The following is a 55264-nucleotide window of genomic DNA, read 5'->3' as shown; positions in this document are numbered from 1 at the left end:
CTGGGCGAGGAAAGCGAGGAGATCAAGGGCACCGACGGCGCGCATCGCTGGATCGTCGACCCGCTCGACGGCACGACGAACTTCCTGCATGGCATCCCGGCCTTCGCTGTCTCGATTGCGCTCGAGCGCAATGGCGAGATCGTTGCCGCCGTCGTCTTCAATCCGGCGACCGACGAACTTTATACTGCCGAGCGCGGCGGCGGCGCTTTCCTCAACGACCGGCGCCTGCGTGTCGCTGCGCGCCGCGTGCTGTCGGATTGCGTCATCGGTTGCGGCGTGCCCGCGCTCGGCAAGCGCAATCACGGCAAGTTCCTGGTCGAACTGCGCCACGTGATGGGCGAAGTGGCCGGCATCCGCCGCCTGGGCGCACCGACCCTCGATCTCGCCCATGTCGCCGCCGGACGTTTCGACGGCTTCTGGGAGGCGGAGCTTGCGCCCTGGGACATGGCAGCCGGTATCCTGCTCATCCGCGAAGCCGGCGGCTTCGCCACCGACTGGGATGGCGGAACGGCCATTCTGGAGGGCGGCGCGATCGTCGCGGGCAACGAACATGTCCATAAGGCGCTGATCGAGGTCATCAAGCGGCCGATTCCCGCCAAGTGAGCGCATAAAAATCCGGCTGTTGTAAAGTCACGGTTTTCGCCACGGCATACTTCAATTCGGCACAATGTTGCTCTAGTCTCCGCCAGCAATGAGTTCGGAGGCTGCTGGACCTATGGAAAATGTGAATGTGGCGGAGATCGGCTCCACCGAAAAGACGGCCGGCGGTTATACCTACAGGCTCTCGAGCCCCATGCCCTTCCTTTGGACGATGCTGCTTTTCCTCGTCATTGTCGGGTTCATTGCCGCGATCCTCTTTCGGCAGACGCAGACCGCCTTCATGCACAATCCGGGCCTCAACGGCCTGATCCTCGGCGTTCTCGCAGTCGGAATCGTCCTTGTTTTCAATCACGTGCTGGCGCTTCGCCCCGAAGTGCGCTGGTTCAACTCCTTCCGCGCTGCCGGCAGCGCGGATAAGGTCAACCGTAACCCGCGGCTGCTTGCGCCGATGCGGGCGCTGATCGGCAGCCGCAAGAGCTCGGTGGCGCTGTCGACGACGGCGCTGCGTTCGATTCTGGATTCGATCGCCACCCGCCTCGACGAATCGCGTGACGTTTCGCGCTACCTGATCGGCCTCCTGGTATTCCTCGGCCTGCTCGGCACGTTCTGGGGTCTCATCGGCACAATCGGCTCGATCAGCGCCGTCATCCAGTCGCTCGATCCCGGCTCGAACGGCACGGGAGACGTGCTCTCGGCGCTGAAGGAGGGACTTTCCATGCCGCTTTCCGGCATGGGGCAGGCCTTCTCGTCGTCGCTGCTCGGCCTCTCCGGTTCGCTCATTCTCGGCTTCCTCGACCTGCAGGCCGGCCGCGCGCAGAATCGCTTCTATACGGAGTTGGAAAACTGGCTCTCCTCGGTCACCGATGTCGGCTCCGATCTCGCGCCGGCGCTCGACGCCGTTGCCGGGTCTTCCTCGGACGACATGCGCGCACTTTCCGAGTATCTGCGCAAGGTCTCCGAAGAAGGCGGTGTCGGCAACCAGCGCTCTGTCGCTGCCATGGCAAGCCTTGCCGAAGGCATTCAGGGTCTGGTCAAGAATATGCGCAACGAGCAGCAGATGCTGCGTGACTGGATCGAGGCGCAGCAGGACGAGGCGAAAGCCATGCGCCGGACGCTCGACCGGCTGGCCGAGCGCATCGGCCTGCAGGAGCGGGGCGGCGAGCGGTCCGAGCGCCTGCGCGAGCGCACGAGCCATGCAGAAAAGAGCGAGGGCAAGTAAGCTATGGCACTTGCCCGCAACCGCCGCCGCGAACGCACGGTGGATTACTGGCCGGGCTTCGTCGATGCGTTGTCGACGCTGCTCATTTCGATCATGTTCCTGCTGACCGTCTTCGTCGTCGGGCAGTTCATCCTAAGCCGCGAAATCACCGGGCGCGACGAGGTGCTCAATCGCCTCAATAGCCAAATCAACGAGCTGACGCAGCTTCTGGCCCTCGAAAAGGGTAGCAATCAGGATCTCCAGGATTCGGTCGCCAACCTGCAGGCTTCGCTCGCGACTGCCGAAGGGGAACGCTCACGGCTTCAGGCGCTGCTGAACGCCGGCTCGGGCGGCCAGGATGCGGCTCAAAAGCGGATCGGCGCCATGACGCAGGAGCTCGACGAGCAGAAGCAGGTGAGCGAACGGGCGCTGAGCCAGGTCGAACTCTTGAACCAGCAGATCGCCGCACTCCGCAGCCAGATCGCCGCGGTCGAAGCGGCGCTGCAGGCATCCGAGGAGAAGGACCGGGTCTCGCAGACCAAGATCGCCGATCTCGGCAGTCGCCTCAACGTGGCGCTGGCGGCGCGCGTGCAGGAACTGAATCGCTACCGCTCCGACTTCTTCGGTCGCCTGCGTGAAATCCTTTCGGATCGCGAGAACATTCGTATCGTCGGCGATCGGTTTGTCTTCCAGTCCGAAGTGCTGTTTCCCTCGGGCAGCGCCGATCTCAACCCGGAAGGGCAGGGGGAGATGGCGAAGCTTGCCGCGGCGTTGCTCGACCTCGCCAAAGAAATTCCGCCGGAGATCAACTGGGTTTTGCGCGTTGACGGCCATACCGACAATGTGCCGCTTGCGGGAACGGGCCGCTATCGCGACAATTGGGAGCTTTCCTCGGCACGCGCGATTTCGGTCGTCAAATTCCTGATCGGCCAGGGTGTGCCGGCGGACCGGCTCGTTGCCGCGGGCTTCGGCGAATTTCAGCCGATCGCACCCGGCGATGCCCCGGACGCCCGTTCCACGAACCGCCGCATCGAGCTGAAGCTCACCGAGAAATGATCAGCCCGACGTCGTCCGCCGCGCTTCGGCGAGCCGATCGACGAGAAAGGCTCGGACAGAAGGGCTGTCGCTGAGGCCGACCGCCGTCATGTAGGCATCGGCCGCGGCCGCATCGTCGCCCGCTCGCGCCAGAAGAAAGGCACGTACGGCCCAGTAGGGCTGATAGGCAGCGATCGCGCGTGGATCGATCCTGTCGAGCAGGGTCAGGCCTTCGGCAGGGCGTGAAGCCCGGCCGATCACCGCTGCTTGGGCGACGCGCGCGCCGAGCGTCGGCTTCATCGTCAGCAACGCGGCATAGAGCGTCGTCAGCGCCTGCCAGTCGGTCACTCCCGAAAGGCGGCGCGCCGCATGCACCGATTGAATCGCCGCCTGGCACTGATAGGGGCCGAAACGGTTGAAGCTTCCGGCCTTGCGCAGCAGCGCGTCCGCCTCCGCGATCATGGTGGCGTCCCAGCCGGCCGGATCCTGCTCATCCAGCGGCATATAACGCCCGTTGCCGTCGCGCCGGGCGCTACGGCGGGCTTCGCAGTGAAGCATCAGCGAGAGGAGGCCGATCGATTCCGGCTCATCCGGAAGTACCGTCAGAAGCGCCCGGCCGAGCCAGATCGCTTCGCCGGCAAGCGAATGGTGCGCTTCCTCGCCATCGAGACCATCCCATCCGAGGCCGTAGGCGGCGTAGACCGCCGAAAGCACGGCGGCAAGCCGCCCAGGCAGCGCGGGCCGAGGTGGTATGGTGAAGGGAATGCCGGCATCACGGATCTTCACCTTGGCCCGCACCAGCCGCTGGCTCATCGCTTCCGCTGAAACGACGAAGGCCCGTGCGATGGTTCTGGCTTCGATGCCGAGAATCGCCTGCAGCATCAGCGCCGTATGCACGGAGCTGTCGATGGCAGGATGGGTGCAGGCGAAGAGTAGCTTCAGGCGTTCATCGGGAAAGACGGAATTGCCGGCCTCGTTCATTCGTGCCTCCGCTTCCTCGAGGGCGAGTGATATCGTCGTTTGTGCGTTGGCCTCGACAGTTCGGTGCCGGGCCGCCTGCATCAGATTGCGGCGGGCGGCCACCAGCAGCCAGGCTTCCGGATTGGCGGGAATGCCGCGCTCCGCCCACACGCGCAGGGCCGAAGCCAGCGCTTCCGACAATGCGTCTTCTGCCGCCGGCACGTCGCGCGAGCGGGCGGCGAGAAAGGCGATCAGCCTGCCATAGGACTGTCGCGCCACTTGTTCGGCGGCGCGTCCGGCATCGGGCGGCATTGCCGCCTCACATCTGCAGGCGCGGGCGCACCTCGACCGAACCCTTGTCGGAGATTGGAATACGGGTAGCCCATTCGAGCGCGGTGTCGATGTCCGGGACCTCGATCAGATAGAAGCCGCCGAGCTGCTCCTTGCCTTCCGGATAGGGACCGTCCTGGACATCGTGATCCTCGCCCTTGCGGCGTATGACCGTGCCGGTCTCGGGGGCTGTCAGCCCCGCGCCGCCGGTCATGATCCCGGCCTGGACAAGCGCCTGGGTGTAGGCAACCCAGCCGTCGCGATAGGCCGGATCGCTACGGCGGGCGAAATCCTCCGGCGCTTCGCGAATGATGAGGGCATATTGCATGGAAAACTCCTGATATCGTTGTTGGCGTTGATCCAGGCCACCGGCGAAAGCCGTCTAGCCTGGTGGAGCGGCTAGCCGTTCCGAGACAATGAGGCGCGATCGCCGGTCGTTTCGACATGGCTTTGAAAAAATATTTGAAAAAGAAAAATCGCGCCGGAAATCACAAACAGGCGAGCCGGTCTCTAAGACACCAGCGCCGCTCGAGGGCGCAAAAAAGCAGGGCGGCATTGATGCCGCCCGTGCCATGCCGCTCAGGCTTCGGCCTTCGTCTGGTCGACGATCTCGGCGCCGGAGGTATTCTTCTTGATGGACTCGATGGCATTCAGGGCGGACGCCTTCGCCTTGTAACCCTCGGAGCTGAACATGGTTTCCCCGTTCGGTGCCTTGAAGCGGAAACGGAATTCGCCTGATTTATCCTTGTAGACTTCGAATTTATACATGGATTTCTCCCGAAACGCTGAATTGCACCATCAGCATCGAGGAGGCTAGACCAAAATGCCGAGCTTTTCCACTGCCTTAATGAGGATTGAGTTCAACTGGTGCTAATCAGCGCTGCGCGGAAGATACCAGGCAAATGTCCTCGCATCATTCCATCTGGATGTTTGCGCCCTTGACGACCGGCCCCCATTTGGCGAGCTCAGCCTTCACGTGGGCGGCAAGTTCCTCGGGCGTCGAGCCGACGATGGTGGCGCTGAATTCCTTCATGCGTTCGGCAACGGCCGGGTCTTTGAGCGCCTTGTTCGCCGAGGCGTTGAGGCGCGTCACCACCTCGCCCGGCGTGTTGGCTGGGGCAAAAAGCGCGTTCCAGGTATAGGTCTCGTAGCCCGGTATGCCCGACTCGGCGATCGTTGGCACGTCGGGGAAGGAGGGCGCCCGCTCGGCGGTCGTCACCGCCAGCGCCCTCAGCGTGCCCGCCTTGATGTGGCTGGAGGAGGAGGGCAGGTTGTCGAACATGATCGGCACCTGGTTGCCGATGACATCGTTCAATGCCGGACCGGCGCCCTTATAGGGGATATGCTGCATGCTGACGCCGGCCATGGACTTGAAGAGCTCACCGGAAAGATGCAGCGGCGTGCCGTTGCCCGACGAGGCGTAACTGTATTTGTCGGGCTCGGCTTTCAGCAGCGCGACCAGTTCCTGCACGGTCTTTGCCGGTAATTCCGGATTGACGACCAGTACGTTCGGCACGACGACGAGCAGCGAGACCGGCGCGAAATCCTTCTCGGGGTCGTAGGGCGTCGATTTCAGGATCAGCGGATTGAGGGCGTGGGTCGCGACGGTGCCCATCAGAATGGTGTAGCCGTCGGGCTCGGCGCGAGCGACGTTGCCGGCGCCGAGATTGCCACCGGCGCCGGCAACGTTCTGGACGATCACTTGCTGGCCGAGATCTTCCGACATCTTCTGCGCGACGATGCGGGCGACGACGTCGGTCGAGCCGCCGGCCGCGAAGGGCACGACCATGGTGATGGCGCGCTCGGGAAAATCCGCGGCAACGGCTGACCTGCCAAGTCCCAGCATTGCAGTCAGGCCAAGAGCGAGCGCCAGGCCCTTGCGTCGCGTCATGTTGGAAAGCGCCATTCCTATCTCCTCCCACGATTTCAACAGCAATCCCCACCCAGGGGCATGAAGAGGGTAGGGCAGGAGGCGGGAAAGACAACCGCAGGGAGGCGCATCCGAAGCCAGACTTTAGTCGCGCGCGACCAGAGTCGCCCGCCGGCTATTTAGCGGCGGCGAGCACATCCTCATTGGCGGCGTCGAACTGCAGCCGGGCGAGGCGGGCATAGATGCCGCCGTGGCGGATCAGACTCTGATGCGTGCCTTCCTCGACGACGCGTCCCTGATCCATGACGAGGATGCGGTCGGCCTTCAGCACCGTCGCCAGGCGATGGGCGATGACCAGTGTCGTGCGACCGTCAACCAGGCCGTCGAGCGCCTTCTGCACCAGCGTCTCGCTTTCGGCGTCAAGCGCGGAGGTCGCCTCGTCGAGCAGCAGCACGGGCGCGTTCTTCAGGATGGCGCGGGCAATCGCGATGCGCTGTCGCTGGCCGCCGGAGAGGGTGACGCCTCGTTCGCCGACCTCGGTCTCATAGCCGTTATCCAGCCGGGCGATGAATTCGTCGGCCTGGGCGGCAAGCGCTGCGGCGCGGACTTCCTCACGCGATGCACCAGGACGGCCGAAAGCGATGTTATCATGGATCGATGCGGCGAAGATGGTGACGTCCTGCGGCACGATGGCGATGCGCTGGCGCAACTCGTCAGGTGTCGTCAACCGCGCATCGACACCATCAATCGCCACGCTGCCCTGCTGCGGATCGTAGAAGCGCAAGAGCAGCGAAAAGACTGTGGTCTTGCCGGCGCCGGAGGGGCCGACAATCGCTACGGTTTCGCCCGGCGAGACAGCGAAGTCCAAGCCATGCAGGGCCGATTTGCCGGGGCGCGAGGGATAGGCGAAATGCACGTCGGAAAACTCGACGCGGCCGCGGCTGGGCGAAGGGAGAGCCTCGGGGTTGGCGGGGGCTGATATCGGCGACACCTCGTCGAGGAGTTCGGTCAGCCGGTCGGCGGCGCCGGCCGCCTGCGAGAGTTCGCCCCAGACCTCCGACAGCGCGCCGAGCGATCCCGCGGAGATGACGGCATAAAGCAGGAACTGGCCGAGCGTGCCGGCAGACAGCGTGCCGGCCAGCACGCTGTGGGCGCCGACCCAAAGCACGGCGACGACGCTGCCGAAGATCAGCGTGATGGCGATGCCGGTCAAGAGTGCGCGCGAGCGGATGGCGGCGCGGGCGGCCTCGTAGGCGGATTCGACGGTGCCGGCGTAACGTCTCGCTGCGGCGTCCTCGCCGTTGAAGGCCTGCACCGTACGGGTCGCGGCGATCGTCTCGTTGGCGAAGGCGGACGCTTCGGCAAGCGTGTCCTGAGCGGCGCGGGAACGCCTACGCACCGAGCGGCCGAAGGCGACGAGCGGGAAGACGATCAGCGGGATCGCTCCGATGACGAGGCTCGACAGTTTCGGCGAAGTGACGACCATCATGCCCAAGGCGCCGAGACAGAGAATGAGATTCCTAAGCGCCACCGAGGCGGTGGCGCCAACGGCGGACTTGATCTGCGTCGTATCGGCGGTCAGCCGCGAGACGATCTCTCCGGACTGGTTGACGTCGAAGAAGGAGGGCGACAGCCGCGTCACATGGTTAAAGACGTCGCGGCGAAGATCGGCGACGATGCGTTCGCCGATGGTGATGACGAAATAATAACGCAACGCGCTCGCGATCGCGAGCACGACGGCCATGACCATCAGCATAGCGAAGTAGCTGTTGATGAAGCTGCCGTCGGACTCGGTGAAGCCGTGGTCGATCATGCGGCGCACGGCGAGCGGCAGCGCCAGCGAGGTCATGGCGGCGAGCGCCAGTGAAATCAGCGCGCCGGCCACCAGCCCGCGATAACGCATGACATAAGGCATCAGCCTGCCGAGTGGCCGCAGCGACCGCCTTCTGTTTTCCTCAGCCCGTGCCTGTTCTGCCAAATCGTCTCCGATCGCCTGCAGGACCCGCTAATGCGGCCTGTTGGCTCTTGTTATCCCGGCGTCCTTCATGTATAGGCACCGCATCCTAATGGGAAGCCGTAGCCATCACGACTGCGGCTTCATTTATTCAATCGGTTCGGTGGCCGCAACTGCATGCGGCAAATTGAACTCCGGTATCGCAGGAAGATTGTTATGAAGGCAGGCATCCATCCCGACTATCACATGATCAAGGTAGTCATGACCGATGGCACCGAATACGAAACCCGCTCGACCTGGGGTTCGGAAGGCGCTGTCATGAATCTCGAAATCGATTCCAAGTCGCATCCGGCCTGGACGGGCGGCAACCAGCAGCTCATGGACCGCGGTGGCCGCGTTTCCAAGTTCAACAAGCGTTTCGGCGGCCTCGGTCTCTAATCGCTTTTGCTCGACGAAATTTCGCAAGGAGCCCGGTTCTGCCGGGCTTTTTTGCGTTGGCAGAACATGCGCAGCGGCAACAAAAAACCGGCCGCGCACTGCGCAGCCGGCCCATATGGATTTAGCAGCTCTGGTCAGTTGTTGCCGAAGGCCGTCTGCAGCAGCGAAAGCTGTGCCTGGACGCTGTTCTGATTGTCATGAACGATCACGGCTTCGGCCGGACGATAGATTTCGCGATCCAGCAGCGCGATGCGGTTCTGCAGGCGCAGGGAGCGCTCGACGAGGTCGCGGAACGATTCCGGCAGATCGCCCCAGCCGGGTGCTGCGCGGTCGACGTTGAAGCCGTCGAGGCGGACCTTGTTCTTCTCGGCCAGCACCTGGTCGCGCGACATCTCGCCATTGTTGACGGCGCGCTGCAGCAGCAGCCACGAGGCCATCTGCATCAGGCGGGTGGTCAGCCGCATCGATTCCGCGGCGTAGAGGACGGATGCCATGCGCGGCAGAACCTTGGAGGCTGCGCGGCCTTGGCCGTCGAGATAGGCGGCCGTCTCTTCGACCAGCGACATGCCTTCGGCATAGAGTGCCTTGAACTGTGAGGATGCAGCCGCGCGGCCCGCAAAACTGATCGTGTTCAATCCAACTTCCGACATCGCAATAGTCCCTGTTGCACGCAGCTACTTATGGTCAGGTAACGCCGGGGTTGACGGAAAAGTTTCCGCGTCCGGTCTTTATGACTTTAAGATGGTATCATTAGCGCAAATGCGCAAGCCGTTTCTTAAGAAAGGGTTAATCTCCACAGTTTCATGGAAATGCGCCGGCCGCAGCAAAAAGAAGAGCCGCAAAAGCGGCTCTCAAGGTAAAACAGGGAGAAAAATCAGACCAATTCACCGCTTGGAAAACTGTCTGAGATCCAGAGAAAGCCTGGATGAGTACAGTAATACCTTATAAAGCTTAATATTTTATTAACATTGTGCCGAATGAAGACTTGAGGCTGGCTCATTTTCCTGCCCATGCTCTTGTTTTCGGAGGCTTTTAGCGGATCACGAGCGGAAGAAGCTTTCAGCGGCCTGCCGCCCGGATGCCTTGCGGCTAGCTTCGGCTTCGAGCCGGGCGATCTCGGTTTTCAGCAATTCCACTCGCGCCTTCAACTCATCCACTGAAAGCATGGAGAGATCGGCGCCGATCTCGTGGGCGGTTTTCTTCTGCGGTCGGTCGTCATCGATAAAGCTCATCGGTTTTCCTCCTTTTGCTGCCGGCAGCATAATGCCGAAAAATGCGGCCGACACGGAATCGGAATTTAGGTCGATCCGGCCCAAATCCAGCCTCGCCCTCCCCATTTTTATTTTTCCCGAGCCAGGGCGAAAACCGCAGTGCGGCTTTTGTAGAGAGGGCCTAACCGAACTTTACAGCAGGATCGCTGCTTTCGGGAGATTTGCCTGTGCCGCGATCGGCCAGCGACATGCTCTGCGGCGTCAGCATCGGCGAAGTGCCGGTCGGGATCGTCGTATAGGCGTCGCGGTCGCTGACTGGGACGGCCGCGCGGATGCGGCTTCTGATGATGGCGTAAACGGTGATCAGCACATGAGCGACGGCGGTGACCAGGAAAAGAGCATGCGGGGTGATTGCCGACATGACCGGGCCGCCGAGCGTCGGGCCGATGACTGTGCCGATGCCGTAGAGCAGCAGCAGGCCGCCGGAGACCTTGACGAAATCCTCCGACGCCGCGAAGTCGTTCGCGTGAGCCACAGCGATCGGATAGAGCGTGTTGGCCACCGCGCCGTAGAGGACAACGAGCCCGATCAGCAAGGCAGGGGATGTCGGGTGAAGCAGAAAGATCAGCAAGCCGGCGATGGCGGCAATCGCCGACAGTGCGGCGAGCACGTAGCGCCGGTCGATGCGATCAGAAAGCCGGCCGGCCGGCAGCTGCATCATGGCGCCGGCGAAGATGGTGGAGCTCATCATGACGGCGATGCTGGTGTCGGAAAGGCCGGCGCCGGCGCCGAAGACAGCCCCGAGCGTGCCGTAAGCCCCGTTGGCAATGCCGACGAGCAGGATGCCGAGGCAGGACACGGGCGAATTGCGGTAGAGCGCCGGCAGGTCGAGGCGCACAGCTTTCAGCGGCTGTGGTGAGGCCGCGGTCGAAAGCGTCGTCGGCAGCATGGCGATGCAATAGAAGATGCCGCAGATCATGAACAGCACCGGCGTGCGCACATCTTCGAGCGGGATCATCATCTGGCCGCCGACGACGCCGAGCAGGGTGATGCCGATATAGAGCGAGAAAATCGCGCCACGGCTCTCGTTGCTGGCGCGCTCGTTCAGCCAGCTTTCGATGATCATCGACGTGCCGGCGGTGGAGAAGCCGGTCACCGCGCGCAAGATCACCCACCAGAATGGATCGATGATGATGCCGCTGACCAGTGCGATGATGGCGATGATCGAGATGAAGCCGGAGAAGGCTCTGACATGGCCGACGCGGCGCACCAGTTTCGGCGCCACCAGGCAGCCGATGACGAAGCCGCCCGCCCATGAGGTGCCGAGCAGACCGAGCGTCGTCGTGGCATAGCCTTCGAGATTGCCGCGCACGGGAAGCAGGATGCCCTGCAGACCATTGCCCATGAAAAGGAAGAGCGTGCCAAAGAGCAGCGCGGCGACGGACAGCAGATTTCTCTTCATTTCCCCAGACTCGGTCTTAACGATTTACGATGGACATAAGGCACGACCTCAGTCAGCCCAGTCTCAAGATGATTGATTGTGCCCCGGAATGTCTTTACGGCGTGTCGAGATCCTCTTGTTCGCGCGGAAAAATGTCCGTCCTGTGACATTCCGAAAAACGGAAAAAATAAAGCATGACAAAGCTGATAGCCTTGCTGCTCATCCTTGCCATGGCGATACAGGTGATCAAGCCGCTCGGGCTTCCCGGCCTCCGGCGGCGGATGGATTTCTGGAAGATCGCGCTGATCGCCTTCGGCATATGGGCGATGGCGCTACTGTCGCGCGATTTCTTGATGTAAGCCTCGGATTCGAGCTTCGATGCGGGCGTTAGTCCCGCAGGATGATTTCGCCGCGCATCACGGCAACGCAGCTTCCCGAGATGACGACGTCAGTGACGGTGCCATCGCACTTCGTGACATCAAGGGCGATGGTGCTGCGGCGGCCCATTTCCACGCCCTGTTCGATCGTGACGCGGACGTTCATGTCGGCCTCCGCCGTCAGTGTGACGAGATAGGCACCGAGGGCTGCGGAAGCGCTGCCGGTCGCGGGGTCCTCGGGCACGTTATCGAGCGGCGCGAACATGCGAGCGCGTATATTCCACGGATCTTCAGATGTCCTGACATAGACGAAGAGCGAGAAGTCATGGCCGCTCGTCGTCTGGTGGCCGGCAGCCGCCTGGAATCCGGCAAGGTCCGGTCGGGCGGCTGCCAGCGCTTCAAGCCCGCTCAACTCGGCAATGGCGAAGTTCAGACCGACCGAGGCAAAGACCGGGGCGTGGTTAGTCTTGACGATTGCGCCGGGTTCGAGCCCGATGCAGCGGGCGATAGTTTCCTCGGCAATGACATCGCCGATTGTCAGCGGCTGCGGCGCGCGGATGGCGGCGGCCGCGACCTTTCCGCCGCTGCGTTTGAGGGCGACTTCGACGATGCCAGCCTGTTCCTCGAAACGCAGCTTCTCGCCAACTGGCTTGCCGAAGATCTCCGCCTGCCGGCCGAGTACACAGGCGGTGCCGACGTTCGGATGACCGGCGAATGGTATTTCCATCGTCGGAGTGAAGATGCGCACCCGGGCCGAATTGCGAGGATCCTCCGGCGGCACGACGAAGGTCACTTCGGAATAGTTAAATTCGGTGGCGATCATTTGCATCGCTGCATCGCTGAGCCCGCGCGCATCGGAAATGACGGCAAGCGGATTGCCCTCGAAACGCGTGGAGGTGAAGACATCGACGGTGACGTAGGGGATGGTATCCATAGCGGCTCCTGTTTCGGCGAGCCTTTATGAATAATCACGATTTTTCGACAGGCGAAGCGGTATCTTGTCGCCGAGACAATGAGGAGGGGCGGCAACATAGCGTTGCCGCCCCTTCCTGCAGGCGATTAAAGGCTCATTATAATCAGGCTGCCTTTTCCAGATCCTTCTGCCAGCTGCCCTTGGCGGCAAGGCTGTTCATTTCGGCGCGGTGCGTGAATTCGCGCTGGCCGGCGGCGACATTTTCCGGTTTGCCGTTCCAGGCCTTGAGCGCGCTGTCCTGCAGGGCGCGGCCGTAGGAGAAGGTGACGAACCAGGGCAGGTCGGCCGTGGCATTGATGGCGGAAAGATGTGCGGTTGCCTCTTCGGTCGACTGGCCGCCGGAGAGGAAGGCGATGCCCGGAACCGCTGATGGGACCGTGCGCTTCAGCACCTGCACGGTGCGCTCCGCGACCTCGGCGACAGAGGCCTTGCGGGCATTCTTGCCGTCGATGACCATATTCGGCTTCAGGATCATGCCTTCGAGGCTGACTCGGGCTTCGGCCAGTTCCTCAAAAACGATGCGCAGCGTGGATTCGGTGACTTCGGCGCAGCGGTCGATATTATGGTCGCCTGGCTTGCCGTCCATCAGGCATTCCGGCTCGACGATCGGAACGATCTTGGCTTCCTGGCAGAGGGCCGCGTACCGGGCAAGCGCCTGAGCGTTGGCGCGAACCGAGCCGCGGGTCGGCAGGGTCGAGGAGATGGCGATGACGCCGCGCCACTTGGCGAAACGGGCGCCGGCCTCATAATAGCGAGCAAGGCGCTCGCCGAGGCCGTCGAGGCCTTCGGTGATGGTTTCGCCCGGGAACTTGGCCATCGGCTTGGCGCCGGTATCGACCTTGATGCCGGGAATGGAACCAGCAGCGCGAATGATGTCGACGAAAGGCGTGCCGTCTGCGGCCTTCTGGAAGAGCGTCTCTTCGAAGAGGATGACGCCGGAAATATATTTCTTCATCGCCTCGTCGGAGCGGAAGAGCATCTCGCGGTAATCGCGGCGGCTCGTTTCGGTCGATTCGAGATTGATCGTGTCGAAACGCTTCTTGATGGTGGAGGTCGATTCATCAGCCGCAAGCAGTCCCCGGCCGCCTGCAACCATCTGCACTGCAATGTCTTCCAGTCGTTCGCTCATTCGTTCTCTCCACAGCATGAAACATCGGCGGTTTAAGAATATAGGACGGCGATAACAGAAGTTTATAGGGAGGAAAATGGAAGGCTAAGTCATTGAAACGATTGAAATCATTTCAATCGTTTGAAAAACTGGGAATTTTTCCGACGCTTGGGCAAAAGACCGCGGAAAGCTTCTCGCCGCCGCGGTCTATCCACATGTAAAACCTGTCAAATCCGCCCAGCGGTCATTTGCCGGCGTTGAGGACGGCGACGCCGGGCAACTCCTTGCCTTCCATCCATTCGAGGAAAGCGCCGCCAGCGGTGGAGACATAGGTGAAATCGTCGGCAACACCGGCATGGTTCAGAGCTGAGACGGTGTCGCCGCCGCCGGCCACGGAGGTCAGCTTGCCGGCGGCCGTGCGCTCGGCGGCGTATTTTGCGGCAGCAACCGTTGCGGCATCGAAGGGCTCGATCTCGAAGGCGCCGAGCGGACCGTTCCAGACGAGCGTCGAGGCGCGCTCGATCCAGGCATTGATGGCCTGGACGGATTTCGGCCCGACGTCGAGCACCATGGCATCGGCGGGGATGGCGTTGATATCGACCGTCTCATTGGCGGCACCAGCCTTGAACTCGCGGGCGACGACGCCGTCTTCCGGCAGGATGATGGCGCAGCCTGATGTCGCGGCCTCGATCATGATCTGCTTGGCGGTTTCAGCGAGATCATGCTCGCACAGTGACTTGCCGACATTGGTGCCACGCGCGGCGACGAAGGTATTGGCCATGCCGCCGCCGATGACGAGTGCGTCGACCTTCTTCACGAGATTCATCAAAAGATCGATCTTGGTCGAAACCTTGGCGCCGCCGACGATTGCGACGACGGGACGGGTGGGATTGCCGAGACCTTTTTCAAGCGCCTCCAACTCGGCCTGCATGGTGCGGCCGGCATAGGCCGGCAGGTGGTGGGCAAGGCCTTCGGTGGAAGCATGGGCGCGGTGGGCGGCGGAGAAGGCGTCGTTGACATAGATATCGCCATTGGCGGCAAGCGCCTTGGTGAAGTCAGGATCGTTCTTTTCCTCGCCCTTGTGAAAGCGGGTGTTTTCCAGCAGCAGAATATCGCCATTCTTCATTGCGGCAACGGCGGAGGCGGCGGCCTCGCCGATGCAGTCGGAGGCCGTCAGCACGGCATGACCGAGCACTTCCTCGACGGAAGGGGCGATTAGGGACAGCGACAGATCCGGCGACGGACCGTCCTTTGGCCGGCCGAAATGAGCAAGCAGGATCACCTTGGCGCCCTTGCCCGATAGTTCGAGGATCGTCGGCGCCACCCGCTCGATGCGCGTCGTATCAGTAACCTTGCCGTCCTTGACCGGGACGTTGAGGTCGACGCGGATGAGCACGCGCTTGCCGCTGATGTCGGAGAGATCGTCGAGGGTCTTGAAAGAAGGCATGGGGAAGATCCAGTCTTGGTTGGCGGAAGTCGCGCCGACCATAGCAAGGATCATTCGAGACGCAAGGCGTTCAACGGCCGTTTTCGCGTCGGGCTTCGTCGCGTCCGGCCGATGCTTTCGGCACGGTTTCGGAGGCCGCCGCTTCGCGGTTGCGGCGTCCGTTCAACCTATCGCGGATGCGCTGGATGATGTCCTTGAGATTGATGAAGATCGGCAGGGTCGTGGCCGGTTCGACCGCTTCGAGCGACATGCCGACGGAGGTGATGTGGTCGTGCTCGTCGAGATCACGGACGATGAGGATGATCGAGCCGAGACGGACGCGATCGGCATAATCAGCCTTGCCGCCGAGGCGCTGCCGCATCAGTTCCGCGATCGTCAGGCCTTTCTCGGATTCGTTGAGCAGGCCGGGCCCATAGGCGGCATCGAGATCGGCGGCGGGACGGGCAGGCGAGAGCGCGAAGGCGCCGAAGAATTCGGCGTCATCCTCATCGACAGGCGCCCGGCTGGCGAAGAGCCGGTCGAGCAGCCGGGAATAACTTGGCACGATGAAGAGATAGATCAGATCGTTTTCGCGCAGCCGCCCGGCATACTGATAACGCATTGACTTGCCGTCGCGGATGACAAGCGAAGGGGTGGCCCATCGCGGAATGCGCTCGCCGCGCAAAACCGGGCTATCCTTGATGACACGGTAGGAGAGAAGCTCATGGTTGGCAGCGCCCGGAAGATCGACCTCGACCTTGTCGACGGCGCCGATGCGCGGCGGAATGATCAGACCGAGCCTCTTGGCGATCGGCTTGATCGTCCAGCCCTGGACGAGCAGGGAAACCAACACGATGATGAAGGCGGTGTTGAAGAAGAGCTGACCGTTTTCCAGGCCGCCGAGGATGGGCATGATAGCAAGCAAAATTGAGACGGCGCCGCGCAGGCCAACCCAGGCGACGAAACCGATCTCCTGCTGCGTATAATCGAATGGAAGCAGCGACAGCCAGATTGCCAGTGGTCGGGCAATGAAGATCAGGAAGAGGGCAAGCAGGATGGCCGGTATGACGATGGCGGGAAATTGTGATGGAGTGGCGAGCAGGCCGAGCACCAGGAACATGATGATCTGCGCCAGCCAGGTCATGCCGTCCTGGAAGCGTTTGATGGTGCCGAGCGCCTGCATTCTCCGGTTTCCGGCGTAGATGCCGGCGACATAGACGGCGAGGAAGCCGCTGCCGCCGACTGCGCCGGCGAAGGAGAAGACGAGAAGGGCAAGCGCCAGCACGAAGATCGGCGTGAGGCCACGATCTGTATCGAGCTTGCTGACGATCAACACGATCATCATGCCGCCGAGCAGGCCGAGGATGACGCCGAGCCCCATCTGCTGCACGAACATGGCGAGCATGCCGATATTGATGCCGGCATAACGCTCGCCGCTCGCCAGGACCTCGACAAGGGCGATGGTGAGGAAGATCGCCATCGGGTCGTTGGTGCCGGATTCGACTTCCAACGTCGAGCGCACCTTATCGCGGATGTTGATGCCGCCGATGCGCAGCAGGAAGAAGACGGCGGCGGCATCCGTCGATGCGACGATCGAACCGAGCAGCAGGCCTTCGAGCCAGGTGAAGTTCAACAGCCACATGGCAGCGACGGCAAAGAGCGACGCGGTGATCAGAACGCCGACCGAGGCGAGCGTCAGAGAAGGCACGGCCGCGAGCCGAAAGGCCTGCATCGGCGTGCCGAAGCCGGAATCAAACAGAATGACCGCGAGAGCAATAGAGCCGAGAATATAGGCGAGATAGTTGTTGCTGAATTCGATGCCGAGCCCGTCGACGCCAGCGGCAAGGCCGATCATCAGGAAGAGCAGCAGCAGCGGAGCGCCGAAGCGGAAGGCGAGCAGGCTCGAAAAAGCGGCAAGAAGCACGAGCGCCGTCGCGACCAGCACCACGATATAGAACGCTTCCATGCCCACCCCTTTCCACCGAATGCATCTGCGGATGCGGCCACCCCTGACCGATCCGCCTGTCTCAACCCCTCCATTCCACGTCGATCCATCAGTAAACGGCAAACCGGCATAGAAGGGTAGGCCTTGCGGCTTACCTCGTCTCGTGCTGCATCATGCTGCTGAACGGCTGCCGGACACCGACACGGAAATGCTACGGGAGAAACTCTCTACAAAGAATGTATAAGAAAATCAGGCAAGAGCAGGGCGAAAGACGGTGCGATCGATTTTTCCTGCAGCTACCCGTAGATCGCAACAGTATAGGACACATTCCTCCGCGCGGCCGGTTTGGCTTTGCCCGATGAAGCGAATAGGTCTGCGACGATGAGCCGACTGTGGCTATGTGGCCGGCCATTGCTCCGCTATCAAAACACCGCCTGAAGTATGATGATGGCGAGAAACGCAACACCGATGAACGCGGCGACCCGGACGACCAGACGATTGGCCTTTGCCAGCACGGCAGGTCGGACGTCCCGCTTGGGGTGAAACCGCTGCCGCCGCTTGAGAGTGCTGTCGGGCAAGCGTTTTTGCACCTCTGCCATTTATCGCCTCCGCTTGGATCATTCAGCCATTGTGCAACGTGATGCACCCTTCAGTTTATCACGCTCCGCGGCCGCAGCGAAATCGTCGCTTCGAGATTGGCTTTTAAACTTGGAAGGCCGATACATATCGACTGTCAGTCTCCGGTGTCCTCACCCTCGTCGGTCAGATCTTCGACCGGGACCAGGAAAACCACGAACTCGTCGTCGATGGTCCTTTCCGGATCGTCGTCGAATTCATAGGCGTGCTCGACTTCGCTTGCTTCTTCAGCAGTCGCCTTGCGCAGGCTGAGTGTCTCCTTGCGGTCCCACAGGGGCTTGCCCTCGGACTCAAGGATGGTCAGGTCGTCGCGAAAATCTTCTGCCTCAAAGAAATGCGTCGCTTCCTCATGATTTTTCGAGCGAAAGCTGGCGACGGCGCGGCCGGCGATTTCAACGGTAAAATAATCCATCCATCCCTCTTTATCTCCCCGAGTGCGATTGCGGCTCCGGGGTTATCAACAATGCCATCACCGGCTTCGTGCGCCTATAACAAAACGGCCCGGTTTCCCGGGCCGTCTGCGATTTTCGATAGCCGGGCGCTCAGATGAGCTTGGCGAAGGCGACTGCCGTGTCCGACATGCGGCTGGAGAAGCCCCACTCGTTGTCGTACCAGGACAGGACGCGCACGAAATTGCCTTCCATGACCTTCGTCTGATCGGTTGCGAAGATCGAGGAGTGGCTGTCGTGGTTGAAATCGCGCGAGACGAGCGGCTCGTCGGTGTAACCGAGGATGCCCTTCAGCTTGCCGTTGGAGGCAGCCTTGATGGCTTCGTTGATTTCGCCGACTGTCGTGGCCTTCTTGGAGACGAACTTGAAGTCGACGACCGAGACGTTCGGGGTGGGAACGCGGATCGAGGTGCCGTCGAGCTTGCCCTTGAGGTGCGGCAGCACGAGTCCGACGGCCTTGGCGGCGCCCGTCGAGGTCGGGATCATGGAGAGGGCGGCAGCGCGGGCACGATACAGGTCCTTGTGCATCGTGTCGAGCGTCGGCTGGTCGCCGGTGTAGGAGTGGATCGTCGTCATGAAGCCGTGGTCGATGCCGACGGCGTCGTCGAGAACCTTCACCACCGGCACCAGGCAGTTGGTGGTGCAGGAGGCGTTGGAGATGACCATGTGCTCCTTGGTGAGCTGGTCATGGTTGACCCCGTAGACGACGGTGAGATCGGCGCCATCGGCAGGAGCCGAGACGAGGACGCGCTTGGCGCCAGCCGTCAGATGGGCGGCGGCCTTGTCGCGGGCGGTGAAGATGCCGGTGCATTCCATGGCGATATCGACGCCGAGTTCACGGTGCGGCAGCGTTGCCGGATCCTTGATCGCGGTGACCTTGATCGGCTTGCCGCCGCCGACGATGATCGTGTCGCCTTCGACCTTCACCTCGGCCGGGAACTTGCCGTGGATCGAGTCGTAACGCAGCAGATGCGCATTGGTCTCGACCGGACCGAGGTCGTTGATGGCGACGACCTCAATGTCGGTACGGCCGGATTCGACGATAGCGCGGAGGACGTTACGGCCGATGCGGCCGAAACCATTGATGGCAACCTTGACTGTCATGTTCATTCACTCCCGATAGAATAGGGCCCGATAGGCCGGGCGGCCTGGAATTGAGGAGATGGAGAGCGCCTCAAGGCGCTCTCATTAAAGCTTTGCTTCGGCGGCCGCAACGACAGCGTCGGCGGTGATGCCGAAATGCTTGTAAACGTCCTTGACCGGACCAGACGCGCCAAAACCCTTCATGCCGATGAAGCTGCCTTCCGGTCCGATGAAGGCGTCCCAGCCTTCGCGAACGGCGGCTTCGACGGCAATCTTGACCGGTGAGTTGCCGAGCACGTCCTTGCGGTAGGCGTCCGGCTGCTCGAAGAACAGTTCCGTGCAGGGCACCGAGACGACACGCACCGAAACGCCCCTGGCTTCCAGAGTTGCGCGGGCGGCAACGGCGATTTCGACCTCGGAGCCCGAAGCGAAGATCGTCACCTTGGCATCGGCATTGCCGGCAAGCGTGTAGGCGCCGAGTTCGCAGAGGTTCTTCGCATTATACTCTGTGCGGACGGTCGTCAGGTTCTGGCGGGTGAGAGCCAGAGCGGACGGGCGGTTCTTGCTCTTCATGGCGATCTGCCAGCATTCCGCCGTCTCGACGGCGTCGGCCGGACGGAAGACCTGCAGGTTCGGAACGGCGCGCAGCCCGGCGATCTGCTCGACCGGCTGGTGAGTCGGGCCATCTTCGCCAACGCCAATCGAGTCATGGGTCAGGACATGGATGACGCGAATGCCCATCAGAGCCGAGAGGCGGATCGGCGGGCGGCAATAGTCCGAGAAGATCATGAAGCCGCCGCCGTAAGGAATGAGGCCGCCATGCAGCGAGATGCCGTTCATGGCAGATGCCATGCCGTGCTCGCGGATACCCCAGTGCATATAACGGCCCTTGAAGTCCGTCGGCGTGATGGAGACCATCTGGCTGGTCTTGGTGTTGTTCGACGGCGTCAGATCGGCGGAACCGCCGAGCGTTTCCGGCACGAAACCGTTGATGATCTCAAGCGCGTCTTCCGATGCCTTGCGGGTGGCAACCGTCGGCTTGGTTTCTGCCAGTTTCTTCTTGTAATCGTCGATCGCCTTGTCGAAACCTTCGGGCAGATCGCCGGCAAAACGGCGGGTGAACTCGGCCTTGGAAGGCGACTTGGCAAGCGTTTCTTCCCATGCCTTGACGATGTTGTCGGAGCGGGTGCCGGCTGCGCGCCATTCATCGAGAAGATCGGAGGGGATGACGAAGGGCTCGTACTCCCAATTCAGCGCCTTGCGGGTGGCTGCGATCTCATCGGCACCGAGCGGGCTGCCGTGAACCTTGTGGCTGCCGGCCTTGTTCGGGGCGCCGAAGCCGATCACCGTCTTGCAGGCGATGAAGGTCGGACGATCGGACCTGTGGGCGGCTTCGATCGCATCGGCGATGGCGGCCTGATCGTGGCCGTCGATCTCGATCGTGTTCCAGTGAACGGCCTTGAAGCGGGCGATCTGATCGGTCGAGTCCGACAGCGAGACGGCGCCGTCGATGGTGATCGAGTTGTTGTCCCAGAAGAGGATCAGCTTGTTGAGCTTGAGGTGGCCGGCAAGGGCGATGGCTTCATGGCTGATGCCCTCCATCAGGCAGCCGTCGCCATTAATCACGTAGGTGTAGTGGTCCTGGAGGTCCGCACCGAATTCCTCGCGCAGCTTGCGTTCGGCGATCGCCATGCCGACCGCATTGGCGATGCCCTGGCCGAGCGGCCCTGTGGTGGTCTCGATGCCGGTTGCGTGGCCGTATTCAGGGTGCCCGGCGGTCTTGGAGCCGACCTGACGGAACTGCTTCAGGTCCTCGATCGTCATGTCGGGATAACCGGTCAGATACAGCAGCGAATAGAGCAGCATCGAGCCATGGCCGGCCGACAGCACGAAGCGGTCGCGGTTCGGCCAATGCGGCTTCTTGGGGTCGAAGCGCAGATATTTGGTGAACAGGACCGTCGCCACGTCAGCCATGCCCATCGGCATACCAGGGTGGCCGGAATTCGCCTTTTCAACGGCGTCCATGGCGAGGAAACGGATCGCGTTCGCCATCCGGTCGTTTTGTTGGAGAGAGGTCATAGCTTTTCTGCAAGCTCCGGGTGTCGGGGGATGGCCTCGAGCCTCCAAGACCATCGAGTGAAAGCGGCTGACACATAGCAGTTGGGGCTGGCGAGTCAATCAATGGCGGGGCAAAACCCAGCGGCCTGCGGCAATTTTTCGACATTTGATCGCGCAACTTTACAAAAGACCAAAGCGGCACGGCGGGCCTGCCCGAACGTTCATCCACAGATAGGCAGGCCGCCGGGTGACGGGATTTATTGACGGGCGGTTGGCGAGCTGCATATCCTCTTGAAATCAAAAGATCGGCAGATGTGGCCGATTCGCAGGTCCTGCACGGGAATCGGAAAGGCATGATGCCCACAGGCAAAACCATGGAAGCAGCGCTCGACGAATTGAGACAGGCGATTTCGAGCCTCGAGAACGCCGTCGACATGCGCATCGAGCGGCAGCGAGAGCAGGGTGAGATCGAGGGCGAGGTGCGACGTGTGCATGCCGACCGCTCCCGTCTAGCCCAGGAGCTCGATCAGGCCGAGTTTCGCGCCAACCGGCTGGAAGAGGTCAATCGTGAGGTATCGCGGCGGCTGGTGACGGCCATGGAGACGATCCGCGCGGTTCTGGACCGCTGATGAGAGAGAATTTGATATGGCGCAGGTGACGGTAACGATCGACGGCAAGGCCTATCGCATGGCCTGCGAGGAAGGGCAGGAGGATCATCTGACCGACCTCGCCACCCGTTTTGACAGCTATGTCGGCCATCTCAAGGGCCAGTTCGGCGAGATCGGCGATCTCCGGATCACCGTCATGGCCGGCATCATGATCATGGATGAGATTGCCGAGCTGACACGTCGCATCGCGGAGCTGGAAACCGAGCTCGAGTCGCTGCGCGGCAACCGCGACACGGTGCTTGCCGCGACTGCCCGCACCGAGGAAAGCCTCGCGGCGGCGCTCGGCGAGGTGTCGAGCCGCATTCGCGGCATCACCGACAAGCTGAATGGCCGGGCCGCCCCCGAACTCAATTGATGTCAATTAAATAGAGTCGGGCTGCGGTCGCCACTGGCGCGCCGATGCAAACGACCTTATATATCGCGATGCGGTCTGCGCCTCTCGACAGGAACCACAATCCCTGGGGCCATACTCGATCCAAAGGGAGCTGTCCCTGTCCGGGCTCGTGGGCCTGGACACACGGTGCCCACCTACGTTTGTAGGCGCCCAGGATCGTAAACATCCATCGGTCGTCGTGGATCGCACTTTCTCTTTATCGTTGGCAGTGCGCCGGATGCAGGAGCGAACGTGAGTTGCACGTCCCCCCTTTCAAGATGTCCTTACTTCTTCAGGGAAGGGTGACCTGGAAGACCTGGAACATCGTGTCGACGTCGGCGCCGCGTCCGCCTTGTAGGCTGCGCCCACCTGGAACCCATCCTTTGTAAGGCCCTTGGCTTGGATGACGCTTTGCGACCCCGGCATTCAGCGTCTTATCTCAGGCGACCGGATAGGGTCCTTCAGCGAAGACTTCGTCATGATACCCTTTGGAGCCGACGTCGAGCGCCAGTGGGCTTCGCCATTCGCGGTTGTCGCGCAGGCAATCCAGCACGAAGCGGAAATCATAGTGCGGATGCCAGCCAAGTTCGCGCGTTGCGCGTTCGTTGACGTAGACGCGATCGAGCGTCGGGAACATTTTCCAGCCGCGTTCGACGTAAAGGGCGTTCGCACCGGGAAACAGCCGCTCGACGACGGCAGGCGCGTCTCGCCTGAGTTCGGCAAGATCGCCCGACGAAAAGGGCGTCGTGGCCGAGACGATGTAGCGGCCGAAACCGATTGCCGGCGCCCTATCCAGAGCCAGCAGATGGGCGCCGACTACATCGCTGATGTCGACGCGGCGGTGAAGCAACTCGTTAGCCTGGGCATTTGCCGCTGAATATCTGTCGCGGATGTCGGGATCGTCATCGCTTTCGGGAAAGAAACGCGATGTCCTGAGGATCACGAGCGGCAGGCGGGATTTACGGGCGAAGAGTTCGCAGACGCCTTCGGCGGCGAGCTTCGTCACGCCGTAGATATTCTTCGCTACAGGAGGCACGTCCTCGGTGACCCACGCGGCGGGTTCGCCGGCGGCCGGCGTCAATGCGGCACCGAAGGTGCTGGTCGTGCTGGTGAAGACGAAGCTTGAAACACCGGAGGCGGCGGCCTCTTCGAGCAGGTTCAGCGTGCCCCCGACATTTGTGTCGAGGAAGTCGCAGTTGCCGTGAGTTGCCACATGTGGCTTGTGCAGCGTCGCGGCATGGATGACATGGCTGACTCCCGCCATGGCTTGCCGGACGAAGTCGCGATCGCGGATCGATCCGACCGTGTCGGTGAAAGCCGAAGGCTTTATGTCGATGCCGCGCGCCCACCGGCTCTGCGCTCTCAAGCTGCGCATAACCGCCTCGCCGAGATGGCCTGCGCTTCCCGTCACCAGTATCGTCATCGCGTCCTCTCCTAACCGTTTAGGCGGCGGACGCTATAAAGACCGGTGTCCTGGGACAACGCATAAATTATGCATGGGCCTGCAGGAAAGCTGCAGGCTCAGCGGGTTGTGGTGACGAGACGGCCAGCGCTGCCGTCGGAAAGCCTGATCCGCTCCCAGGTGACGCGGCCGGGGGCAATCGGCAGGCGCACATTGCCGTTGGCACCGGTGTCGAAGGTCAACGACAGCAGCCTGCCCTCGTGCCAGCCGCACTCCTCCAGAGACATTTCGGCGGCGGCGATCTCGGCTGAGGCGTAGGAGAAAAGAGAGCGGCCGAGAAAAGCGCCGAGCGGGGCGCGCCATTCCGCCTGCCGCGGTCGGGAGGCAGACAGCAGCCGATGGGTGCTATCGCAGATCAGATGCACAGGCCGGACGGAATCCTCGACCAGCCGCTTTAAAGCCGCATCGGCCGCAGCATGTTGGGGCGAGGCGAAAATCCGCTCCAGCTTGACGGCCTGTTCGGGCGAGGGAGCAAGCTGGCTGCGCTCCCAGCGCGAAACGGTCGCCTGGTTGACGCCGAGGAGTTCCGCAAGGTGCTGCTGCTTCATGCCGCGCAGCGACCGCATGCGGCGTATGCCGGCTCCTGATATCGTCATTTGTCCCGAGCTCCTACGCTTCTTTGCCAAGATAGGAGTTCGGCGGGCCGGAAGGCAAGTCGAGTCTTACGCCGGATCACTGTCCGGCTGGCCTTCGAGATCGCTTCTCAGTCGATCGAGGATGGACAGGGCATGACCTGCATAGTCGCTGATCCAGCGGTCATAGATGTGCTTGATCGGCAGGCTGTTCAGGTGGTTCCAGCGTTCGCGGCCCTCCTTCCTGGGGATGATCAGATCTGCTTCCTCAAGCACCTTCAGGTGCTGCATAACCGTGCAGCGGTCCATGTCCGGAAACATTTCGCAAAGCGTTCCGGTGGTGCGGGGCGCGTCCTTGAGCAGGTCCAGAATCTCGCGGCGGCGACGATGCGCCAGCGCCTTGAAGACAGGGTCGTCGGTTGATTCGCTTGACATGTTATGTTTTTATAACATAATGGGCGCAGACACAATGGAGAAGAGGAGAAGTGCCATGTCTCTCGGAATCCGCGTTTCCGGCCGGATCGGCCGTCCCATCGCCGAAGTGTTCGACGCCGTCGTCAACCCACAGAAGCTCAGCAGCTATTTCACCACGATCGGCGGGGCGAGCGCCCCGCTCGTCCAAGGCACGACTGTAACCTGGTGGAAGGACGCGCCGGTCGAAGTTGTCGAGCTTGTGCCGGAAAGCCGCATTGTGCTTCGCTGGGACGGCGGCACTGCCGAGGACAAGACAAGGTACAAGACGCTGGTGGAGATGAACTTCAAGCCGCTGGAGGACGGCGGCACGCTGGTGACGATTGCCGAGAACGGCTGGCGCGAGGACGAGGCCGGCCGGCGCGGCACCTATCTCAACTGCGAAGGCTGGACGCAGATGCTTTGCAGCATGAAGGCCTTCGTCGAATACGGCATCAATTTGCGCGACGGCATGTATCTCAGCGAGATGAAGGGCGAGCCGGCCAGCGCCCCGGATGTCTGACGAGGCTGTCTCGAAGGGGATCGGCGGCCCATCGCCAGACTTTGCTTGCCTGTCACACTGCGGGTGCTAGTTTCCGGAGTCGATACTTCATCTCGGTTTCCAGGAGATTCATTATGCAGCTTGGTATGGTCGGTTTGGGCCGCATGGGCAATTATATGGTCCAGCGCCTGATGCGGGGCGGTCACGAATGCGTCGTCTACGACACCAGGCCCGAAAGCGTTGCCGATTTGGCAGGTCTCGGCGCGACCGGCAGCGCTTCGCTGGAGGAATTCGTCTCGAAGCTCACGCATCCGCGTGCGATCTGGCTGATGCTGCCGGCGGCGATCGTCGACAAGGTGCTGGCGAGCCTGGTGCCGCTGCTGCAGAACGGCGATATCGTCATTGATGGCGGCAATTCCTACTATCATGACGACATTCGCCGCGGCGCTGAGCTGATCACCAAGGGCATTCATTATGTCGACGTCGGTACCAGCGGCGGCGTCTTCGGCCTGGAGCGTGGCTATTGCCTGATGATCGGCGGCGAAAAGGGCATCGTCCAGCACCTTTCGCCGATTTTCGCCACGCTGGCGCCCGGCGCCGGTACGACGGAAGCCTCGCCGAACCGCAGCGCCGAAGCGGCTGCAGCCAGCACCGCGGAACAGGGTTACCTGCATTGCGGCCCGCATGGCGCCGGCCATTTCGTCAAGATGGTGCATAACGGCATCGAGTACGGTTTGATGGCCGCCTACGCCGAGGGCCTCAACATTCTGAAGCATGCCAATATCGGCGCCGCTTCGCATGATGCCGATGCGGAAACTGCGCCGCTCGCACATCCCGAACATTTCCAATACGACTTCAATCTGCAGGATGTCGCGGAAGTCTGGCGCCGCGGCAGCGTCATCACCTCCTGGCTGCTTGATCTCACCGCCGATGCACTACATGCCGACCCCGCACTTTCGAAATTTGCCGGCCGGGTCTCGGACAGCGGCGAGGGCCGCTGGACGATCATGGCGGCAATCGATGAAAGCGTGCCGACGCCGGTGCTGAGTGCGGCGCTCTACGGCCGCTTCTCCTCGCGCGACAATGACGAGTTTGCCAATAAGGTGCTGTCGGCAATGCGGGCGGGTTTCGGAGGTCACGTGGAAAAGCCGGCTTCGAAATCCTAAGGCTCCCTTCACTGAGTCCAAGGCGACCGTCGCCCCGTAAATGGCGGATTGAAGGCGTGGCTCGGGCAGGCGACAGCCCCGGCTGTTCCTAGCCATCGGCATGGTTTTTCTACCGCTTGCTGGCGGCAGCAGTCGCGAGTATCCATTGCAAGATGTCGGCCTCGTTTCGTGCAAGCGCCGACACTTCGTTGGAGGGCGGTCGTGAAGCGTGACAGGGCAGGCGGCTTGACGGCCGCCATATCGGGCATATTGGCATTCATTGCGCTTTTCTCCGTGGCTTCGCCCAGCTTTGCCCAGGCCCAGCCGGCGCAAGCGCCAGCCGCGGCCAACCCGCCGGCCCAGGTGCGTGAGATGATGCAGCTCATGCAGACGCCCGAGGTTAAGCAATGGATGTCGACCCAGATGGCGGCGACGCCTGCGGGCGGTACAGCGGCGGAAAACCAGATGTCTGTCCTGTCGGGTCTGCTGCAGCATGCCCGTCGTCATGTCTCGATGATTTCCGATGCCGCGATGACGCTGCCCTTGCAGATTAGCAATGCATCCTCCCTGCTTTTCGGCGAAATCGCCGCCACTGGCCGGGTTCGCATGATGGCCCAGTTCCTGGCGATCTTTCTGCTGGGCGCGATCATTGAAAGCATTGCCCGCTATGCCTTCCGCCGCCGCCGTCGCCGTCTGGCTCAGATGGCAGGCATGCATCTGGCGCCACGCGTCATCCCGGCACTGATCTTCGCGGCGGCGACCGTGTTGACGCTGCTCAGCCTCTACTGGCCGCCGCTCAGCCAGAGCATTGCCATTGTCTGCGTCGTAGCGCTGATCGTCCAGCGTTTCACGATCTGTCTCGGCGGCGTGCTGGTCGATCTCATCGGACTGGCGCGAGCCGAGGAAGAACGGCAGGGCGTCCCCGCGCCGGCCATGCCGGGACGTGCCGTCGCACTCTTCTGGTATCGCCGCTCTGCAACCTTCGTCATCTATTTTATCTTTGGCTGGGCGGCCATTCAGTCGATGGAGCCGCTCGGCTTTTCCCCGAGCGCCCGGCTGTTTGTGGGATACATTCTAGGCATTGGACTGCTGCTGATCGCCATCGAGGCAGTCTGGTCACGGCCTTATAAGGACGAGAAGCGCGGTCACGAGATTTCCTGGACGCTCACCGTTTATTTCCTGCTGCTCTGGGGCCTCTGGGTCACCGGCTTCAACTGGCTGCTCTGGCTCGGCATCTATGTGCTGATGCTGCCGCGGGTGCTCGCCGTCGCGACGATCGCGGTCAAATCGCTGCGGCAGACCGAGGCGAGTTTCCTTGCCACGCGCCGCATCGCCACCGTGTTGCTTGATCGCGGCGTGCGTGCGCTGATCATCGCAATCGCGGCAATCTGGCTCGGTCGATTGCTTGGTGTCGGCGCTGACACGATGGCTGCCGGCGACAAGATGGCAGACAAGATCGCTCGCGGCGTCATCGGTGGCATTGTCATCCTGCTTGCGGCTGATCTGCTCTGGCACGTCGTCAAAGCCTATATTGACGGCAGGCTGCTCGATTCACCCCTGGATGGTACCGCGACGGACGAAGAAAAGGCGAAACACGCGCGGATCCAGACGCTACTGCCGATCTTCCGCAATATTCTTGCCGTGGTTATCGCCGTCATCGCGGTTCTGATGGTGCTCTCCGGCCTCGGCATCGAGATCGGGCCGCTGATTGCCGGAGCCGGGGTCGTCGGCGTTGCCGTCGGTTTCGGCGCCCAGACGATCGTCAAAGACGTCATCAGCGGCATGTTCTATCTCTGGGACGATGCTTTCCGCGTCGGCGAATATATCGAAAGCGGCAGCCACAAGGGCGTCGTCGAAGCCTTCAGCCTGCGATCGGTGAAGCTCAGACATCATCGCGGGCCGCTGACAACAGTGCCGTTCGGCGAACTCGGCGCGGTGAAGAACTTGAATCGCGACTGGACGATCGACAAGATCAGCCTAAACGTCAAATACGACACCGATCTCGTTAAGGCGAAGAAGGTGATCAAGCAGATCGGCCAGACACTGCTCGAAAACCCGGAATTCGGCCCGCACATCATTGAGACACTGAAGATGAAGGGCGTCGAGCAATTCGGAGAATTCGCGATCGAGATCCGCCTGTCGATGATGACGAAGCCCGGCGAGCAATTCGTCATCCGACGCAACGCACTGGCGATGATCCGCAACGCCTTCAAGGAAAACGGCATCGAGTTCGCCGTGCCGACGGTGCAGGTGGCCGGCGATCGCGAGGCCGATTTGGAGGCTGCCGTCGCGCGTTACGCTTCTCATATGCGAGCCAACGGCGAATCGGCTGCATGAATGCCGCCACCTGAACCTCATTACCGCCGCAAGGCATTCAAGCTTACGAAAATGCAATGTGCCATCAGGTATTCCTGCGCAAATTCGCCCCATTTGAAGATGATTGAGGCGCAGGCGGCGGGGTTGGGTAGCGTCGGCATGGCTTCATAGAGCTTCTATGCCCGTCATGTTACGTCTTCGAAAAATGATTCCCGCCGAATTGGAAACTGCGCAGGTAAGAGATGTCGGGTCACGGCAATTTGGAAGAGATCGAGGCGACGGACGGTTTTTCTTTTCGCACGCTTTTCAGACGTTACAGGACGCCGCTCACTGCGGCCGCGACGCTTATCGTCTTCTGTCTCGTCGGTTACGCGATCATGCAGCTCACCAACGAGGTGCGCTATGACGATGTCGTCGCAGCGCTGGCTGCGACGAGGCCGAGCGCGATCCTGCTTGCTCTGTTCTTCACGGCGCTGAGTTTCCTTTCGCTGGTCTTCTATGATCTCAATGCGATCGAATATATCGGCAAGAAGCTGCCCTTTCCGCATGTGGCGCTGACGGCATTCAGCGCCTATGCGGTCGGCAACACCGCCGGCTTCGGCGCACTCTCGGGCGGGGCGATCCGCTATCGCGCCTATACGCGCCTCGGGCTCTCGCCGGAAGATATCGGCCGCATCATCGCCTTCGTCACGCTCTCCTTCGGCCTCGGGCTGGCGGCTGTCGCGTCAATCGCCCTCATCATCATCGCCAGCGAGATCGGGCCGCTGGTCGGTGTCAGTCCATTTCTTCTGCGGCTGATTGCCGGCTCGATCATCGCCATTCTCGGGGCTGTGATGATCATTGGCCGCGAAGGCCGCGTGCTCGATTTCGGCGCCGCGGCGATCCGCCTGCCGGACTCGCGCACCTGGTCGCGCCAATTTCTGGTCACCGCCTTCGATATTGCCGCCTCCGCGTCGGTGCTCTACGTGCTCTTGCCGCAGACGGCGATTGGATGGCCGGTCTTCCTCGCCGTCTATGCGATCGCCGTCGGTCTCGGCGTGCTCAGCCACGTTCCGGCGGGGCTCGGCGTGTTCGAGACCGTGATCATCGCTTCGCTCGGCAGCGCGGTGAATATCGACGCGGTGCTGGGATCGCTGGTGCTCTACCGGCTGATCTACCATGTCTTGCCGCTGTTGATCGCCGTGCTCGCGGTCTCGGCGGCGGAGTTGCGCCGTTTCGTCGACCACCCCGCCGCCTCCAGCGTCCGCCGTATCGGCGGACGGCTGATGCCGCAGCTGTTGTCGACCTTGGCGCTGCTGCTCGGCGTCATGCTGGTGTTTTCGAGCGTCACGCCGACGCCGGACCAGAACCTGGAATTTCTTTCCAACTATCTGCCGTTGCCGATGGTCGAAGGGGCGCACTTCCTCTCCAGCCTGCTCGGGCTCGCGCTGGTGGTCGCGGCGCGCGGCCTCGGTCAGAGGCTCGACGGCGCATGGTGGGTGGCCGTGTTTTCGGCCGTTGCCGCATTGACCTTGTCGCTTCTGAAGGCGATTGCCCTCGTCGAAGCAGCCTTTCTCGCCTTTCTCATCTTCGGGCTCTTCGTTAGCCGGCGGCTCTTCACCCGGCATGCATCGCTGCTCAACCAGGCGATGACGGCATCCTGGCTGATGGCGATCGCCGTGATCGTCGTTGGCGCCGTCGTCATCCTGCTCTTCGTCTATCGCGATGTCGAATACAGCAACGAACTCTGGTGGCAGTTCGAATTCACCGCCGAGGCGCCGCGGGGACTGCGCGCCTTGCTCGGCATCACCATCATCTCCTCGGCGATCGCCATTTTCAGCCTGCTCCGACCGGCTGCTTTCCGGCCCGAGCCGGCGACAGAGGAGGCGCTGACGCGTGCCGTCGACATTGTCAGGAAGCAGGGCAATGCCGATGCCAATCTGGTGCGCATGGGCGACAAGAGCATCATGTTTTCGGAAAAGGGCGACGCTTTCATCATGTACGGCCGGCAGGGCCGCTCATGGATCGCACTGTTCGACCCGATTGGCGATCATCGCGCCGTGCAGGAACTTGTCTGGCGGTTCGTCGAAGCGGCGCGCGCTGCCGGCTGCCGCGCCGTCTTCTACCAGATTTCGCCGGCGCTGCTTTCCCATTGCGCCGATGCCGGCCTCCGCGCCTTCAAGCTCGGCGAACTGGCGGTGGTTGACCTCCGGACCTTCGAAATGAAGGGCGGCAAATGGGCGAACCTTCGCCAGACGGCGAGCCGAGCCCAGCGCGACGGGCTGGAATTCGCGGTGGTAGAGCCCGAGGACGTGCCTGATATCATCGATGATCTCGCCGCCGTTTCCACGGCCTGGCTCGAACATCACAATGCCAAGGAAAAAGGCTTCTCGCTCGGTTCCTTCGATCCCGATTACGTTTCCTCCCAACCAGTCGGCATCCTGAAGAAGGACGGCAAGATCGTCGCCTTCGCCAATATCCTCGTGACCGAATCACGCGAGGAGAGCACGATCGATCTCATGCGCTTCTCGCCGGACGCGCCGAAGGGCTCAATGGACTTTCTCTTCGTGCAGATCATGGAATATCTGCGTAACCAGGGTTTCACCCACTTCAATCTCGGCATGGCGCCTCTCTCCGGCATGTCGAAACGCGAAGCAGCGCCCGTCTGGGACCGTATCGGTAGCACCATCTTCGAGCACGGCGAGCGCTTCTATAACTTCAAAGGCCTTCGGGCATTCAAATCCAAGTTTCATCCGCACTGGCAACCGCGCTATCTTGCGGTTTCCGGAGGAGGCAATCCGATGATCGCGTTGATGGACGCGACATTTCTGATCGGGGGCGGATTGAAAGGGGTAGTGAGAAAATGATCAGGACAATCCTTCTTGCCACGGCATGCGTCTGCATGCTCGCGGCCGCGCCGGCTGATGCCGCCGAGGAAACCACGCAGAGCTTCGAAAGTGGGCTCATCCCATCGCCGCACATCTTCCTGCCGGAAGGGGAGGTGAAGGGCACCGTGATGCTGATCTCGGATGCCGCCGGCTGGGGCGATTATGAGAAGGCCGAGGCCGACAGGCTGGTCGCCGAAGGCGCTGTCGTCATCGGCGTCGACTTTCCCTCTTATATGCAGGCGCTCAGCCGCTACGACGTCAGCCTCAACGACGGCTGCATCTACATGGTCTCGGATATCGAATCGCTGAGCCAGCAGGTTCAGCGCGCGACCGGCAACAATAGCTATCACCTGCCGATCGTCGCCGGCATCGGCGAGGGCGGGGCCTTGGCCTTGGCGATCGCGGCTCAGACGCCGGATGCGACGATCGGTCAGACGCTTGCGGTCGATCCGCTGGCCGGCATTCCGCTAACCAAGGAGCTTTGCACGCCGGCTTCCAAGAAGGTGATCGGCCAACGCACGGTCTATGGCCTCAGCGACGGCGCCCTGCCGGATCCGATCATATCAGTTTTCACGCCTAAAGCTGACAAGGACGGCCGGGCGCATGCCGAGGCGCTACAGAAAGCCCATTCCGAGATCGAGATCCGCGATTCCACAGACGATGCACAGACGGTATTCGGCGACACGCTCGATGACCTCGTCACTGCCTCCGGCGCCTTCGGCAATCCGCTCGGCCTGCCGCTGGCGGTGCTGGAAGCAAGGCCTGCCTTTGATACGATGGCCGTGATCTATTCCGGCGACGGCGGTTGGCGCGACATCGACAAGGAGGTCGGCGGCACGCTGCAAAAAGAAGGCATTCCCGTCGTCGGCGTTGATTCACTTCATTATTTCTGGTCGGAGCGCAAGCCCGAGGAGACAGCCAACGATCTTTCGAAGATCATCGATTTCTATCGTAAGCAGTGGAAGGTGAAGCATGTTCTGCTCGTCGGCTACTCATTCGGCGCCGATGTCGTGCCCGCTACCTATCAGCTGCTCAAACCGGCCGAGAAGTCCTCGGTGGTGCAGTTGTCGCTGCTGTCGCTCTCGCACCAAGTTGATTACGTCATCTCCGTTCTCGGCTGGCTCGGCCAGAAGACCGAAGGGGCAGGGGGAGATCCGATCAGCGACCTGAAGAACGTCGACCCGAAGTTGGTGCAGTGCATCTACGGCAAGGAAGATGACGATGATGTCGCTTGTCCGGCACTTAAAAATAGCGGCGCCGAAGTAGTCGAACTGCCCGGCGACCATCATTTTGATGAGAACTACGATCTTCTCACCAAGTCGATCATCGATGGGCTGAAGAGACGGCTGCAGGATTAACGCATCAGCCGTTCTTCACTCCAGCCGAGTTCGGCGAGTTCCCTGCCGCGAAACCGCGCATCATCGGCGACGATGAATTCGTCGAGCTGCGGCGGGGCAACGCTGGTGCCGGCAAGCATTGCATGGACCTGGCCGCGATGATGGGTCTGATGCTGAAAAAGGTGGGCAAGCACGTCGTCCATCCGCTCCTGCTGAATACGATCGCCGCGATGGAGACTGACGATCGAGATCAGCCTTTCCGGCGTCAGGACTTCGCAAAGGTCGATCAGGCGCTGATCGACCTTTGCCTGCGCTTGGGTCAGTGACTCGACATCGTCGAAGGGTTCGTCCACCTCGAAAGCCTGGAAGCCGAGCGTGCCACCTTCCATGCCGTCGACATAGAACCAGTCGACGGTGATGATATGATTCAGGGTCTCCTTGATCGACGGAAAGAAGCTCGTGCGCGGCGCTTCGAATTCGCCCGCCTTCAACGCCGCGCAGGCGTGAAGCAGCCGGTGGTTGGCAAGGGCGTTGTTATAGGCAAGCTTGCGAAACGCCCTGGCGGGATCGAAGGTCGACATCGGCGGCTTTCCTCTTTCAGCACTCCGGAATGTTTGCGTCAGTCATCGAGATTGCCGTCGCGCCAGACGAGATGACGTGTGCCCCGGGCAGGTTCTCGATTTCATCAGCGATGAAATAGGGCGGGATGTCGAGCGCGGTCAGGGCCGCGCGCGTTGCCGGCACCCATTTGAATTCGAGATGGTTGTCGCCATCTTCGACGCGATGGATGATCTCATGCGACTGAAAGGGAAATTCCGCCGGGATTTCCATCAGATAATAGAAGCCGAGTTCATGCCAGTCGCGTTGTTCGTAGTGGAAAAAGTTCTCGACGATCCAGAGCAGGCGCAAGACGGGCAGCTTGAGGCCAAGCTCCTCCATCATCTCGCGTTTCAGCGTTTCCTCCGACGTCTCGCCGATTTCCGCCCGACCGCCCGGAAAGGTCCAGAAGGGCTCGTGCACGGCGCGATGAACAAGCACGTGACCATCGCGAAAGCCGAGGCCGGCAATGCGGTAGTTGAAACGCGCAGCACCCTGAGTCAGGCGGATGGGAGTGCGCTTGCTCATGTCGTTCTTATCCGAGATCGATTACGACGATTTCCGGTGGTACGCCGAAGCGGACAGGAGCAATGGAGCAGCCGAGCCCACCGGAAACGATGATATTACGCCCCTCCTCGACGATATGGCCATAGGCGTAGCGATCGCCGTAGCGCGACGGGACAATCGGTGAACGACCGAAGAAGCGGATCTGTCCGCCATGGGTGTGACCCGAGAGCGTCACCGAGACGCGCTCGGGCACGCGGGGAAATATATCGGGCTCATGGGCAAGTAGGATGACGGGCGCGTCATCAGTGACCTGAGCCATCGTTCCATCGAGATCGTCGAGGCCGGTCATGCGCGTGCGCCCCCATTTCCTGCCCGGGAGCAGCGCCAGCTGATCTTCGAGCCCTGCGAGCCAGAAGCCGCGGCCATCCTTTTCGAGCCGGACGGCGCGGTTGCTGTAGACAGGGATGCCGACATCGGCAAGAGCCCGGTGCCCGAAGGTTTCCATCCCGCCGTTCTTCTGGGCGGTCCTGTCTTCCCACCAGTCGTGATTGCCCATGATTGCGTGGACGCCGAGTGGTGCCTGCAGTGCGGCCAGCGCCTTGGACCATTGGCTCGAATGCACGTACTGCGTCACCATGTTCATGCCCGAGGCGTAATCGCCGAGTAGGACGGTCACGTCGCCTTCGAGTTCATTGGCCCGGTGGCAGATCGAGGTAATGCGGTTTGCCGACATCCAGGGTTCGCAGGCGTGGATATCGGCGAGTGCGACAACGCGAAGCTTCAGCCCCGATGTCCATCCCGGCGGCGTCAGTCGGTAGCGGGCGATGCCGAGCCGCGCCAGCGGTTCATAGGCGAAGGCATAACCGCCGAGCGCCATGACGCCTGCGACACCCCCGCCAAGAACCTTGAAAAATCCGCGGCGGGTGATCACTCAGTCGTCCTCCTGGAACAGCCGGAACTGCGCAGCCTCCATCTCCTTGGGCGGTTGCATTCCCAGATGTTTCCACGCGATTGCGGTCAGAACGCGGCCGCGCGGCGTACGCTGAATGAAACCCTGCTGGATCATGTAGGGCTCGATAATGTCCTCGATCGCGTCGCGCGGTTCCGAAAGGCCGGCGGCGATGGTTTCGATACCGACCGGTCCGCCGCCGAAATTGACTGCGATCATGTTGAGGTAACGTTTGTCGAGCTGGTCGAAACCGACATTGTCGACCAGCAGGCGGGTCAGCGCTTCGTCGGCGATCTCGCGGGTGACGGCCTCGGCCCTTGCCACTTCGGCGAAATCACGCACGCGCCGCAGCAGCCGGCCCGCAATGCGCGGCGTGCCGCGGGCCCGCCTGGCGATCTCGCGGGCGCCTTCTTCGGTCATCGGCAGGTTCATCAGCCGCGCGCCGCGGCGCACGATCAGCTCCAGTTCCTCGACGGTATAGAAGCTGAGCCGTACCGGGATGCCGAAACGATCGCGCAGCGGTGTCGTCAGCAGGCCGAGGCGGGTAGTGGCGGCGACAAGCGTGAATTTCGAGAGGTCGATCTTCACCGAGCGAGCGGCAGGGCCTTCACCGATGATCAGGTCGAGTTGGAAATCCTCCATAGCGGGATAGAGGATTTCTTCGACCGCGGGGTTGAGGCGATGGATCTCGTCGATGAAGAGCACGTCGCGCTCCTCGAGGTTGGTAAGCAGGGCGGCGAGATCGCCGGCCTTGGCGATGACAGGACCGGATGTCGATCGGAAGTTGACACCGAGCTCCTTCGCCATGATCTGCGCCAGCGTCGTCTTGCCGAGGCCGGGCGGGCCGACGAACAGCACATGATCCAGTGCCTCGCCGCGGTTCTTCGCCGCCTCGATGAAGATCTTGAGATTGGCGCGCGCCTCAGCCTGGCCGGTGAACTCGTCCAGCGATTGCGGGCGTAGGGTGACATCAAGGTCTTCACCCCGCTTTTCCGGCGATATCAGGCGGGCGGGCTCGCTCATGCTCTCATTCCGTTTTGAAACCTGTTACAGCAATACACCAAAAGTCGGCTGCCTCGACATCCATTCCTAGGTTTTCCGGTCGTCACCGTGCCAGTTCTTTCAATCCGAGCCTGATCAGCTTGGCGCTGTCTGCGCCTTCGCCAGCCGTTTTCAATGCCGAGGCGACGGCATTCGCAGCCTGATCTCTGCTGTAGCCGAGGTTGGTTAGCGCGGAAACCGCATCGGCAACGGGTGCGGCGGCAACGCCTTCGCCGAGTTCCTGTTTGAGGGCGATATTGATCGCCTCGCCGGCATAGGCCGGCGCCCGATTCTTCAGTTCGGTGACGAGACGCATCGCCACTTTCGGGCCGACGCCCGGTGCGCGCGAGACGGCGGCGCGGTCCTGCAGGGCGATCGCATTGGCAAGCTCGCCCGGCGTCAGCGTCGAGAGCACGGCGAGCGCCACCTTGGCGCCGACGCCCTGGACGCTCTGCAGCAGGTTGAACCATTCCCGCTCCAGTGCGGTCATGAAGCCGAAGAGCTTCAGCTGATCCTCGCGAACATAAGTCTCTATGAACAGTACGCAGGCCTCGCCGGCCGAGCCGAGCTTCGACAGCGTTCGGGCCGAGCAATAGGCGACGTAGCAGACGCCGTGCACATCGACGAGCACGTAGTCTTCGCCGATCTCGTCTATAGTGCCTTTCAGCTTGCCGATCATGGGTCGCGGTCTCTCAAGGGTGCGTTTCGGGAGAAATGATGTCCAATTCCGGGAAATAGGAGCGGTAGCGCGCGCCATCGCGCGTCAGAAGACGATGCGATCGAACGACGGCGTGCGCACCGATGAAAAAATCCGGCAGGGTGCGCTCGCGCAGGCCGCCGCTCCTCCGGTACTGTGCGTGCGCCATGCCGGCCCGATAAGCGGCGGAAAACGGCAGGGCCTCGCGGATCAGGTTTAACCGTGACAGCAGAAACGCAAGCGTTTCCTCGCGCGGGGTCATGCTTGCCAGCTCCGCCCAGACGACGGGTGTCATGATGAATTGTGAATCCGGGCGCAATGCGCTCAAGGCACGTGCGGACCATTGACTGAAAGGATTGTCCGGGCCGAAGATATCGATGAAGATGTTCGTATCAACCAGGACCGAGATCATCGCGTGGTCCCCTCAGCCATTCCATGAACTCATCGGTCGTCATGCCGTTGGTGTCGAAAGTGCCGCTCATGCTGCCGAGCCAGGATTCAAAATCGTCCTGCGATGATTCCGTGCGGCTGGACAGAACGACTAGGCGGGCGCCCTTTTCATCAGCAATGAAATCAACCTCGGATCCCGGGCCGATCTTCAAGCGATCCCTGATGTCCTTGGGAATGGTCACCTGGCCTTTTTCGGTCACTCGCATGGTAATACCTCCGCGGTATTACTTATCATGGGAAAAGAACAGGTCAAGAACGAATTATCCGGCCAGCGCTTGACGCATCCGGTGGCCGCCGCGATTGTGAGCATGACAAATTGCGATCGCCAAGGCGTCGGCGGCGTCATTACCTTTGAATTCGACCTTCGGCATCAGGATCTTCAACATCATGTGAATCTGCTGCTTTTCGCCGTGACCGACACCGATGACCGCCTTCTTCACCGCGTTCGGGGCATATTCGGAAACCCGCAATCCAGCGCGCGCCGGCACTAGCATGGCGATGCCGCGGGCCTGGCCGAGCTTCAGGGTCGCCACCGCGTCCTTGTTGACGAAGGTTTGTTCGACGGCGGCTTCATCTGGCTGGTAGCTATGGACGATGTCGGCCAACCCATCATGCAACTGGCAGAGGCGGGAGGCGAGATCCATCTCGCCATCTGAGGTCACCGTCCCTGAGGCCACGAATTTCAGAGAATTGCCTAATGTGTCGATGATTCCCCAGCCAGTGCGGCGAAGACCGGGATCGATACCGATGACGCGAATCGTATTTTGCATGGTTCAACCTATAGCGATTGCAAAATAAGTGCCATCGATATGTGAACAAAACAAAAACATCGTTGTTTTCGGATGCGCCATTTACCGCGAATTAAAAGAGATGCCTGAATTCTTGTTTGTCGAATGTGCGTGGGGCTTCGTTCCGCAAGAATAAGCCCCCGATATTCTGTTGAGGTCAGCCGGCCGCGCGCCCAGGCTGGCAGGCGCCGTTCAGAGGGTTCATCGTATATGGCTCAGAGATTTCAATCCCTGTCCTTCAAGGTCATTGCCACATTCATCCTGATGACCGTGCTGTCGATCGCCGTCATCGATGTGCTCGCCTATTTCGCCAGCAGCCGCATCTCCGACGAGCAGGCGCTGAAGGCCAAGGAGAGCGTGCTGATCTTCCGTGGCGACATGCTGCAGGACCAACTGGTGCAGCTCGAGAACCAAGCCAATTCCATCGCGCGCATCGAGGCGCTGCAGATGTCGATCACCAGCTTGAAGAGCGGCTGGAAGACAATCCAGAAGACTTCGGGGGATGCCCGCGCCGAGCTGAAGAAGGTTTTTGTCACGGGCAATCCCAACCCGGCAGACCAGCGCGAGAAGCTGATGAAGCCGGAAGGGCCGAGCGGGTTCTATTATTCAAACCATGAGCAGACGCAGGGCGAAGTTGCCCGTGACCTCGAAAACACCGCTTTCAGCGATCTGCTGATCGCCGATCTCGATGGTAGCGTACTCTATTCCTACAAGAAGGACGACGACTTCGCGGAGAATCTGAAGTCGGACGCCTGGAAGACAACCGGCGCCGGCGTCGCTTTCGCCAAGGCGATCGAGAATACCGCCAAGGCGACGGATGACGCCGCACCGACGGGCTTCTCCGGCCTCCGTGTCGATGCGGCAAGCGGCAAGCCCGCGATCTTCTATGCCGTGCCGATCGTCAAGCTCGGAGCGGCCAAGGGCATTATCCTGTTCAAAGTGCGCGACGACATCATCTCGAGCATCCTTGCCAAGGGCATCGTCCAGGGCAGCACCGCGCGGGCTGCGATCGTCTCCAGCGATGGCTCCGCTATCGCTCTCGATGCCGGCGGCAAGCTTGCGACGCTCGATGCCACCCCCTTCACCTTCATCAAGGACGCGCTTGCCAGCTCCGCGATGACCGTGGCCGATTTCGACAGGGCGGATGGCGCGGCCCGTGCCTATGTCCGCGGCGTCGACTATCGTGGCGACCGCTTTCTCGTGGTCGAGAGCGTGCTGCTCAGCGAGCTCAATGCCGGCTCGATCGAAATCGCCACTTTGCTGACGATGATTGGCTTGGGTGTGCTCGTCGTCATGGCGGTCGCAACCGGACTCGTCACGAATTTCCTGTTTTCGCCGCTGGCGCGGCTTGCCGGCGTCACCCGCGATGTCGCCGACGGCAAGCTCGACAGCGAGATCGGCAGCCTGAACCGCAAGGACGAGATCGGCACGATGGCCAATGCGCTTGCCCGTTTCCGCCAATCGCTGATCGACAGCCGTAAGCTCGAAGCCGCGAGCGAAGAGACGCGCCTGCAGGCCGAGCAGGAGCGCCAGCGGAATTTCGCAGAACGGGAGGTCGAGGCGAAGTCGCTGCAGCAGGTGGTGGAGGCGCTCGACGAGGGTCTGCATCATCTGGCAAGCGGCGATCTCGCCTACCAGATCGACACCCGCTTCCCGATCGAGCTCGAAAGCCTGCGCGTCAATTTCAACGAGGCGCTCGCAACGCTCAGCGAAACTATGACGGCGATCGGCGGCAACTCGATGGCGGTGCGTGCCGGCTCCGAGGAGATGCGCACCGGCGCCGACGAGCTTGCCGGGCGCACCGAACGTCAGGCCGGCTCGATCACCGAGACGGCGAATGCGATCAGCGCCATTACCCAGTCCGTTCGCCGTCAGATCGAGCGGGCAGAACAGGCTGAGCGTATCGCCCGAGACGCCAAGAAGGAGACGACCGGCTCCGGCCAGATCATGCGTGAGACGATTGCGGCGATGGAGGCCATCCAGACTTCATCGCGCCAGATCAACACCATCATATCGGTTATCGACGACATCGCCTTCCAGACCAATCTTCTGGCGCTGAACGCTGGCGTTGAGGCGGCCCGCGCGGGGGAATCGGGCAAGGGCTTTGCCGTCGTCGCCATGGAAGTCCGGGAGCTCGCCCAGCGCTCATCGAGTGCGGCAAAGGAGATCTCCAGCCTGCTGCAGAAGTCCACGCATGAGGTCGAAAGCGGTGTCGCGCTGGTCGAGAAGGCCGGCGTTGCCCTTACCGGCATCGGCGCCCACGTAGAGGCGATCAACGGCCAGATCAACGAGATCATGGGTGCGACCCGCGACGAAGCCAATACGCTGCGCGAGATCAACAATGCAGTGGCCGAACTCGACGCGATGACGCAGCAGAACGCCTCAATGGTCGAGGAGACAACGGCGGCGATCCACCGCCTGGCGACGGAAGCTCTGGAAATGGACCGCCAACTCGGCAATTTCACGCTGCCGCAGGGGCACCACAGACCGAGCGCCGAGGTGCATGTGTTGCGCCGTCACCGGTGAGGCATCGCTTCCAATATTCGACCAGAGCCGCCTTCGCGCGGCCCTTTGTTTGCGTGCATGGTTTGGAATGGGGCGGGCGCCAACCTACATAGACGGGATCCTTCAACTGCCCGGCGGGTTTCCATGGTTCCCTTCTCCATACTCGACCTTTCTCCCATTGCCGAAGGCCGCACCGTGCGCCAGTCGCTCGAAAGCTCTGCGCGGATGGCTCAGAAGGCTGAAGAGTTCGGTTACAAGCGCTTCTGGCTAGCCGAGCATCATGGCATGCCGGGCATCGCCAGTGCTGCGACCGCCGTTGTCATCGGCCATGTCGGGGCTGCGACAAAACGCATCCGCATCGGCTCCGGCGGCATCATGCTGCCCAATCATTCGCCGCTCGTCATCGCCGAGCAGTTCGGCACGCTGGAGGCGCTCTTTCCCGGCCGCATCGATCTCGGCCTGGGACGGGCGCCGGGAACGGACATGCGCACGGCACAGGCGTTGCGGCGCAACCTCGATGCCGGCGCGAACAGCTTCCCGAATGACGTGGTGGAATTGCAGCAGCTTCTCGGCACGCCGCTCAAGAACCAGGCGATCCTTGCGGTGCCCGGCAATGGTTCGCATATCCCGATCTGGCTGCTCGGCTCCAGCCTCTACAGCGCCCAGCTTGCTGCGATGCTCGGGCTTCCCTATGCCTTCGCCTCGCATTTTGCCCCTGATATGCTGCTCGACGCCATCGCAATCTATCGCGACCGCTTCCAGGCCTCGGCGGCGCTCGACAAGCCCTATGTAATGGTCGGCGTCATGGGCGCTATGGCGGCGACGGACGAGGAGGCGCGCTACCATTTCACTTCCGCCCAGCAGCAGTTCGTCAACCTACGCCGCAATGTCCGCGGCCCGTTCCCGCGCCCTGTCACCGATATGGAGAGCTTCTGGTCGCCGATGGAGAAGATGAACGTCGAACACACGCTGCGTTATGCCGTGGTGGGCTCGCCGGCGACGGCTGAGGCGAAACTGGCGGAGTTTCTCAAGGAAACGAAGGCCGACGAGGTGATCATCTCGATGCCGATCCATGATATCGAGGCGCGGCTGAAGTCGGTGGAATTATTCGCAGGCCTTGGGAACTTCATGCGGGCGGCCGCTTAAGATTTTCCGAGCAGTCGCCAGAAATGGAAAAACCCGGCGCCAAGGCCGGGTTCCGATTGTTGAGCGGCTCAAGCTGAAAGCTTCGCCAGAACCTCTTCCGAGACCTCGAAGTTGGAATAGACGTTCTGCACGTCGTCGTCGTCTTCGAGCGAGTCGATGAGCTTCATCAGCGACTGTGCTTTTTCCTCGTCCACTGGCACGTTGTTCTGGGCGCGCCAGACAGCCTTGACGGTTTCGGCTTCGCCGAGGCTTGCCTCCAGGGCTTTCGACACTTCGCCAAGGGCTTCGAAAGCGCAGGTGATGTAATGGCCCTCTTCGTCGGTCTCGACGTCATCAGCGCCGGCTTCGATCGCGGCTTCCATTACCTTGTCGGCGTCGCCTGCGGAAAGTTTGTAGGTGATTTCGCCGACATGATCGAACGAGAAGGAAACGGAACCGGTTTCTCCGAGGGCGCCGCCTGCCTTCGTGAAGATCGAGCGGACGTTGGAGGCGGTGCGGTTGCGGTTGTCGGTCAGGGCTTCGACAATGATCGCCGTGCCGCCCGGACCATAACCCTCGTAGCGGACTTCATCATAGTTTTCGCTGTCGGCGCCAGCTGCCTTCTTGATAGCGCGGTCGATGTTGTCCTTCGGCATGGACTGGGCCTTGGCGTTCTGGATTGCCAGGCGAAGACGGGCGTTCATCGTCGGGTCGGGCAGGCCGGCCTTGGCGGCAACGGTGATTTCGCGCGCAAGCTTGGAGAACATTTTCGACCGCACGGCATCCTGACGGCCTTTGCGGTGCATGATGTTTTTAAACTGTGAATGGCCAGCCATGGCACCCCTGTTCACGTCTCATTGTTCGGAATGGGCCGCCTTATAAGAGCGAAACGGCAGCCGTTCAAGGGGAAAGCAGTTCGGAACAAAGGCGAAAGGATGACGTTTCAACCGAACTCCACCCAACGGAAAGGAACGGTCATGGCAAGTCTCAGCGAGGCGCGGGAACAACCAGCACGTCAGCTTTGGGATCAGGTCAACGGTGTTCATGCCGGCATGCTCGGAATTTCCGGGCTTGATATGCACATGCAGCCGATGGCGCCGCATGCCGATCCCACCACCAACACGATCTGGTTTTACACCAAGACCGACGCCGACATCGTGCGGGCCATCAAGCCCGGCAGCCGCGCGCATTTCTGCGTCATCGGCAAGGATCACGATTATCACGCCTGCCTTTCCGGCGTCATCGAGGTACGCCCCGACCCGTCCAAGATCGAGGAATATTGGAGTTCGATGGTGGCGGCCTGGTATGACGGCGGCAAGAAAGACCCGAAACTCACCATGCTTTCCCTGCATGTCGATGATGCCGAGATCTGGGTTTCGACAGGCAGCACGCTAAAATTCGGTTGGGAGATCGCCAAGGCCAATCTCGACGACGACAAAATGCCCGAGGTCGGCGTCAAACGCCACCTACAATTTGCTTGATCAGCGAGGTTTGGAGGGGCCCGCCGGGCTTTTACTGCACGCCCTTCATCACATAGATCAGCGGCTTCCTGGGAAGCGTGCGCATGGAAACGGTGAGGCTGTCATCAGGCGCATAAGTGATATCGAAGTCCTTTCCGAACATGGAGACGAAGGCATTGACCGGCGGGCCACGGCGGTGCATCGGCAGGATCAGCGACGAGCGTAGCCGCTTGATGACGCGGCTCATGCTGTCGGCACCCATGGTCAGGCCGCCGTCGACGGGCACCATGACGACGTCAAGGCGGCCGATTTCGGTATAATGGCTATCAGTCAGCTCGTAGTGCAGATGGCCGAGATGGCCGATGCAGAGACCGGCAATCTCGAAGATGAAAATCGAGTTTCCATCCTCCTGCGACCCGCCGATGCCGTAGCTGAAGCGGATATCGGTCGTGACGTTGCGGATATAGGCATCGCCGACGACGAGATTGATGCTGGCCTTCTCGCCCGGCACGTCGCTCCAGCCGTGGAGCACATGCTTGATGTCGGGCTCAGGCGTCAGGGTGAAGTGGGTCGTATGAGCCTTGTTCATCGTGACGACATCGGGGGTCGTCGCCGGCTTGTACCAGCCATTATAATCCGTCGCGATAATGATGCCGCCGGGTGTCTCGATTTCGAAGGTGGAATGGCCGAGATAGGTGAATCTAACATTCTCGCCTTCGGATACAGCCGGCATCGGCGCCGGGGCGACGGAGAAACTGGCGAAGGTCGCCTTGGGCATATTCTCGGCGATCACGTGGCATTGGCTGGCTCGCCGGCGCTGCTCCTGTGCCTCGGCGGGATCTGATGCGGCGAAGGCCGTCAGGCATGTGATAGCGAGGATAAGATAATGCGGCCTCATGCCACCTCCTCCGGCGCTTTCATTGAGCGGCGGAGGATGCGTCATGAGGTCGCAGCGGTCCAGAGCCGCGATGCTCACAATTGCGTGTTGGAGCGGCTGGATTACCGCCAGAACTCCGGCACCGTTTCGGCCAAACGCGGCCCGAGCCGAAGCGGCGCGATCTTTTCGGCCAGTCCGGTGGCATCGGAAATCTCGACGCCGACGCCGCAGATCGTCGCCGGGCCGCTTGCCGCTTCCATGCGACCCTTCGGCATCTTGGAGATGAAGCGGTTGAGTGGCTCCTCCTTGTCCATGCCGAGGGAGGAGTCGTAGTCGCCGCACATGCCGGCATCCGACATATAGGCGGTGCCGCCGTTCAGGATCTGCGCATCGGCGGTCGGCACATGGGTGTGGGTGCCGACGACGAAACTGGCGCGGCCGTCGACGAAATGGCCGAAGCATTGCTTCTCGCTGGTCGCTTCTGCATGGAAATCGAAGACGATTGCATCGGCCTGCTCTTTCAGCGGGCAGGCATCGAGGATCGCTTCCGCCGATTTGAAGGGGTCGTCGAGTTCCGGATGCATGAAGACGCGGCCCATGACATTGGCAACGAGCACGCGCGCACCGTTCCTGGCATAGAAAAGGCCGGAGCCGCGCCCGGGCGTGCCTTGCGGATAGTTGGCCGGCCGCAGGAATTGATCGTGCCGCCCGGCAAAGGCGACGGCTTCCTTCTGGTCCCAGACGTGATTGCCGGTCGTCACCACATCGGCGCCGGCATTGATCGTTTCGAGAAAGATGTCCTCGGTGATGCCGAAGCCGCCGGCGGCATTCTCGCCGTTGACGACGACAAAGTCGAGCCTGAGGTCGGAGATCAGGCCGGGGAGGCGGTCCCAGACCGCCGTGCGTCCCGTCTTGCCGACCATGTCACCCAAAAAAAGCAGACGCATTCCCTATCCAATCCAAGAAGCAAAAAAGCGAAGGCCGCTTTCTGTCAGGATGGCATCCAGGCTTATGTCATGCGGCTCGTCGGGCACATGTGCCACTTCCTGGCAGTCGAATGCAATGCCGATCAGCTTGGGGTGCAGGCCTTTCTCTCTGAGCCGGCTGATGGCGCGGTCGTAGTGGCCGGCGCCGTAGCCGATGCGGTGGCCTCTGACATCGAAAGCCGAAAGCGGCACCAGCATGATCTCGGGATCGAGGACGGCGGCATGCTCGGTTGGGCCGACCGTGCCGAAACCGGTAGCGACAAGCGGTGCGCCTTCCGCCAATTCGCGAAAGACGATGGTCTGCTTGTCGAGGATCGCCGGCACGCAGAGCCGCGCGCCGCGTGCTGCAAAGCGCGACATCAGCGGCCTAAGATCGGCCTCCGACCGGATCGGCAGGAAGCCGGAGATGATGGTGCCCGCCTCGAAGGCGACCGCCTCGCCGGCGTGATCGGCCATTGCAAGGCTTTTGGAGATGCGCTCTTCAGGAGCGATGGCGTCGCGGGCGGCCAGCCGTTCGTTGCGCAGCTGCGCTTTCAGTTCTTTTGCGGTCATTCGATCTGCCGAATTGAGAGGTCTAACCGAGCATAGCCGGCTGGAGACCCGATGCAAATGCCGGCTGCGACAGGGCTGCACCCGTTTCACGTCGTATCACCCTGCGGTTACCGATCGTCAGACGAGGATGCCTATCGATACTGCGCAGATTCGTGCCGCGGCGACACCGGCAAGGCGGCCGCCAGCCACCGCATCGTTTCCTCGAACAGAGGAGTTCCACCTGGCAGCCAGCCGAGCGCACGGATTTTCGCCGTGTTCATCGGATTGAGGGCAGCCTTGTCGGCGGTGGCCGGCAAAGCGTGGGGACAGCTCGTTTCACGGCGGATAGCCGCGAGAATGTCGCGCGTGTCGACTGTTATGTCCGATATGTTGAAGACTTCGCCCGAGATGCGGGTGCTTTCCGTCTCCAGCATCAGCCGCACCGCGCGGCCGAGGTCGCGACCATGAACCTCCGTCCCGGCGCGAGCAGCGACCGGCCGGCCGGCGAGATAATCGGCGACGAGGCCATCCCATTTGTTCGGTGGGAGATCGCCATAGACACCAGTTGCCCTCAGGCTTACGCCGGCAAAACCCGGCGTCGAGAGATGGCTGAGCGCGCCTTCGGCGTCGAGTTTCACCTGGCCGTAGAGCGTCTCCGGTTTTGGAAGCATCGTTTCGACAAGCTCCGTTCCCGGCGGTTGATCGCCATAGGCAGCGCGGCTGGACAGGAAGACGCAACGGCGCGTGCCGGCGCGTTTGGCCGCTTCGAAGAGCCGGACGGTGCCGTCGAGGTTCAATCTGTGGAAGCTCTCGGGATCGTCGCCCTCGCCGCCGCGATATTTGCCGGGGACATGGCTGAAGGCGGCGTGCACGAAGAAGTAAGCGTCGTCGAAGACGTCGATCTGATCCTTATCGGGATCGAGGGAGAGTGCTGCGAACTCGACCGGGCGAGAGAAGAAACGCGGCAGCGGCGCCCGGCGCCCGCCGACAATCACCTGATAGCCGGCGGCCAACAGCTCCTCGACGACGTACCGGCCGACGAGACCCGTTCCCCCGGATACCAATACTTTCATGCCGTCCCTTCCGGATTTCCCAGCGCCGTGATCTGAGGCAAGTCGCCATGATCGTGTATATTGTGCCACAGGTCGATCAATGGTTGTAGTTGTTTTGCCTTTGGATGATCCTTTTCCCACGGTTTTTCATACTGATAGTGCACGATCGAAATGCTCTTCCAGTCCCAAAGCTCCGGCATGGTGAACCATACATATTGCAGCATGTTGAAATAGACCGGTAGGCCGTGCCATTCCGGGAAGAACGTCTGCAGAAAGGTCTGGTCGGTGCGTCGCCAGAAAGCCTCGGGCGTGTCGAGGCTTTCGAGCATTTTCCCGAATGTGTCATGCGACGGCGTGGCGACGAAGACGCCGGAATTCAAGCGGCGAAAGTCGGCGAGGCTTTCATAGACGTTTGGAGCGGCAGAAAATTCCGGATAGAGGAAGAGCCTGTCGACGTTCTTCAGCACCAGGGCGTCGGCATCGAGGAAGACGCAGCGATCATACTGCACCAGCTGCCAGAGCCTGAGCTTGCAGAAATTGTCGAGCGGCGAATGGAACTCCGGCTTGCGGCCTTTAGTGAAGGGGGCTGCAGAATGGAGATGGCCGCGGGCGTGGCGCTCGTTGAAGTCATCGGAGAGCGGCAGGTGCTCGACCTCAACGAGCTGGCAACCGAGCGCGTTCAGCGGAGCGAGGGCGGCCACATCGACGCCGCCGGTGTGCAGGACGACGATATCGGCATTGGTACCGGTCCGGCGCAGGGAGCGGGCGAGGGCGGTTGCGCCCATCGCATAATCAGCATTGGTGACCAGGGTGACGTAGGCGAAACGGCCGGGGATGGCGATCACTCTCGTCATATCGCCTTCGCTCATGACACGGACTTCAGCCGCTTGCCTTCCGGATCGTGATCGATGGTCGCGGCAATGTCTTTAGTCCAGGCGGAGACGGCCGGCACGCGAGAGCGGTCGACGCGATAGGCGAATTTCTTCGCCACGTCGACGATTTCGCCCAGCAGCCCGGCTTCCAGCGTGGTCGGTTCAAGGCCAAGGTCGAGGAACTTTTCGTTCCGGACGATCAGCTCGTTTTCGGCAGCCTCCTTGCGCGGGTTCGGCAGCCAGGCAATCTTGGCGCCGCTCATTCTGGCGATCATCTCGGCCAGGTCGCGCACCCGGTGGGTTTCCGTCATTTGATTGAAGATCTCGACGCGGGCGCCGCGGACGGGCGGGTTCTTCAGCGCCAGCTCGATGCAGCGCACCGAATCCTGGATGTGGATGAAGGCGCGGGTCTGGCCGCCGGTGCCGTGCACCGTCAGCGGATAAGCGATCGCTGCCTGAATGAGGAAACGGTTCAGCACCGTGCCGTAATCGCCGTCGTAATCGAAACGGTTGATCAGCTGCGCGTGGCGGCGCGTCTGCTCGGTATGCGTGCCCCAGACGATGCCTTGGTGCAGGTCGGTGATCCGCAAGCCGTCGTTCTTGGCGTAGAATTGGAAGAGAAGCTGATCCAGGCACTTGGTCATGTGGTAGATCGAGCCCGGATTGGAGGGGTAGAGAATCTCCTGGCTGACCGTTTCGCCATCCACGGTTTCAACGCCGACCGGCAGATAGCCTTCGGGGATGGCTGCACCGACCGTCGAATAGCCATAGACGCCCATGGTGCCGAGATGGATGAGGTGGGCGTCGAGATTGAGATCGGTCAGCGCGTTCAGGAGGTTGTGCGTGGCACTGACATTGTTGTTGACCGTGTAGTTCTTGTGGCGGTCGCTCTTCATCGAATAGGGCGCGGCCCGCTGTTCGGCAAAATGGATGATCGCGTCCGGCCGGTGTTCCGAAAGCCATTTCTTCAGAAGTTCGTAATCCCTAGCGAGATCGATCAGATTGAAGTGGATACGGCGTCCAGTTTGTGCGTGCCAGATGCGCGTGCGCTCCTGGATCGAATCCATCGGGGTGAGCGACTGAACGCCGAGTTCGGTGTCTATCCAGCGGCGCGAGAGATTGTCGAGGATATGGATGTCATGACCGGCATCGGAAAGGTGGAGCGAGGTGGGCCAACCAATGAAACCGTCTCCGCCCATAACCGCAATCTTCATCGCATCGTCTCCTGATCGGTCGCTATTATCGGGAATAGTTAGGAATTATGACAATCATTCAATGCCTGCCGGCGGCGCATTCCATGCCGGACGGGCCGGCATTCAATGCTTGCCTGCCGCCAAGCGTTGCGCCAAAGAGGGCACCTCACTTTGGAGAAAATTATGACCGAACGCCCTTTTTCCATTTCGGGAGAGCTGACGGATGCCGGACACCGCCTCGTCCAGCGGGTCTATTATGAAGATACGGATTTCTCCGGCCTCGTCTATCACGCCCGCTACCTGCATTTCCTCGAGCGCGGCCGCACCGATTATCTGCGCTGCCTCGGCGTCGAGCAGCGCGAGCTCGTCAGCGCCGATGAAGAAGGCCTCGTCTTCGTCGTCCACCGCATGGAGATCGACTTCAAGAGCCCCGCGCGCATGGATGACGTGCTGACGATCCTGACGCATACTGAAAAGGCCGGAGGCGCCAAGATGGTGCTCAACCAGCAGATCCGGTCGGGCGAAACTCTGCTGATTGCAGCCAAGGTGATCATCGCCGTCATCAACGCCAAGGGGCGGCCGCGACGGCTGCCGGAAACGCTGGCGGCAAAGTTCCTGGAAGGCAGCCGGCCGCTGTAGTTCCGAATCGGCCTTGTCAAAACTTGAACTTTATGTGAAGGAATTCCCGCGCCGCAGGATGAGCGCTCTTTCGGCAGCCGGACCATGCTCCGGTCAAGTAATCCATGGAACAAAACCTTCCGAACACAGGCTTGCTGTCATCGTCTGGCACTAACGATCTATTAACCATAATAGTGTCTTACTGGGAAAGTCGGAGTTTGTGCGGTGCACGCCTTCCTTTGACCAAATTTGACGGCAAGAAGGCGGAAGAAGAGCTTGGAAGCTTGACCAGGGCTTTGGGCGGCGGTCCCGGACACTTCTTGCGAGATCATTTTGTGCCGCCCGGTCCAGCGCCGGGCGTTTGGATTCGGGGATTTTGGATCAATGGAACAAGTAGGATTGGCAGCAGCCACGACGGACGTCAGCCTCTGGTCGCTTTTCATGCAGGCCGGCATCGTCGTCAAGCTCGTCATGCTCGGGCTCATCGCGGCCTCGGTCTGGACGTGGGCGATCGTAATCGACAAGTACCTGGCCTATGGCCGCGCAAGGCGCCAGTTCGACAAGTTCGAGCAGGTTTTCTGGTCGGGCCAGTCGCTGGAAGAACTCTATCGTTCGCTGTCCGAACGCAACAACACCGGCCTGGCGTCGATCTTCGTCGCAGCCATGCGCGAATGGAAGAAATCCTTCGAACGCGGCGCTCGCTCGCCGATCGGCCTGCAGATGCGTATCGACCGCGCCATGGACGTGACGCTCGCCCGTGAAACCGAATATCTCGGCGCCCGTTTGGGATCACTCGCCACCATCGGTTCAGCCGGCCCGTTCATCGGCCTCTTCGGCACGGTCGTCGGCATCATGACCTCGTTCCAGGCGATCGCCGGCTCGAAATCGACGAACCTCGCGGTGGTCGCACCCGGTATCGCTGAAGCATTGCTCGCCACCGCGATCGGCCTCGTCGCCGCTATTCCGGCCGTCATCGCCTACAACAAGTTCTCTGCCGATGCCGGGAAGCTCTCGGCGCGCATGGAGGGTTTCGCGGACGAATTCTCCGCCATCCTTTCGCGCCAGATCGACGAGAAGCTGCAGCCCCGCGCTGCCGCGCAGTAACCAACGGAGTATTCTCACATGGGTATGGCTGTTGGAGGCAATGGCGGCGGAGGCGGCGGACGCCGCCGTCGCGGCGGTCGGAACAAGGCCGTGATCTCCGAAATCAACGTGACGCCGCTCGTCGACGTCATGCTCGTGCTTTTGATCATCTTCATGGTCGCGGCGCCGATGATGACCGTCGGCGTGCCGATCGACCTGCCGGAAACGCAGGCCAAGGCGCTGAATTCCGAGACGCAGCCGATCACGATCTCGGTCAAGAACTCCGGCGAAGTCTACCTGCAGGAAACTCCGATCCCGGCCGCCGAGATCGCCGCCAAGCTCGAGGCGATCGCTACCACCGGCTACAATGAACGCATCTTCGTGCGCGGCGACGCGACGGCGCCTTATGGTGTCATCGCCGACGTGATGGCTCGCATCCAGGGGGCCGGTTTCAAGAATATCGGCCTCGTGACGCAGCAGAAGAAGGACCAATAGCGTTCAAGATGAAGACCAGCGTCGTCACATCTGCTGTTCTGCATTGCCTGGTGCTCACCTGGGCGATGGTGTCGCTGAGTGCGCCAGAATCCTTCAAGGTCGAGGATTTCGAGGCGATGCCGGTCGATCTCGTGCCGGTAGAATCGATCACCCAGATGCAGCAGGGCGACAAGAAAGCTCCGAAGAAGGAGACGTCCGCGCCCGTGCCGACGACACGGCCGCCGATCGCGCAGCCGTCTGAGAATGCCGGCGACAACAATGCCGACCTGAAGACGCCGCCGGTCCCGAACGCCAAGCCCAGCAACAGCGAAGCTGCGGCGGCGAATTCGAGCGAGAAGCCACTGCCGACGATCGATCCCAAGCCGAACGACGTCAAGGAAGTCAACAAGGAAGAGACCGAGGTCGAGCAGCCGAAGGAGGTTGCCTCCATTCCGCCGCCAAAGCCCGTCGAAGTGACGCCGCCGCCGAAGCCGGAGGAAAAGCCGCCGGAAGAGCAGGCCAAGCCGGAAGAGCCGCCGAAGCCGGATGCCGAGGCGTTGCCGGACAAGGTACCGACACCGGTCGTCAAGCCGCAGGTAAAGCCGCCTGAGCCCCAAAAAGCCGCCGAGAAGCCGCCTGAGAAGCCTGCGGACGAACCCAAGGCCGCCGACAAACCGACGGACAAGAAGAAGGCCGACAAGAAGCAGGAAGTGGCGAAATCGGCCTCGACGATGAAGAGCGATTTCAATGCCGATGAGATTTCGGCTCTGCTGAACAAGACCGATCCTTCCGCCGGCGGCGCCAAGCGCTCGACGCAGGAGGCGTCGCTCGGTGCGAAGAAGAGCAATGGCGGTTCAAAGCTCAGCCAGAGCGAAGAAGATGCTGTGCGGGGCTTGATCGAAGGGAACTGGCTTATCACGCCGGGGATGGAAGGCCTTTCCGGCATGGTCATCAAGGTGCATATGAAGCTCGATAGGGATGGCAACATTATCGGCCAGCCCGAAGTCGAGTCATCGGGCGGCAGCAGCAGCGATGCCACACGCCGTGCGTTGGAAGGCGGCGCATACAGAGCCGTCATGAAATCCGCACCCTTCTCGATGCTTCCGAAGGACAAGTATGACGCTTGGAATGAGTTCGACCTTAACTTCGATCCAAGCAGCATGGGAATCTAGATGCTGATGGACCTGTCCCATGGCAACAAGTCTATTGCAGCCGCCATCATGCTTGGAACGATTCTGGCTTGTGTGCCTGAAGCGTTGGCGCAACCGGTCGACGCGGCGATCTCTGATAACTCGGCCGCGGATTTGCAGCACGCAATCGCTTCCTCCTCCAAAGTTCCTGGGCAGGCGAGGGACGGCGGAGTCGTGATTACTATCCACCTGTGGCGTGATAAGAATGGTGCGATCGTTGGTTCACCCAAGGTAACAGCCTCGGGCGGCACCGAAGCTGCTCGGAAAAGCCTGTCGGCTGCGGCCCTCCACGCCGTCCGGCGTTCCGCGCCATTCACCATGCTCCCGAAAGAGAAATATGAATCCTGGAGGGAGGTCGTCCTGCACTTCGATTCCAGCGATCCGACTCCATAGATGCTGAAAGGCTGTTTGGTATGACAAAGTGTTCCTTTTTCCGCGCCATTTTGGTCGCAGTCGGTCTGATGACCACTGCCGTCTTTGCGACGCCGGCCAATGCGCTCGTCACCCTCGACATTCGAAAAGGCAACGTTCAGCCGCTGCCGATCGCGGTGACGGATTTCCTGCAGGGCGATATGGGTGCGCAGGTCTCGCAGGTGATCGCCGCGGACTTGCAGCGTTCCGGCCTTTTCGCACCCATCAACAAGAGCGCCTTCATTGAAAAGATTTCCAACCCCGATGCCGCGCCGCGGTTTGAGGATTGGAAGGTCATCAACGCCCAGGCGCTGGTCACCGGTCGTGTGACGCAGGAGGCCGATGGACGTCTTCGCGCCGAATTCCGTCTCTGGGATCCCTTCGCCGGGCAGCAGATGACCGGGCAGCAGTTCTATACGCAGCCGGAGAATTGGCGCCGTGTGGCCCACATCATCGCCGACGCGATCTATAAGCAGATCACCGGCGAAGAGGGATACTTCGACACCCGCGTCGTCTTCGTCTCCGAATCCGGCACCAAGCAGCAGCGCAAGCGCCAGCTGGCGATCATGGACCAGGACGGTTTCAACGTGCGGACGCTGACCGACGGCAGCGATCTCGTGTTGACGCCGCGCTTCTCGCCGAGCCGGCAGGAAGTCACCTACATGTCCTTCGCCAACCAGCAGCCGCGCGTCTACCTGCTGCAGCTCGAAACCGGGCAGCGTGAAGTCGTTGGCAACTTTCCCGGCATGACCTTCTCGCCGCGTTTTTCGCCTGATGGCCAGAAGGTGATCATGAGCCTCCAGCAGGAAGGCAATTCCAACATCTATACGATGGACCTGCGCTCGCGCACGACGACGCGGCTGACCTCGACGGCGGCGATCGACACCTCGCCCTCCTATTCGCCTGACGGTGCCCGCATCAGCTTCGAAAGCGACCGCGGCGGCAAGCCGCAGATCTACGTGATGAACGCCGATGGCTCGGGCCAGACCCGCATTTCCTTCGGTGACGGCTCCTATTCGACGCCGGTCTGGTCGCCGCGCGGCGATCTCATCGCCTTCACCAAACAGTCCGGCGGCAAGTTCTCGATCGGCGTGATGAAGCCAGATGGCTCGGGCGAGCGCATCCTGACGTCCGGCTTCCACAATGAAGGCCCGACCTGGGCGCCGAACGGCCGTGTGCTGATGTTCTTCCGCCAAGCGGCAGGCGCGGGTGGCCCGCAACTCTATTCGATTGATCTGACTGGTTATAACGAGCAGCTTGTGAAGACGCCGAGCTATGCATCCGACCCGGCCTGGTCGCCGCTGCTGGAGTAGCGAGTGCATCACTGCCTTTATGTCGCCTCAAAGTCGTGGAAACCGGGCGACACGGGACAAATCAGTAAACTGTTAACCATAATCTTTGAGGGGCGGTTAACCGAGTGCGGTTACTGTCCGGAAACCCTGATGAACTCGCAAGGAGACCGGCCATGAGCCGAATTCATACCCCGGCAATGAGCCGTATGCAGAATTTCGCCCGCAACCCTGTCATGATCGCGCTTCTGGCCGGTCTCGCGCTTGCAAGCTGCGCGAACAAGAAGAACGGCGGCATGCCGAACAGCGCCGGCGACATGGGTCTCGGCGCAGGCGCCGCGACGCCGGGCTCGACCCAGGACTTCACGGTCAATGTCGGTGACCGCATCTTCTTCGATACCGACTCCACGTCGATCCGCGCCGATGCCGCTCAGACGCTCGACCGTCAGGCACAGTGGCTCGGTCGTTACCCGAACTACCAGATCACTGTTGAAGGCCATGCCGACGAACGCGGCACCCGCGAATACAACCTCGCACTCGGCGCCCGTCGCGCTGCTGCCACCAAGGACTACCTCGCTTCGCGCGGTGTTCCGGCACAGCGCATGAAGACGATCTCCTACGGCAAGGAACGTCCGGTCGCCGTCTGCGACGATATTTCCTGCTGGTCGCAGAACCGCCGCGCGGTCACCGTGCTCGGCGGCGCCGGCATGTAATCTTCGGATATCATTCGTTTTCGCAGAGGCGGTCCCGCAGCGGGCCGCCTTTCTTTTTGACCACACTTTGGCCAGACTCCGTTGCTTTTTGACAGCAATTGGAAAAATCTCCTGTTCGTGCCTCATGGCGCGAAGAATCACTGGGACAGGACGATACATATGAAAAAACTTGTCGTGGCAGGCATGCTGTGCCTGGCGGCTATCACCGGGAGCGAACGGGCGGCTTATTCGGCCTCGTTCTTCGGGCTGCATCTCGGCGGCCGATCCGCGGAACAGCAGCCGGCCCCGCCCGTCGTCAAGGTGCAGAGCGGAGACGCGGAAATCCGCGTGCAGCAGCTCGAAGAGCAGATGCGGCAGCTGAATGGCCGAATCGAGGAGATGAGCTTTCAGCTTCTGCAGATGCAGGAGACGATCCGAAAGCAGCAGGAAGACAATGAATTCCGCTTCCAGCAGCTCGAAAAAACCGGTAGCGGTGGCGGCGCCAAGGCTCCGGTCAAAAAGAGCGAGACCGATGCCGCTCCGGCAGCGTCCGGCAGCGACGACGTCGCCAGAGTGATTCAAGCACCGCAGGGGGCCGAAACGGCTCCCTCCACCGATGTGCCTGCCAATACCGGCCTCGGCCAGCCGCCGAAGCAGCTCGGCTCGATCGAGTTCGACCAGAACGGCAATGCGATCGGCGGAAGCGTCGATGAAAACGCCACCATCGGTTCCGGCCCGGTTCCCACTGCCAACAGCGGCACGCCGCAGCAGACGGCCTCGCTCGGCGGCGAGGCGGATCAGTATAAGTCAGCATATGGCCACGTGCTCTCGGGCGATTACGGCACGGCCGAGCAGGAATTCAATCAGTACATCGCCCGTTACCCGAGCAGCGCACGCGCGGCGGACGCCAATTTCTGGCTCGGCGAAGCGCTCTATTCGCAGGGCAAATATAACGAGGCGGCCAAGACTTTCCTCAACGCACATCAGAAATACGGCAGCTCGGAAAAGGCGCCGGAAATGCTGTTGAAGCTTGGCATGTCGCTTGCTGCCCTCGACAACAAGGAAACCGCCTGCGCGACCCTGCGCGAAGTCT

At 61.5% G+C, this 55264-nt stretch carries 56 protein-coding genes, 1 other RNA gene and 1 pseudogene (2 of these 58 only partly in view); 24 read left to right on the top strand and 34 right to left on the bottom strand.

Going from position 1 to position 55264, the window contains the following annotated elements; all coding sequences use genetic code 11:
- The 3 genes from ACQ7C1_RS08375 to ACQ7C1_RS08365 form a co-directional block, all read left to right on the top strand.
- Positions 1–603: the 3' portion of an inositol monophosphatase family protein gene (locus ACQ7C1_RS08375; protein WP_430957950.1), read on the top strand. It extends 198 nt beyond the left edge of the window; only the last 603 of its 801 coding nucleotides appear in the window; its start codon lies beyond the left edge, outside the window; it ends in the stop codon at positions 601–603.
- 112 nt (positions 604–715) lie between these two features.
- Positions 716–1819: a MotA/TolQ/ExbB proton channel family protein gene (locus ACQ7C1_RS08370; RefSeq protein ID WP_097597296.1), complete on the top strand. Its 1104-nt coding sequence runs from the start codon at positions 716–718 to the stop codon at positions 1817–1819.
- A gap of 3 nt (positions 1820–1822) precedes the next feature.
- A complete protein-coding gene (locus ACQ7C1_RS08365) occupies positions 1823–2854 on the top strand; it encodes a peptidoglycan -binding protein (RefSeq protein WP_085779362.1) in 1032 nt (343 codons plus the stop codon).
- On the opposite strand, the gene ACQ7C1_RS08360 is transcribed toward ACQ7C1_RS08365, so the two are convergent.
- The 5 genes from ACQ7C1_RS08360 to ACQ7C1_RS08340 form a co-directional block, all read right to left on the bottom strand.
- The gene (locus tag ACQ7C1_RS08360) at positions 2855–4105 is read right to left on the bottom strand and encodes an RNA polymerase sigma factor (protein ID WP_430957949.1); all 1251 of its coding nucleotides are present in this window, start codon (positions 4103–4105) and stop codon (positions 2855–2857) included.
- A gap of 7 nt (positions 4106–4112) precedes the next feature.
- Positions 4113–4451: a YciI family protein gene (locus ACQ7C1_RS08355; RefSeq protein ID WP_085779360.1), complete on the bottom strand. Its 339-nt coding sequence runs from the start codon at positions 4449–4451 to the stop codon at positions 4113–4115.
- 251 nt (positions 4452–4702) lie between these two features.
- Positions 4703–4891: a YegP family protein gene (locus ACQ7C1_RS08350; protein ID WP_430957948.1), complete on the bottom strand. Its 189-nt coding sequence runs from the start codon at positions 4889–4891 to the stop codon at positions 4703–4705.
- 145 nt (positions 4892–5036) lie between these two features.
- Positions 5037–6029 carry a Bug family tripartite tricarboxylate transporter substrate binding protein gene (locus ACQ7C1_RS08345; protein ID WP_430957947.1) on the bottom strand — a complete coding sequence of 331 codons (993 nt, stop codon included), beginning with the start codon at positions 6027–6029 and terminating at the stop codon, positions 5037–5039.
- Between the two features lie 139 nt (positions 6030–6168).
- Positions 6169–7971 carry an ABC transporter transmembrane domain-containing protein gene (locus ACQ7C1_RS08340; protein ID WP_430957946.1) on the bottom strand — a complete coding sequence of 601 codons (1803 nt, stop codon included), beginning with the start codon at positions 7969–7971 and terminating at the stop codon, positions 6169–6171.
- Positions 7972–8163: 192 nt separating this feature from the next.
- Here ACQ7C1_RS08340 and rpmE point away from each other — a divergent pair, with 192 nt between their 5' ends.
- Positions 8164–8385 (top strand): 50S ribosomal protein L31, encoded by a 222-nt coding sequence (gene rpmE / locus ACQ7C1_RS08335; RefSeq protein WP_003566413.1) that lies wholly within the window; start codon positions 8164–8166, stop codon positions 8383–8385.
- 134 nt (positions 8386–8519) lie between these two features.
- Here rpmE and ACQ7C1_RS08330 read toward each other — a convergent pair whose 3' ends face one another.
- The 3 genes from ACQ7C1_RS08330 to ACQ7C1_RS08320 all read right to left on the bottom strand — a co-directional run bounded on the left by ACQ7C1_RS08330 (position 8520) and on the right by ACQ7C1_RS08320 (position 11058).
- Positions 8520–9035, bottom strand: coding sequence for a DUF1465 family protein (locus ACQ7C1_RS08330; RefSeq protein WP_004679442.1), 516 nt, complete (start codon positions 9033–9035; stop codon positions 8520–8522).
- 390 nt (positions 9036–9425) lie between these two features.
- Complete coding sequence (locus ACQ7C1_RS08325; protein ID WP_097597301.1) at positions 9426–9617, bottom strand: DUF1192 domain-containing protein; 192 nt, start codon at positions 9615–9617, stop codon at positions 9426–9428.
- Positions 9618–9777: 160 nt separating this feature from the next.
- Positions 9778–11058, bottom strand: coding sequence for an MFS transporter (locus ACQ7C1_RS08320; protein WP_097597302.1), 1281 nt, complete (start codon positions 11056–11058; stop codon positions 9778–9780).
- A 173-nt stretch (positions 11059–11231) separates the two neighbouring features.
- Here ACQ7C1_RS08320 and ACQ7C1_RS08315 point away from each other — a divergent pair, with 173 nt between their 5' ends.
- Complete coding sequence (locus tag ACQ7C1_RS08315) at positions 11232–11396, top strand: hypothetical protein (RefSeq protein WP_097597303.1); 165 nt, start codon at positions 11232–11234, stop codon at positions 11394–11396.
- Between the two features lie 28 nt (positions 11397–11424).
- Here the strand turns inward: ACQ7C1_RS08315 and ACQ7C1_RS08310 are convergent, their stop codons facing one another.
- From ACQ7C1_RS08310 to tkt, 8 genes are all read right to left on the bottom strand, one after another.
- A complete protein-coding gene (locus ACQ7C1_RS08310) occupies positions 11425–12348 on the bottom strand; it encodes a PhzF family phenazine biosynthesis protein (RefSeq protein WP_430957945.1) in 924 nt (307 codons plus the stop codon).
- Between the two features lie 142 nt (positions 12349–12490).
- Positions 12491–13516: a class I fructose-bisphosphate aldolase gene (locus ACQ7C1_RS08305; RefSeq protein ID WP_085779354.1), complete on the bottom strand. Its 1026-nt coding sequence runs from the start codon at positions 13514–13516 to the stop codon at positions 12491–12493.
- A 223-nt stretch (positions 13517–13739) separates the two neighbouring features.
- Complete coding sequence (locus ACQ7C1_RS08300; RefSeq protein ID WP_430957944.1) at positions 13740–14942, bottom strand: phosphoglycerate kinase; 1203 nt, start codon at positions 14940–14942, stop codon at positions 13740–13742.
- 70 nt (positions 14943–15012) lie between these two features.
- The gene (locus ACQ7C1_RS08295; protein ID WP_430957943.1) at positions 15013–16887 is read right to left on the bottom strand and encodes a potassium/proton antiporter; all 1875 of its coding nucleotides are present in this window, start codon (positions 16885–16887) and stop codon (positions 15013–15015) included.
- Between the two features lie 401 nt (positions 16888–17288).
- On the bottom strand, positions 17289–17465 hold the full coding sequence (locus ACQ7C1_RS08290) for a hypothetical protein (RefSeq protein WP_430957942.1): 177 nt from the start codon (positions 17463–17465) through the stop codon (positions 17289–17291).
- A 134-nt stretch (positions 17466–17599) separates the two neighbouring features.
- Entirely contained in the window at positions 17600–17914 is a 315-nt protein-coding gene (locus ACQ7C1_RS08285; protein ID WP_430957941.1) for a hypothetical protein, read from the bottom strand.
- Positions 17915–18044: 130 nt separating this feature from the next.
- On the bottom strand, positions 18045–19055 hold the full coding sequence (gene gap, locus ACQ7C1_RS08280; RefSeq protein WP_430957940.1) for a type I glyceraldehyde-3-phosphate dehydrogenase: 1011 nt from the start codon (positions 19053–19055) through the stop codon (positions 18045–18047).
- An 84-nt stretch (positions 19056–19139) separates the two neighbouring features.
- Positions 19140–21113, bottom strand: a complete 1974-nt coding sequence (gene tkt / locus ACQ7C1_RS08275; RefSeq protein WP_430957939.1) for a transketolase — start codon at positions 21111–21113, stop codon at positions 19140–19142.
- 332 nt (positions 21114–21445) lie between these two features.
- Between tkt and ACQ7C1_RS08270 the strand changes: the two genes are divergently transcribed.
- The 3 genes from ACQ7C1_RS08270 to ssrS all read left to right on the top strand — a co-directional run bounded on the left by ACQ7C1_RS08270 (position 21446) and on the right by ssrS (position 22343).
- Positions 21446–21721, top strand: coding sequence for a DUF4164 domain-containing protein (locus ACQ7C1_RS08270; protein WP_011426717.1), 276 nt, complete (start codon positions 21446–21448; stop codon positions 21719–21721).
- Positions 21722–21737: 16 nt separating this feature from the next.
- Positions 21738–22115, top strand: a complete 378-nt coding sequence (locus ACQ7C1_RS08265) for a cell division protein ZapA (RefSeq protein ID WP_085779349.1) — start codon at positions 21738–21740, stop codon at positions 22113–22115.
- A 69-nt stretch (positions 22116–22184) separates the two neighbouring features.
- A non-coding RNA gene (gene ssrS / locus ACQ7C1_RS08260) (6S RNA) lies at positions 22185–22343 on the top strand.
- 229 nt (positions 22344–22572) lie between these two features.
- Here the strand turns inward: ssrS and ACQ7C1_RS08255 are convergent.
- The 3 genes from ACQ7C1_RS08255 to ACQ7C1_RS08245 form a co-directional block, all read right to left on the bottom strand.
- The gene (locus ACQ7C1_RS08255) at positions 22573–23556 is read right to left on the bottom strand and encodes an NAD-dependent epimerase/dehydratase family protein (protein ID WP_430957938.1); all 984 of its coding nucleotides are present in this window, start codon (positions 23554–23556) and stop codon (positions 22573–22575) included.
- A 98-nt stretch (positions 23557–23654) separates the two neighbouring features.
- Positions 23655–24191, bottom strand: a complete 537-nt coding sequence (locus ACQ7C1_RS08250; RefSeq protein ID WP_430957937.1) for a helix-turn-helix domain-containing protein — start codon at positions 24189–24191, stop codon at positions 23655–23657.
- 66 nt (positions 24192–24257) lie between these two features.
- A complete protein-coding gene (locus ACQ7C1_RS08245; RefSeq protein WP_430957936.1) occupies positions 24258–24602 on the bottom strand; it encodes an ArsR/SmtB family transcription factor in 345 nt (114 codons plus the stop codon).
- Positions 24603–24657: 55 nt separating this feature from the next.
- Here ACQ7C1_RS08245 and ACQ7C1_RS08240 point away from each other — a divergent pair, with 55 nt between their 5' ends.
- The 5 genes from ACQ7C1_RS08240 (at position 24658) to ACQ7C1_RS08220 (ending at position 32805) form a co-directional block, all read left to right on the top strand.
- Entirely contained in the window at positions 24658–25140 is a 483-nt protein-coding gene (locus ACQ7C1_RS08240; protein WP_430957935.1) for an SRPBCC domain-containing protein, read from the top strand.
- Between the two features lie 113 nt (positions 25141–25253).
- Complete coding sequence (gene gnd / locus ACQ7C1_RS08235; RefSeq protein ID WP_285192634.1) at positions 25254–26285, top strand: phosphogluconate dehydrogenase (NAD(+)-dependent, decarboxylating); 1032 nt, start codon at positions 25254–25256, stop codon at positions 26283–26285.
- 201 nt (positions 26286–26486) lie between these two features.
- Positions 26487–28601, top strand: coding sequence for a mechanosensitive ion channel family protein (locus tag ACQ7C1_RS08230; protein ID WP_430957934.1), 2115 nt, complete (start codon positions 26487–26489; stop codon positions 28599–28601).
- Positions 28602–28822: 221 nt separating this feature from the next.
- Positions 28823–31426, top strand: a complete 2604-nt coding sequence (mprF, locus tag ACQ7C1_RS08225) for a bifunctional lysylphosphatidylglycerol flippase/synthetase MprF (RefSeq protein ID WP_430957933.1) — start codon at positions 28823–28825, stop codon at positions 31424–31426.
- Positions 31423–32805, top strand: a complete 1383-nt coding sequence (locus tag ACQ7C1_RS08220; protein WP_430957932.1) for a virulence factor family protein — start codon at positions 31423–31425, stop codon at positions 32803–32805. The genes mprF and ACQ7C1_RS08220 overlap by 4 nt, the downstream gene beginning before the upstream one ends.
- Here the strand turns inward: ACQ7C1_RS08220 and ACQ7C1_RS08215 are convergent.
- The 8 genes and pseudogenes from ACQ7C1_RS08215 to ruvC all read right to left on the bottom strand — a co-directional run bounded on the left by ACQ7C1_RS08215 (position 32802) and on the right by ruvC (position 37795).
- Positions 32802–33365: a DinB family protein gene (locus tag ACQ7C1_RS08215; RefSeq protein ID WP_097597317.1), complete on the bottom strand. Its 564-nt coding sequence runs from the start codon at positions 33363–33365 to the stop codon at positions 32802–32804. The two genes, ACQ7C1_RS08220 and ACQ7C1_RS08215, sit on opposite strands and share 4 nt — an antisense overlap.
- 38 nt (positions 33366–33403) lie before the next feature.
- Positions 33404–33909 (bottom strand): annotated as a pseudogene (locus tag ACQ7C1_RS08210) (NUDIX hydrolase).
- Positions 33910–33916: 7 nt separating this feature from the next.
- On the bottom strand, positions 33917–34819 hold the full coding sequence (locus tag ACQ7C1_RS08205) for a metallophosphoesterase (protein WP_097597318.1): 903 nt from the start codon (positions 34817–34819) through the stop codon (positions 33917–33919).
- The gene (gene ruvB / locus ACQ7C1_RS08200) at positions 34820–35860 is read right to left on the bottom strand and encodes a Holliday junction branch migration DNA helicase RuvB (protein WP_064694410.1); all 1041 of its coding nucleotides are present in this window, start codon (positions 35858–35860) and stop codon (positions 34820–34822) included. It lies immediately after the preceding gene.
- An 82-nt stretch (positions 35861–35942) separates the two neighbouring features.
- Positions 35943–36557 (bottom strand): Holliday junction branch migration protein RuvA, encoded by a 615-nt coding sequence (gene ruvA / locus ACQ7C1_RS08195; protein ID WP_085779337.1) that lies wholly within the window; start codon positions 36555–36557, stop codon positions 35943–35945.
- A 13-nt stretch (positions 36558–36570) separates the two neighbouring features.
- Complete coding sequence (locus ACQ7C1_RS08190; RefSeq protein WP_183698856.1) at positions 36571–36987, bottom strand: type II toxin-antitoxin system VapC family toxin; 417 nt, start codon at positions 36985–36987, stop codon at positions 36571–36573.
- On the bottom strand, positions 36968–37231 hold the full coding sequence (locus ACQ7C1_RS08185; RefSeq protein WP_430957931.1) for an AbrB/MazE/SpoVT family DNA-binding domain-containing protein: 264 nt from the start codon (positions 37229–37231) through the stop codon (positions 36968–36970). Before ACQ7C1_RS08185 ends, ACQ7C1_RS08190 begins: the two co-directional genes overlap by 20 nt.
- A gap of 54 nt (positions 37232–37285) precedes the next feature.
- Positions 37286–37795, bottom strand: a complete 510-nt coding sequence (ruvC, locus tag ACQ7C1_RS08180) for a crossover junction endodeoxyribonuclease RuvC (protein ID WP_430957930.1) — start codon at positions 37793–37795, stop codon at positions 37286–37288.
- A 228-nt stretch (positions 37796–38023) separates the two neighbouring features.
- Between ruvC and ACQ7C1_RS08175 the strand changes: the two genes are divergently transcribed.
- Both ACQ7C1_RS08175 and ACQ7C1_RS08170 read left to right on the top strand, forming a co-directional pair.
- Positions 38024–40339 (top strand): methyl-accepting chemotaxis protein, encoded by a 2316-nt coding sequence (locus tag ACQ7C1_RS08175; protein ID WP_430957929.1) that lies wholly within the window; start codon positions 38024–38026, stop codon positions 40337–40339.
- Positions 40340–40462: 123 nt separating this feature from the next.
- Complete coding sequence (locus tag ACQ7C1_RS08170; protein WP_430957928.1) at positions 40463–41464, top strand: LLM class flavin-dependent oxidoreductase; 1002 nt, start codon at positions 40463–40465, stop codon at positions 41462–41464.
- Positions 41465–41532: 68 nt separating this feature from the next.
- Here the strand turns inward: ACQ7C1_RS08170 and ACQ7C1_RS08165 are convergent, their stop codons facing one another.
- Positions 41533–42279, bottom strand: coding sequence for a YebC/PmpR family DNA-binding transcriptional regulator (locus ACQ7C1_RS08165; protein ID WP_085779331.1), 747 nt, complete (start codon positions 42277–42279; stop codon positions 41533–41535).
- Positions 42280–42420: 141 nt separating this feature from the next.
- Between ACQ7C1_RS08165 and ACQ7C1_RS08160 the strand changes: the two genes are divergently transcribed.
- Positions 42421–42924 carry a pyridoxamine 5'-phosphate oxidase family protein gene (locus tag ACQ7C1_RS08160; RefSeq protein ID WP_097597327.1) on the top strand — a complete coding sequence of 168 codons (504 nt, stop codon included), beginning with the start codon at positions 42421–42423 and terminating at the stop codon, positions 42922–42924.
- A gap of 31 nt (positions 42925–42955) precedes the next feature.
- On the opposite strand, the gene ACQ7C1_RS08155 is transcribed toward ACQ7C1_RS08160, so the two are convergent.
- The 6 genes from ACQ7C1_RS08155 to ACQ7C1_RS08130 all read right to left on the bottom strand — a co-directional run bounded on the left by ACQ7C1_RS08155 (position 42956) and on the right by ACQ7C1_RS08130 (position 48435).
- Positions 42956–43801, bottom strand: coding sequence for an MBL fold metallo-hydrolase (locus tag ACQ7C1_RS08155; protein WP_430957927.1), 846 nt, complete (start codon positions 43799–43801; stop codon positions 42956–42958).
- A 101-nt stretch (positions 43802–43902) separates the two neighbouring features.
- On the bottom strand, positions 43903–44727 hold the full coding sequence (locus ACQ7C1_RS08150; RefSeq protein ID WP_085779327.1) for a TIGR00282 family metallophosphoesterase: 825 nt from the start codon (positions 44725–44727) through the stop codon (positions 43903–43905).
- Positions 44728–44730: 3 nt separating this feature from the next.
- Positions 44731–45318 carry a 5-formyltetrahydrofolate cyclo-ligase gene (locus ACQ7C1_RS08145; RefSeq protein WP_430957926.1) on the bottom strand — a complete coding sequence of 196 codons (588 nt, stop codon included), beginning with the start codon at positions 45316–45318 and terminating at the stop codon, positions 44731–44733.
- Positions 45319–45449: 131 nt separating this feature from the next.
- The gene (locus ACQ7C1_RS08140) at positions 45450–46370 is read right to left on the bottom strand and encodes an NAD-dependent epimerase/dehydratase family protein (RefSeq protein WP_430957925.1); all 921 of its coding nucleotides are present in this window, start codon (positions 46368–46370) and stop codon (positions 45450–45452) included.
- Positions 46367–47218 (bottom strand): glycosyltransferase, encoded by an 852-nt coding sequence (locus tag ACQ7C1_RS08135; RefSeq protein WP_430957924.1) that lies wholly within the window; start codon positions 47216–47218, stop codon positions 46367–46369. Before ACQ7C1_RS08135 ends, ACQ7C1_RS08140 begins: the two co-directional genes overlap by 4 nt.
- Positions 47215–48435, bottom strand: a complete 1221-nt coding sequence (locus ACQ7C1_RS08130) for an NAD-dependent epimerase/dehydratase family protein (RefSeq protein ID WP_430957923.1) — start codon at positions 48433–48435, stop codon at positions 47215–47217. The genes ACQ7C1_RS08135 and ACQ7C1_RS08130 overlap by 4 nt, the downstream gene beginning before the upstream one ends.
- Before the next feature lie 162 nt (positions 48436–48597).
- On the opposite strand from ACQ7C1_RS08130, the gene ybgC reads away from it, so the two are divergent.
- The 8 genes from ybgC to ybgF form a co-directional block, all read left to right on the top strand.
- Positions 48598–49053, top strand: coding sequence for a tol-pal system-associated acyl-CoA thioesterase (gene ybgC, locus ACQ7C1_RS08125; RefSeq protein ID WP_430957922.1), 456 nt, complete (start codon positions 48598–48600; stop codon positions 49051–49053).
- A 363-nt stretch (positions 49054–49416) separates the two neighbouring features.
- Positions 49417–50136, top strand: coding sequence for a protein TolQ (gene tolQ / locus ACQ7C1_RS08120; protein WP_004671617.1), 720 nt, complete (start codon positions 49417–49419; stop codon positions 50134–50136).
- Between the two features lie 18 nt (positions 50137–50154).
- The gene (gene tolR, locus ACQ7C1_RS08115) at positions 50155–50610 is read left to right on the top strand and encodes a protein TolR (protein ID WP_008536277.1); all 456 of its coding nucleotides are present in this window, start codon (positions 50155–50157) and stop codon (positions 50608–50610) included.
- Positions 50611–50618: 8 nt separating this feature from the next.
- Positions 50619–51761, top strand: a complete 1143-nt coding sequence (locus ACQ7C1_RS08110; protein WP_430957921.1) for a hypothetical protein — start codon at positions 50619–50621, stop codon at positions 51759–51761.
- The gene (locus tag ACQ7C1_RS08105; RefSeq protein ID WP_430957920.1) at positions 51762–52172 is read left to right on the top strand and encodes a hypothetical protein; all 411 of its coding nucleotides are present in this window, start codon (positions 51762–51764) and stop codon (positions 52170–52172) included.
- Positions 52173–52192: 20 nt separating this feature from the next.
- Positions 52193–53503, top strand: a complete 1311-nt coding sequence (gene tolB / locus ACQ7C1_RS08100; RefSeq protein ID WP_430957919.1) for a Tol-Pal system beta propeller repeat protein TolB — start codon at positions 52193–52195, stop codon at positions 53501–53503.
- Positions 53504–53655: 152 nt separating this feature from the next.
- The gene (gene pal, locus ACQ7C1_RS08095; protein ID WP_011426686.1) at positions 53656–54192 is read left to right on the top strand and encodes a peptidoglycan-associated lipoprotein Pal; all 537 of its coding nucleotides are present in this window, start codon (positions 53656–53658) and stop codon (positions 54190–54192) included.
- Positions 54193–54351: 159 nt separating this feature from the next.
- A protein-coding gene (gene ybgF / locus ACQ7C1_RS08090; protein ID WP_430957918.1) for a tol-pal system protein YbgF crosses the window boundary here: on the top strand, positions 54352–55264 show its 5' portion. The gene runs 74 nt beyond the window's last position; only the first 913 of its 987 coding nucleotides appear in the window; the start codon lies at positions 54352–54354; its stop codon lies off the right edge, out of view.

The sequence above is a fragment of the Rhizobium sp. Nf11,1 genome (genome assembly GCF_050587665.1).
In the GTDB taxonomy this organism is placed as follows: Bacteria; Pseudomonadota; Alphaproteobacteria; order Rhizobiales; family Rhizobiaceae; genus Rhizobium.
The sequence above is the reverse complement of the archived record's forward strand: the minus strand, read 5'-3'. Positions and strand labels throughout refer to the sequence as shown.

What these genes read in the sequence shown, in the direction of transcription:
- ACQ7C1_RS08185 (WP_430957931.1), bottom strand. Translation starts at nt 37,231, where the DNA reads ATGCGAGTGACCGAAAAAGGCCAGGTGACCATTCCCAAGGACATCAGG.
- ybgC (WP_430957922.1), top strand. Translation starts at nt 48,598, where the DNA reads ATGACCGAACGCCCTTTTTCCATTTCGGGAGAGCTGACGGATGCCGGA.
- ACQ7C1_RS08165 (WP_085779331.1), bottom strand. Translation starts at nt 42,279, where the DNA reads ATGGCTGGCCATTCACAGTTTAAAAACATCATGCACCGCAAAGGCCGT.
- ACQ7C1_RS08325 (WP_097597301.1), bottom strand. Translation starts at nt 9,617, where the DNA reads ATGAGCTTTATCGATGACGACCGACCGCAGAAGAAAACCGCCCACGAG.
- ACQ7C1_RS08110 (WP_430957921.1), top strand. Translation starts at nt 50,619, where the DNA reads ATGAAGACCAGCGTCGTCACATCTGCTGTTCTGCATTGCCTGGTGCTC.
- ACQ7C1_RS08255 (WP_430957938.1), bottom strand. Translation starts at nt 23,556, where the DNA reads ATGACGATACTGGTGACGGGAAGCGCAGGCCATCTCGGCGAGGCGGTT.
- ACQ7C1_RS08105 (WP_430957920.1), top strand. Translation starts at nt 51,762, where the DNA reads ATGCTGATGGACCTGTCCCATGGCAACAAGTCTATTGCAGCCGCCATC.
- ACQ7C1_RS08145 (WP_430957926.1), bottom strand. Translation starts at nt 45,318, where the DNA reads ATGACCGCAAAAGAACTGAAAGCGCAGCTGCGCAACGAACGGCTGGCC.
- ACQ7C1_RS08130 (WP_430957923.1), bottom strand. Translation starts at nt 48,435, where the DNA reads ATGAAGATTGCGGTTATGGGCGGAGACGGTTTCATTGGTTGGCCCACC.
- ACQ7C1_RS08365 (WP_085779362.1), top strand. Translation starts at nt 1,823, where the DNA reads ATGGCACTTGCCCGCAACCGCCGCCGCGAACGCACGGTGGATTACTGG.
- ACQ7C1_RS08240 (WP_430957935.1), top strand. Translation starts at nt 24,658, where the DNA reads ATGTCTCTCGGAATCCGCGTTTCCGGCCGGATCGGCCGTCCCATCGCC.
- ACQ7C1_RS08355 (WP_085779360.1), bottom strand. Translation starts at nt 4,451, where the DNA reads ATGCAATATGCCCTCATCATTCGCGAAGCGCCGGAGGATTTCGCCCGC.
- ACQ7C1_RS08175 (WP_430957929.1), top strand. Translation starts at nt 38,024, where the DNA reads ATGGCTCAGAGATTTCAATCCCTGTCCTTCAAGGTCATTGCCACATTC.
- ACQ7C1_RS08345 (WP_430957947.1), bottom strand. Translation starts at nt 6,029, where the DNA reads ATGGCGCTTTCCAACATGACGCGACGCAAGGGCCTGGCGCTCGCTCTT.
- ACQ7C1_RS08190 (WP_183698856.1), bottom strand. Translation starts at nt 36,987, where the DNA reads ATGATCTCGGTCCTGGTTGATACGAACATCTTCATCGATATCTTCGGC.
- tolQ (WP_004671617.1), top strand. Translation starts at nt 49,417, where the DNA reads ATGGAACAAGTAGGATTGGCAGCAGCCACGACGGACGTCAGCCTCTGG.
- ACQ7C1_RS08360 (WP_430957949.1), bottom strand. Translation starts at nt 4,105, where the DNA reads ATGCCGCCCGATGCCGGACGCGCCGCCGAACAAGTGGCGCGACAGTCC.
- ACQ7C1_RS08330 (WP_004679442.1), bottom strand. Translation starts at nt 9,035, where the DNA reads ATGTCGGAAGTTGGATTGAACACGATCAGTTTTGCGGGCCGCGCGGCT.
- ACQ7C1_RS08135 (WP_430957924.1), bottom strand. Translation starts at nt 47,218, where the DNA reads ATGAGCGAAGGCGATATGACGAGAGTGATCGCCATCCCCGGCCGTTTC.
- ruvA (WP_085779337.1), bottom strand. Translation starts at nt 36,557, where the DNA reads ATGATCGGCAAGCTGAAAGGCACTATAGACGAGATCGGCGAAGACTAC.
- tolB (WP_430957919.1), top strand. Translation starts at nt 52,193, where the DNA reads ATGACAAAGTGTTCCTTTTTCCGCGCCATTTTGGTCGCAGTCGGTCTG.
- ACQ7C1_RS08215 (WP_097597317.1), bottom strand. Translation starts at nt 33,365, where the DNA reads ATGTCGACCTTCGATCCCGCCAGGGCGTTTCGCAAGCTTGCCTATAAC.
- ACQ7C1_RS08350 (WP_430957948.1), bottom strand. Translation starts at nt 4,891, where the DNA reads ATGTATAAATTCGAAGTCTACAAGGATAAATCAGGCGAATTCCGTTTC.
- ACQ7C1_RS08300 (WP_430957944.1), bottom strand. Translation starts at nt 14,942, where the DNA reads ATGCCTTCTTTCAAGACCCTCGACGATCTCTCCGACATCAGCGGCAAG.
- ACQ7C1_RS08295 (WP_430957943.1), bottom strand. Translation starts at nt 16,887, where the DNA reads ATGGAAGCGTTCTATATCGTGGTGCTGGTCGCGACGGCGCTCGTGCTT.
- ACQ7C1_RS08220 (WP_430957932.1), top strand. Translation starts at nt 31,423, where the DNA reads ATGATCAGGACAATCCTTCTTGCCACGGCATGCGTCTGCATGCTCGCG.
- ACQ7C1_RS08320 (WP_097597302.1), bottom strand. Translation starts at nt 11,058, where the DNA reads ATGAAGAGAAATCTGCTGTCCGTCGCCGCGCTGCTCTTTGGCACGCTC.
- gnd (WP_285192634.1), top strand. Translation starts at nt 25,254, where the DNA reads ATGCAGCTTGGTATGGTCGGTTTGGGCCGCATGGGCAATTATATGGTC.
- tolR (WP_008536277.1), top strand. Translation starts at nt 50,155, where the DNA reads ATGGGTATGGCTGTTGGAGGCAATGGCGGCGGAGGCGGCGGACGCCGC.
- gap (WP_430957940.1), bottom strand. Translation starts at nt 19,055, where the DNA reads ATGACAGTCAAGGTTGCCATCAATGGTTTCGGCCGCATCGGCCGTAAC.
- ACQ7C1_RS08170 (WP_430957928.1), top strand. Translation starts at nt 40,463, where the DNA reads ATGGTTCCCTTCTCCATACTCGACCTTTCTCCCATTGCCGAAGGCCGC.
- ACQ7C1_RS08140 (WP_430957925.1), bottom strand. Translation starts at nt 46,370, where the DNA reads ATGAAAGTATTGGTATCCGGGGGAACGGGTCTCGTCGGCCGGTACGTC.
- ACQ7C1_RS08305 (WP_085779354.1), bottom strand. Translation starts at nt 13,516, where the DNA reads ATGAGCGAACGACTGGAAGACATTGCAGTGCAGATGGTTGCAGGCGGC.
- ruvB (WP_064694410.1), bottom strand. Translation starts at nt 35,860, where the DNA reads ATGAGCGAGCCCGCCCGCCTGATATCGCCGGAAAAGCGGGGTGAAGAC.
- mprF (WP_430957933.1), top strand. Translation starts at nt 28,823, where the DNA reads ATGTCGGGTCACGGCAATTTGGAAGAGATCGAGGCGACGGACGGTTTT.
- ACQ7C1_RS08270 (WP_011426717.1), top strand. Translation starts at nt 21,446, where the DNA reads ATGATGCCCACAGGCAAAACCATGGAAGCAGCGCTCGACGAATTGAGA.
- ACQ7C1_RS08265 (WP_085779349.1), top strand. Translation starts at nt 21,738, where the DNA reads ATGGCGCAGGTGACGGTAACGATCGACGGCAAGGCCTATCGCATGGCC.
- ACQ7C1_RS08370 (WP_097597296.1), top strand. Translation starts at nt 716, where the DNA reads ATGGAAAATGTGAATGTGGCGGAGATCGGCTCCACCGAAAAGACGGCC.
- ACQ7C1_RS08250 (WP_430957937.1), bottom strand. Translation starts at nt 24,191, where the DNA reads ATGACGATATCAGGAGCCGGCATACGCCGCATGCGGTCGCTGCGCGGC.
- ACQ7C1_RS08310 (WP_430957945.1), bottom strand. Translation starts at nt 12,348, where the DNA reads ATGGATACCATCCCCTACGTCACCGTCGATGTCTTCACCTCCACGCGT.
- ACQ7C1_RS08155 (WP_430957927.1), bottom strand. Translation starts at nt 43,801, where the DNA reads ATGAGGCCGCATTATCTTATCCTCGCTATCACATGCCTGACGGCCTTC.
- ACQ7C1_RS08160 (WP_097597327.1), top strand. Translation starts at nt 42,421, where the DNA reads ATGGCAAGTCTCAGCGAGGCGCGGGAACAACCAGCACGTCAGCTTTGG.
- ACQ7C1_RS08290 (WP_430957942.1), bottom strand. Translation starts at nt 17,465, where the DNA reads ATGGCAGAGGTGCAAAAACGCTTGCCCGACAGCACTCTCAAGCGGCGG.
- ACQ7C1_RS08315 (WP_097597303.1), top strand. Translation starts at nt 11,232, where the DNA reads ATGACAAAGCTGATAGCCTTGCTGCTCATCCTTGCCATGGCGATACAG.
- pal (WP_011426686.1), top strand. Translation starts at nt 53,656, where the DNA reads ATGAGCCGAATTCATACCCCGGCAATGAGCCGTATGCAGAATTTCGCC.
- ACQ7C1_RS08285 (WP_430957941.1), bottom strand. Translation starts at nt 17,914, where the DNA reads ATGGATTATTTTACCGTTGAAATCGCCGGCCGCGCCGTCGCCAGCTTT.
- tkt (WP_430957939.1), bottom strand. Translation starts at nt 21,113, where the DNA reads ATGACCTCTCTCCAACAAAACGACCGGATGGCGAACGCGATCCGTTTC.
- rpmE (WP_003566413.1), top strand. Translation starts at nt 8,164, where the DNA reads ATGAAGGCAGGCATCCATCCCGACTATCACATGATCAAGGTAGTCATG.
- ACQ7C1_RS08245 (WP_430957936.1), bottom strand. Translation starts at nt 24,602, where the DNA reads ATGTCAAGCGAATCAACCGACGACCCTGTCTTCAAGGCGCTGGCGCAT.
- ACQ7C1_RS08150 (WP_085779327.1), bottom strand. Translation starts at nt 44,727, where the DNA reads ATGCGTCTGCTTTTTTTGGGTGACATGGTCGGCAAGACGGGACGCACG.
- ruvC (WP_430957930.1), bottom strand. Translation starts at nt 37,795, where the DNA reads ATGCAAAATACGATTCGCGTCATCGGTATCGATCCCGGTCTTCGCCGC.